The 56,445-nt window shown below is 71.7% G+C and carries 49 protein-coding genes and 5 pseudogenes (2 of these 54 running past the window's edge); 27 read left to right on the plus strand and 27 right to left on the minus strand.

Features of this window, described 5'->3' with window-relative positions:
* Positions 1–842, minus strand: partial view of a coagulation factor 5/8 type domain-containing protein gene (locus FBY22_RS09625; RefSeq protein WP_142144130.1) — the start only. The gene continues 931 nt to the left of window position 1, outside the view; the window shows 842 of its 1,773 coding nt (coding positions 1–842); it begins with the start codon at positions 840–842; its stop codon lies beyond the left edge, outside the window.
* A 209-nt stretch (positions 843–1,051) separates the two neighbouring features.
* Between FBY22_RS09625 and FBY22_RS09630 the strand changes: the two genes are divergently transcribed.
* The 4 genes from FBY22_RS09630 to FBY22_RS09645 are packed head-to-tail and all read left to right on the plus strand — an operon-like array spanning position 1,052 to position 5,604.
* Complete coding sequence (locus tag FBY22_RS09630; protein WP_142144132.1) at positions 1,052–2,368, plus strand: sugar ABC transporter substrate-binding protein; 1,317 nt, start codon at positions 1,052–1,054, stop codon at positions 2,366–2,368.
* A gap of 5 nt (positions 2,369–2,373) precedes the next feature.
* Positions 2,374–3,363: a carbohydrate ABC transporter permease gene (locus FBY22_RS09635; RefSeq protein WP_142144134.1), complete on the plus strand. Its 990-nt coding sequence runs from the start codon at positions 2,374–2,376 to the stop codon at positions 3,361–3,363.
* Positions 3,364–3,370: 7 nt separating this feature from the next.
* Positions 3,371–4,210, plus strand: a complete 840-nt coding sequence (locus tag FBY22_RS09640) for a carbohydrate ABC transporter permease (RefSeq protein WP_142147485.1) — start codon at positions 3,371–3,373, stop codon at positions 4,208–4,210.
* 29 nt (positions 4,211–4,239) lie between these two features.
* A complete protein-coding gene (locus FBY22_RS09645; protein WP_142144136.1) occupies positions 4,240–5,604 on the plus strand; it encodes a GH1 family beta-glucosidase in 1,365 nt (454 codons plus the stop codon).
* A gap of 91 nt (positions 5,605–5,695) precedes the next feature.
* Here the strand turns inward: FBY22_RS09645 and FBY22_RS09650 are convergent, their stop codons facing one another.
* Positions 5,696–6,088 (minus strand): SCO5389 family protein, encoded by a 393-nt coding sequence (locus tag FBY22_RS09650; protein WP_142144137.1) that lies wholly within the window; start codon positions 6,086–6,088, stop codon positions 5,696–5,698.
* 45 nt (positions 6,089–6,133) lie between these two features.
* A complete protein-coding gene (locus FBY22_RS09655) occupies positions 6,134–7,081 on the minus strand; it encodes an ATP-binding protein (RefSeq protein ID WP_142144139.1) in 948 nt (315 codons plus the stop codon).
* 116 nt (positions 7,082–7,197) lie between these two features.
* On the opposite strand from FBY22_RS09655, the pseudogene FBY22_RS09660 reads away from it, so the two are divergent.
* From FBY22_RS09660 to FBY22_RS09675, 4 genes and pseudogenes are all read left to right on the plus strand, one after another.
* A pseudogene (locus FBY22_RS09660) lies at positions 7,198–7,656 on the plus strand (GNAT family N-acetyltransferase); the annotation flags it as partial.
* The gene (locus FBY22_RS09665; protein WP_142144141.1) at positions 7,631–9,202 is read left to right on the plus strand and encodes an ABC transporter permease subunit; all 1,572 of its coding nucleotides are present in this window, start codon (positions 7,631–7,633) and stop codon (positions 9,200–9,202) included. The pseudogene FBY22_RS09660 and the gene FBY22_RS09665, both read left to right, overlap by 26 nt.
* A pseudogene (locus FBY22_RS09670) lies at positions 9,199–9,628 on the plus strand (MFS transporter); the annotation flags it as partial. The gene FBY22_RS09665 and the pseudogene FBY22_RS09670, both read left to right, overlap by 4 nt.
* A 38-nt stretch (positions 9,629–9,666) precedes the next feature.
* Complete coding sequence (locus FBY22_RS09675) at positions 9,667–10,104, plus strand: GNAT family N-acetyltransferase (protein WP_142144143.1); 438 nt, start codon at positions 9,667–9,669, stop codon at positions 10,102–10,104.
* 76 nt (positions 10,105–10,180) lie between these two features.
* Here FBY22_RS09675 and FBY22_RS09680 read toward each other — a convergent pair whose 3' ends face one another.
* A complete protein-coding gene (locus FBY22_RS09680) occupies positions 10,181–10,957 on the minus strand; it encodes a CDP-alcohol phosphatidyltransferase family protein (RefSeq protein ID WP_142147487.1) in 777 nt (258 codons plus the stop codon).
* 106 nt (positions 10,958–11,063) lie between these two features.
* On the opposite strand from FBY22_RS09680, the gene FBY22_RS09685 reads away from it, so the two are divergent.
* The 5 genes and pseudogenes from FBY22_RS09685 to FBY22_RS44760 all read left to right on the plus strand — a co-directional run.
* Positions 11,064–12,044 (plus strand): zinc-binding alcohol dehydrogenase, encoded by a 981-nt coding sequence (locus tag FBY22_RS09685; RefSeq protein WP_142144145.1) that lies wholly within the window; start codon positions 11,064–11,066, stop codon positions 12,042–12,044.
* A gap of 167 nt (positions 12,045–12,211) precedes the next feature.
* Entirely contained in the window at positions 12,212–12,610 is a 399-nt protein-coding gene (locus FBY22_RS09690; RefSeq protein WP_142144147.1) for a 6-carboxytetrahydropterin synthase, read from the plus strand.
* Positions 12,607–13,797 carry a glycosyltransferase family 4 protein gene (locus FBY22_RS09695; RefSeq protein WP_142144149.1) on the plus strand — a complete coding sequence of 397 codons (1,191 nt, stop codon included), beginning with the start codon at positions 12,607–12,609 and terminating at the stop codon, positions 13,795–13,797. Before FBY22_RS09690 ends, FBY22_RS09695 begins: the two co-directional genes overlap by 4 nt.
* The gene (locus tag FBY22_RS09700; RefSeq protein WP_260844767.1) at positions 13,794–14,954 is read left to right on the plus strand and encodes a class I SAM-dependent methyltransferase; all 1,161 of its coding nucleotides are present in this window, start codon (positions 13,794–13,796) and stop codon (positions 14,952–14,954) included. The genes FBY22_RS09695 and FBY22_RS09700 overlap by 4 nt, the downstream gene beginning before the upstream one ends.
* Positions 14,954–16,072 (plus strand): annotated as a pseudogene (locus tag FBY22_RS44760) (YbhN family protein); the annotation flags it as partial. The gene FBY22_RS09700 and the pseudogene FBY22_RS44760, both read left to right, overlap by 1 nt.
* A gap of 134 nt (positions 16,073–16,206) precedes the next feature.
* Here FBY22_RS44760 and FBY22_RS09710 read toward each other — a convergent pair.
* The gene (locus tag FBY22_RS09710; protein ID WP_142144153.1) at positions 16,207–16,971 is read right to left on the minus strand and encodes a creatininase family protein; all 765 of its coding nucleotides are present in this window, start codon (positions 16,969–16,971) and stop codon (positions 16,207–16,209) included.
* Positions 16,972–17,009: 38 nt separating this feature from the next.
* Here FBY22_RS09710 and ribA point away from each other — a divergent pair, with 38 nt between their 5' ends.
* The 4 genes from ribA (at position 17,010) to FBY22_RS09730 (ending at position 21,087) form a co-directional block, all read left to right on the plus strand.
* A complete protein-coding gene (gene ribA, locus FBY22_RS09715) occupies positions 17,010–17,669 on the plus strand; it encodes a GTP cyclohydrolase II (protein WP_142144155.1) in 660 nt (219 codons plus the stop codon).
* A gap of 70 nt (positions 17,670–17,739) precedes the next feature.
* Entirely contained in the window at positions 17,740–18,885 is a 1,146-nt protein-coding gene (locus FBY22_RS09720; protein WP_142144157.1) for an FAD-binding oxidoreductase, read from the plus strand.
* Positions 18,882–19,943: a saccharopine dehydrogenase gene (locus FBY22_RS09725; RefSeq protein WP_142144159.1), complete on the plus strand. Its 1,062-nt coding sequence runs from the start codon at positions 18,882–18,884 to the stop codon at positions 19,941–19,943. The genes FBY22_RS09720 and FBY22_RS09725 overlap by 4 nt, the downstream gene beginning before the upstream one ends.
* Positions 19,936–21,087, plus strand: coding sequence for a saccharopine dehydrogenase family protein (locus tag FBY22_RS09730; protein WP_142144161.1), 1,152 nt, complete (start codon positions 19,936–19,938; stop codon positions 21,085–21,087). Before FBY22_RS09725 ends, FBY22_RS09730 begins: the two co-directional genes overlap by 8 nt.
* Before the next feature lie 3 nt (positions 21,088–21,090).
* Here FBY22_RS09730 and FBY22_RS09735 read toward each other — a convergent pair whose 3' ends face one another.
* The 3 genes from FBY22_RS09735 to FBY22_RS09745 all read right to left on the minus strand — a co-directional run bounded on the left by FBY22_RS09735 (position 21,091) and on the right by FBY22_RS09745 (position 24,433).
* Positions 21,091–22,323 carry a serine hydrolase gene (locus tag FBY22_RS09735; protein ID WP_142144163.1) on the minus strand — a complete coding sequence of 411 codons (1,233 nt, stop codon included), beginning with the start codon at positions 22,321–22,323 and terminating at the stop codon, positions 21,091–21,093.
* A gap of 74 nt (positions 22,324–22,397) precedes the next feature.
* Positions 22,398–23,846 (minus strand): MFS transporter, encoded by a 1,449-nt coding sequence (locus FBY22_RS09740; RefSeq protein WP_142144165.1) that lies wholly within the window; start codon positions 23,844–23,846, stop codon positions 22,398–22,400.
* The gene (locus tag FBY22_RS09745) at positions 23,843–24,433 is read right to left on the minus strand and encodes a TetR/AcrR family transcriptional regulator (RefSeq protein ID WP_142144167.1); all 591 of its coding nucleotides are present in this window, start codon (positions 24,431–24,433) and stop codon (positions 23,843–23,845) included. Before FBY22_RS09745 ends, FBY22_RS09740 begins: the two co-directional genes overlap by 4 nt.
* Positions 24,434–24,526: 93 nt before the next feature.
* On the opposite strand from FBY22_RS09745, the gene FBY22_RS09750 reads away from it, so the two are divergent.
* On the plus strand, positions 24,527–24,964 hold the full coding sequence (locus tag FBY22_RS09750) for a PPOX class F420-dependent oxidoreductase (RefSeq protein ID WP_260844769.1): 438 nt from the start codon (positions 24,527–24,529) through the stop codon (positions 24,962–24,964).
* 127 nt (positions 24,965–25,091) lie between these two features.
* Positions 25,092–25,502: a VOC family protein gene (locus tag FBY22_RS09755; RefSeq protein WP_142144171.1), complete on the plus strand. Its 411-nt coding sequence runs from the start codon at positions 25,092–25,094 to the stop codon at positions 25,500–25,502.
* 13 nt (positions 25,503–25,515) lie between these two features.
* On the opposite strand, the gene FBY22_RS09760 is transcribed toward FBY22_RS09755, so the two are convergent.
* Complete coding sequence (locus FBY22_RS09760) at positions 25,516–27,885, minus strand: excinuclease ABC subunit UvrA (RefSeq protein ID WP_142144173.1); 2,370 nt, start codon at positions 27,883–27,885, stop codon at positions 25,516–25,518.
* A gap of 104 nt (positions 27,886–27,989) precedes the next feature.
* On the opposite strand from FBY22_RS09760, the gene FBY22_RS09765 reads away from it, so the two are divergent.
* Positions 27,990–28,364, plus strand: coding sequence for a VOC family protein (locus tag FBY22_RS09765; RefSeq protein ID WP_142144175.1), 375 nt, complete (start codon positions 27,990–27,992; stop codon positions 28,362–28,364).
* 191 nt (positions 28,365–28,555) lie between these two features.
* Here FBY22_RS09765 and FBY22_RS09770 read toward each other — a convergent pair whose 3' ends face one another.
* Positions 28,556–29,902 carry an MFS transporter gene (locus tag FBY22_RS09770; RefSeq protein ID WP_142144176.1) on the minus strand — a complete coding sequence of 449 codons (1,347 nt, stop codon included), beginning with the start codon at positions 29,900–29,902 and terminating at the stop codon, positions 28,556–28,558.
* Between the two features lie 190 nt (positions 29,903–30,092).
* Positions 30,093–30,758, minus strand: a complete 666-nt coding sequence (locus FBY22_RS09775; protein WP_142144178.1) for a TetR/AcrR family transcriptional regulator — start codon at positions 30,756–30,758, stop codon at positions 30,093–30,095.
* Between the two features lie 144 nt (positions 30,759–30,902).
* Between FBY22_RS09775 and FBY22_RS09780 the strand changes: the two genes are divergently transcribed.
* Entirely contained in the window at positions 30,903–31,778 is an 876-nt protein-coding gene (locus FBY22_RS09780; protein WP_142144180.1) for a shikimate dehydrogenase, read from the plus strand.
* 16 nt (positions 31,779–31,794) lie between these two features.
* Positions 31,795–33,594, plus strand: coding sequence for a sugar phosphate isomerase/epimerase and 4-hydroxyphenylpyruvate domain-containing protein (locus FBY22_RS09785; protein ID WP_142144182.1), 1,800 nt, complete (start codon positions 31,795–31,797; stop codon positions 33,592–33,594).
* Here the strand turns inward: FBY22_RS09785 and FBY22_RS09790 are convergent.
* The 8 genes from FBY22_RS09790 to tkt form a co-directional block, all read right to left on the minus strand.
* The gene (locus FBY22_RS09790; protein WP_142144184.1) at positions 33,581–35,041 is read right to left on the minus strand and encodes a membrane-associated oxidoreductase; all 1,461 of its coding nucleotides are present in this window, start codon (positions 35,039–35,041) and stop codon (positions 33,581–33,583) included. The two genes, FBY22_RS09785 and FBY22_RS09790, sit on opposite strands and share 14 nt — an antisense overlap.
* A 106-nt stretch (positions 35,042–35,147) precedes the next feature.
* Complete coding sequence (locus FBY22_RS09795) at positions 35,148–35,741, minus strand: histidine phosphatase family protein (protein WP_142144185.1); 594 nt, start codon at positions 35,739–35,741, stop codon at positions 35,148–35,150.
* A gap of 6 nt (positions 35,742–35,747) precedes the next feature.
* Entirely contained in the window at positions 35,748–36,626 is an 879-nt protein-coding gene (gnd, locus tag FBY22_RS09800) for a phosphogluconate dehydrogenase (NAD(+)-dependent, decarboxylating) (protein ID WP_260844972.1), read from the minus strand.
* Positions 36,627–36,637: 11 nt separating this feature from the next.
* Positions 36,638–38,284 (minus strand): glucose-6-phosphate isomerase, encoded by a 1,647-nt coding sequence (gene pgi, locus FBY22_RS09805; protein WP_142144189.1) that lies wholly within the window; start codon positions 38,282–38,284, stop codon positions 36,638–36,640.
* Complete coding sequence (gene opcA, locus FBY22_RS09810) at positions 38,284–39,210, minus strand: glucose-6-phosphate dehydrogenase assembly protein OpcA (protein WP_142144191.1); 927 nt, start codon at positions 39,208–39,210, stop codon at positions 38,284–38,286. Before opcA ends, pgi begins: the two co-directional genes overlap by 1 nt.
* A complete protein-coding gene (zwf, locus tag FBY22_RS09815) occupies positions 39,207–40,748 on the minus strand; it encodes a glucose-6-phosphate dehydrogenase (RefSeq protein ID WP_142144192.1) in 1,542 nt (513 codons plus the stop codon). The genes opcA and zwf overlap by 4 nt, the downstream gene beginning before the upstream one ends.
* Positions 40,745–41,890 carry a transaldolase gene (tal, locus tag FBY22_RS09820; RefSeq protein ID WP_142144194.1) on the minus strand — a complete coding sequence of 382 codons (1,146 nt, stop codon included), beginning with the start codon at positions 41,888–41,890 and terminating at the stop codon, positions 40,745–40,747. The genes zwf and tal overlap by 4 nt, the downstream gene beginning before the upstream one ends.
* A gap of 19 nt (positions 41,891–41,909) precedes the next feature.
* The gene (gene tkt, locus FBY22_RS09825; RefSeq protein WP_142144196.1) at positions 41,910–43,985 is read right to left on the minus strand and encodes a transketolase; all 2,076 of its coding nucleotides are present in this window, start codon (positions 43,983–43,985) and stop codon (positions 41,910–41,912) included.
* Between the two features lie 146 nt (positions 43,986–44,131).
* Between tkt and FBY22_RS09830 the strand changes: the two genes are divergently transcribed.
* Positions 44,132–45,037 (plus strand): AraC family transcriptional regulator, encoded by a 906-nt coding sequence (locus FBY22_RS09830; protein ID WP_142144197.1) that lies wholly within the window; start codon positions 44,132–44,134, stop codon positions 45,035–45,037.
* A gap of 57 nt (positions 45,038–45,094) precedes the next feature.
* Here FBY22_RS09830 and FBY22_RS09835 read toward each other — a convergent pair whose 3' ends face one another.
* The 7 genes and pseudogenes from FBY22_RS09835 to FBY22_RS09865 all read right to left on the minus strand — a co-directional run bounded on the left by FBY22_RS09835 (position 45,095) and on the right by FBY22_RS09865 (position 52,150).
* Positions 45,095–46,480: a glycoside hydrolase family 16 protein gene (locus FBY22_RS09835; protein ID WP_142144199.1), complete on the minus strand. Its 1,386-nt coding sequence runs from the start codon at positions 46,478–46,480 to the stop codon at positions 45,095–45,097.
* 172 nt (positions 46,481–46,652) lie between these two features.
* Complete coding sequence (locus FBY22_RS09840) at positions 46,653–47,882, minus strand: Ig-like domain-containing protein (protein WP_142144201.1); 1,230 nt, start codon at positions 47,880–47,882, stop codon at positions 46,653–46,655.
* A 276-nt stretch (positions 47,883–48,158) separates the two neighbouring features.
* Positions 48,159–48,419: pseudogene (locus tag FBY22_RS44765) on the minus strand (MMPL family transporter); the annotation flags it as partial.
* A 226-nt stretch (positions 48,420–48,645) separates the two neighbouring features.
* Positions 48,646–49,395: pseudogene (locus tag FBY22_RS09850) on the minus strand (histidine kinase dimerization/phosphoacceptor domain-containing protein); the annotation flags it as partial.
* Positions 49,396–49,514: 119 nt separating this feature from the next.
* Positions 49,515–50,270: an IclR family transcriptional regulator gene (locus tag FBY22_RS09855; protein WP_142144203.1), complete on the minus strand. Its 756-nt coding sequence runs from the start codon at positions 50,268–50,270 to the stop codon at positions 49,515–49,517.
* Positions 50,267–51,637, minus strand: a complete 1,371-nt coding sequence (locus FBY22_RS09860; protein ID WP_142144205.1) for a S9 family peptidase — start codon at positions 51,635–51,637, stop codon at positions 50,267–50,269. Before FBY22_RS09860 ends, FBY22_RS09855 begins: the two co-directional genes overlap by 4 nt.
* A gap of 87 nt (positions 51,638–51,724) precedes the next feature.
* Complete coding sequence (locus FBY22_RS09865) at positions 51,725–52,150, minus strand: MarR family winged helix-turn-helix transcriptional regulator (protein ID WP_142147491.1); 426 nt, start codon at positions 52,148–52,150, stop codon at positions 51,725–51,727.
* 246 nt (positions 52,151–52,396) lie between these two features.
* Between FBY22_RS09865 and FBY22_RS09870 the strand changes: the two genes are divergently transcribed.
* From FBY22_RS09870 to FBY22_RS09885, 4 genes are read left to right on the plus strand one after another with little or no spacing between them, the layout of a single operon-like run.
* Entirely contained in the window at positions 52,397–53,314 is a 918-nt protein-coding gene (locus FBY22_RS09870) for an SDR family NAD(P)-dependent oxidoreductase (RefSeq protein WP_142144208.1), read from the plus strand.
* An 11-nt stretch (positions 53,315–53,325) separates the two neighbouring features.
* Entirely contained in the window at positions 53,326–54,201 is an 876-nt protein-coding gene (locus tag FBY22_RS09875; protein ID WP_142147493.1) for an amidohydrolase family protein, read from the plus strand.
* A 10-nt stretch (positions 54,202–54,211) separates the two neighbouring features.
* Positions 54,212–55,720: a long-chain fatty acid--CoA ligase gene (locus FBY22_RS09880; RefSeq protein ID WP_142144210.1), complete on the plus strand. Its 1,509-nt coding sequence runs from the start codon at positions 54,212–54,214 to the stop codon at positions 55,718–55,720.
* An 11-nt stretch (positions 55,721–55,731) separates the two neighbouring features.
* The gene (locus FBY22_RS09885; protein ID WP_142144212.1) at positions 55,732–56,187 is read left to right on the plus strand and encodes a MaoC family dehydratase; all 456 of its coding nucleotides are present in this window, start codon (positions 55,732–55,734) and stop codon (positions 56,185–56,187) included.
* Here the strand turns inward: FBY22_RS09885 and FBY22_RS09890 are convergent.
* Positions 56,178–56,445: the 3' end of a PaaX family transcriptional regulator C-terminal domain-containing protein gene (locus tag FBY22_RS09890; protein WP_142144214.1), read on the minus strand. Its footprint extends 566 nt past the window's final position; the window shows 268 of its 834 coding nt (coding positions 567–834); its start codon lies beyond the right edge, outside the window; it ends in the stop codon at positions 56,178–56,180. The genes FBY22_RS09885 and FBY22_RS09890 overlap by 10 nt on opposite strands.

Consider the following 56,445-nt stretch of genomic DNA (forward strand, 5'->3'; position numbering starts at 1 on the left):
GCGCCGTTGCCCCAGGTGACCCCACGGGCGTTGGTGCGCTTCGCGGGCAGGAACACATGGAAGGCGCCCGCCCGGTCGACGTACAGGAAGGGCTTCTCCCGGGAGACCGGGGTGGTGTCGAGGGTGGTGTACGGCGGGTTCGGGAAGCTCTGCGCGGGGGCGCCCTCGACACCCGAGAAGACCATGTTCCACACGCCGTTGAGCCAGCTGCCGATCGCGCTGTCCCGGGTGTACCACTGCTGCTGCGAGTACGGGCCCACCTGGCCGTCGATCCGGCTGTCGGCGATGTAGCCGCCGCTCGCCCAGCCGTAGCCGGTGGGCTCCAGGTCGAGGCCGCCGCGCACGTGCATACGGCGGAACGGCGCCGCCTGCGCGACCGCCCACCGGTTGGTGCCGTTCGCCGGGACCAGCGCCAGGTTCTCCGCCGAACGCCAGAAGTTCTGCGTGGCGTTGCCCCCGAACCAGCCGGCGTCGACCGTCACGTCCCCGTTGATGGTGGTGTCGTCGGGGGACAGGCCCAGGCCCGCTATGGAGGTGTAGAAGCCCAGTTGGGCGTTGAGGTTGTGGTACGTGCCCGGCTTGAACAGCAGCGCGTAGCGGCCGGTGCCGAACTGGGCCGACTCCTGCTGCCGGAACACCTCGTCCAGCCTGGCCTGGATGCCCGGGGTGGAGGGGTCGAAGACCAGGACGTTGGGGCCCAGGTCGCCGCCACCGGGGAGGAGGCGCGGCTTCCTGGGCGTCTCGGGGGCGGCGTTCGCGGGCGCCGACAGTCCGAGCAGCGCGGGCGCGGAGGCGGCGGCCGCGCCGAGGACGGTTCTGCGGCCTATGTCGGGCAGGGGCATACGGCGGCTCTCCTGTTCGGGAAGTGAACGGGGTGCGGTTTGGGAGCGCTCTCTTGGCCGTGCATGCTTCAACTGCTCGAACACTCGCGTCAAGAGCTGGGACCGGATTGCCCCGGGGCTGCCGTACCCCTTGACGAGTTCCGCTGCGGAGGTTTAACTCACGTCCTAAATTAAGCCATGAGTGCAACCCCGAAGGGACACCGGGAGCCATGCGCAGCATCCGAGCCGCGGCCGTAGGCGCCGTCACCGTGTCACTCGCCCTTGCCGCCACGGCCTGCGGAGGCGGTTCGTCGAACGGCGGCGGGTCCAACGACTCGCCGAAGACGCTCACGTACTGGGCCTCCAACCAGGGCGCGAGCATCGCCATCGACAAGAAGGTCCTGCAGCCCGAACTCGACAGGTTCGAGAAGCAGACGGGCATCAAGGTGAAGCTGGAGGTGGTCCCCTGGTCGGACCTGCTGAACCGGATCCTCACCGCCACCACCTCCGGTCAGGGCCCCGACGTCCTGAACATCGGCAACACCTGGAGCGCGTCCCTGCAGGCCACCGGCGCGCTGCTGCCGTGGGACGCGAAGAACTTCGCCAAGATCGGCGGCAAGGACCGCTTCGTGGACTCGGCGCTCGGTTCGACCGGCGCGGAGGGCAAGGACCCGGCCGCCGTCCCGTTGTACTCGATGGCCTACGCCCTCTACTACAACAAGCAGATCTTCGCCGACGCCGGCATCTCCAAGCCCCCGGCCACCTGGGACGAGCTGGTCGCCGACGGCAAGAAGATCTCCTCGAAGGGCAAGTCGCCGCTCGGCGCCGAGGGCGCGAACCTCTCCGAGAACATCCACCACGTCTTCGTCTTCGCCAAGCAGCACGGCGGCGAGTTCTTCACCGCCGACGGCAAGGCGGACTTCACCAACCCCAAGGTCGTCGACGCGGTCAAGCAGTACGTCGACCTGATGGCCAAGGACAAGGTCATACCGACCGGCGACGCCGAGTACGCGCAGAACCAGTCCGTCAGCGACTTCGCCAAGGGCAAGCAGGCCATGCTGCTGTGGCAGTCCGCGTCCGCCAACCTCAAGTCGCAGGGCATGAGCCCCGACAAGTACGGCATCGCACCGGTCCCCGTGCAGTCCGGCACCCCCGGCACCGGGACCCAGGTCAACTCCATGGTCGCCGGCATCAACCTGGCCGTCTTCAAGAACAGCCACAACCTCGACGGCGCCGCGAAGTTCGTGAAGTTCATGACCAGCGACGCCGAGCAGAAGATCCTCAACACGGCGTACAGCTCGATCCCGCCGGTCAAGACCGCGCAGACCGACGCGGCCTTCAACTCCCCGGCCAACGCGGTCCTGAAGGACACCCTCGCCAAGAGCGCGGCCGCCCTGCCGCAGGTCGCCGACGAGTCGCAGTTCGAGACGGCGGTCGGCACCGCGGTCAAGAACCTGTTCGCCGACGCGGCGGCCGGACGCGCGGTCACCACCGCCTCGGTGAAGGCAGCCCTCGAGAAGGCCCAGCAGCAGATGCCGGCGAAGTGAGCCCGATGACCACCACCACCCTCAAGGAACCGCTGAGGGGGAGTCCCGCCGGTGCGGCGACGCGCGAACCGCGTCGCCGCACCGGGCGGATCCGCCGCGCCGGACTCCCGTACCTGCTGCTCCTGCCCGCTCTGATCCTCGAACTCCTGGTCCACCTGGTGCCGATGGTGATCGGCATCGTGATGAGCTTCAAGGAGCTCACGCAGTTCTACATCCGCGACTGGGGCACCGCGCCCTGGACCGGCCTCGGCAACTACAAGGTGTCGGTGGACTTCGACGCCCCCGTCGGCGAGGCGCTGCTGCACTCCTTCTTCGTCACCGTCGCCTTCACCCTGCTCTCCGTCGGCCTGTGCTGGCTGATCGGCACCGCGGCCGCGATCTACATGCAGGACACCTTCACCGGCCGCGGCCTGCTGCGGGCGCTGTTCCTGGTGCCGTACGCGCTGCCGGTCTACGCGGCCGTCATCACCTGGGTGTTCATGTTCCAGCACGACAACGGCCTGGTGAACCACGTCCTGCACGACCAGCTCCACCTCACCGACAAGCCGTCCTTCTGGCTGATCGGCGACAACAGCTTCTACGCCCTGCTGACGGTGTCGGTATGGAAGGGCTGGCCCTTCGCCTTCCTCATCGTCATGGCCGGTCTGCAGAACATCCCCGCCGAGCTGTACGAGGCGGCGGCCCTGGACGGCGCCGGGAGGTGGCAGCAGATCCGCCGCATCACCCTGCCGTCGCTGCGCCCGGTCAACCAGGTGCTGCTGCTGGTCCTGTTCCTGTGGACGTTCAACGACTTCAACACGCCCTACGTCCTGTTCGGCAAGTCCGCACCCGAGGCCGCGGACCTCATCTCGGTCCACATCTACCAGGCCTCGTTCGTCACCTGGAACTTCGGCACCGGCTCCGCCATGTCCGTCCTGCTGCTGCTCTTCCTGCTCGTCGTGACCGGCGTGTACCTGGTGCTCACCTCGCGCGGACGGAGGACCGGTGATGTCTAAGTCCCCCATGGCGCCCCCGAGTTCCTTCCTCTGGTCGCGCCGGGTCTTCCTCACCCTGCTCACCGGGTTCGTCCTGCTCCCGGTGTACGTGATGGTCTCCAGCTCGCTGAAACCGCTCGCGGACGTCACCGGCAAGTTCCGGTGGCTGCCCAGCGGTCTGACGATCCGCCCGTACATCGACATCTGGTCAACTGTCCCGCTGGCGCGCTACTTCGCCAACTCGCTGATCGTGGCGGGCGCGGCGACCGTCTGCTCGGTGGTGATCGCGGTGTTCGCCGCGTACGCCGTCAGCCGCTACAACTTCCGCGGCAAGCGGGTGTTCACGGTCACCGTGCTGTCCACGCAGATGTTTCCCGGCATCCTCTTCCTGCTGCCGCTGTTCCTCCTCTACGTCAACATCGGCAACGCCACCGGCATCGCCCTGTTCGGCTCCCGCGGCGGCCTGATCCTCACCTACCTGACCTTCTCCCTGCCGTTCTCCATCTGGATGCTGATCGGATACTTCGACTCGGTGCCGCGCGACCTCGACGAGGCGGCGCTGGTGGACGGCTGCGGCCCGCTCGGCGCCCTGTTCCGGGTGGTCGTGCCGGCCGCGATCCCCGGCATCGTCGCGGTCGCCGTCTACGCCTTCATGACCGCCTGGGGCGAGGTGCTGTTCGCCTCCGTCATGACCAACGACACCACCCGCACGCTCGCCGTCGGCCTCCAGGGCTACTCCACGCTCAACGACGTGTACTGGAACCAGATCATGGCCGCCTCGCTGGTCGTCAGCGTGCCCGTGGTCGCCGGCTTCCTGCTGCTGCAGCGCTATCTCGTCGCCGGGCTGACAGCGGGAGCCGTCAAGTGACCAACTCCCATCGCCTCGAGAGGACTTCCGTGTCCGACCGCATCGACCTCGCCGCCTTCCCCCACGACTTCCTGTGGGGCACGGCCACAGCGGCGTACCAGATCGAGGGAGCCGCCGCGGAGGACGGCCGCGGCCCGTCGATCTGGGACACCTACTCCCACACGCCCGGCAAGGTCGCCGGCAACGACAACGGAGACGTCGCCTGCGACCACTACCACCGCTGGCGCGAGGACATCGGCCTGATGCGCCGACTGGGCACCAACGCCTACCGGTTGTCGGTCGCCTGGCCACGGGTGATGCCCGGCGGCGACGGCCCGGTGAACCCCAAGGGCCTCGCCTTCTACGACGAGTTGATCGACGCCCTGCTGGAGGCGGACATCACCCCGTCCGTCACCCTCTACCACTGGGACCTGCCCCAGGCCCTCCAGGACCGCGGCGGCTGGCCCGAACGGGACACCGCCCTGGCGTTCGCCGAGTACGCCTCCGTCGTCGCCGAGCGCCTCGGCGACCGCGTGACGCAGTGGGCCACGCTCAACGAGCCGCTCTGCTCGGCCTGGATCGGCCACCTGGAAGGCAGGATGGCCCCGGGCCTCACCGACCTGACGGCCGCCGTCCGCACCTCCTACCACCTGCTGCTCGGCCACGGCCTCGCCGTCGACGCCATCCGCGCCGCGGCCCCGTACGCCCAGGTCGGCATCGTCACCAACCTCTCCACGGTGCACGCCGCCACCGACCGCGAGGAGGACGTGGCGGCCGCCCGCAGGCAGGACGGCCACATCAACCGCTGGTGGCTGGACCCGGTGTACGGCCGAGGCTTCCCGGCCGACATGCGCGAGGTCTACGGCGTCGAACTGCCCGAGCGCGAGGGTGACCTGGCGAGGATCGCCGCGCCACTCGACTGGCACGGCCTGAACTACTACATGCCGTCCACCGTCGCCGACGACCCCTCGGCCCCGGCGCCCCACGTCCGCTCCGTGCGCCGCCTCGGCGTCCCGCGCACCGGCATGGACTGGGAGATCGACGCGAACGGCATCGAGACGCTCCTGCTGCGCCTCACCGACGAGTACCCGATCCGCCGCCTGTACGTCACCGAGAACGGCTCCGCCTACCCGGACGTCGTACGCCCCGACGGAACCGTCGACGACCCGGAGCGCCAGGACTACATGGAGCGCCACCTCGCCGCCTGCGCCTCGGCCGTCCGCCAGGGCGCCCCGCTGGCCGGCTACTTCGCCTGGTCCCTGCTGGACAACTTCGAGTGGGCGTACGGCTACGACAAGCGGTTCGGACTGGTCCACGTGGACTACGAGACCCAGAAGCGCACGATCAAGGGCACGGGACACCGGTACGCGGACATCATCCGGGCCCACCGCGGGAGGTCCTCGCAGGCCGCGTGAGCCGGCACGGCACGCGCGGGCTTCGCCGAGCCGCCGATCGACACGGGCCGGGCGGTCTCACCGCCCGGCCCGTGTCGCTGTGTCCACGCGATCAGCAGTCCCTGAACTCCGGTGACTGGTTCAGTACCTGGGACCGGACGGAGGTGAAGCGGCCGTATGTCCAGCCGTCCCGCGCGCCCGGGCGGAACGCCGCCACGCGGTGGCAGTTCTGGAAGGCCAGTTCGATGCCGAAGTGGCGCTCCAGGCTGCCCCGGATCGCGTCGCTGGCCAGGGCGCGCAGCAGTTGCCCGCGTTCCCTCTCGGACGGCGGCGGGGTCTGGTTGTCGGCGAACTCGGCCGTGCCCGAGCCGAGTTCGGCGGCCAGGGAGGCGACGAGGTCGTAGGCGTAGGGGAGGGACGTGCGGACGGTGGCCACGAAGTCCTCCTCGCGGATGTCACCGGACTCGGCTGCGGCGAGGAGTTCGGGGGAGACGTCGAGAGACATGGGGGGTTCCGTTCTGGTCGTGGATATGGGTTGAGTGACGGCCGGTCAGGCCAGCGACGCCGGGCCCGGCACGAACTCCGGGTCGACCTGGTCCGCCAGGTCCTCGCCCGTGGCGCGGTCCGCCCAGGCGCGGGCGTTGCGCAGGTGGAACTCGACGGCGTGGCGGTGCAGGGTGTCCCAGTCCTTGGGGCGGGCGTCCACCGCCGCCCGCAGAACGTCCAGGGCGTGGCGGTTGTGCTCCTCCAACTCGCCCTTCGCACGGCCCTGTTCGTTCGCCCGTACCCAGGGCGAGTGGACCAGGTGGGTGAGGAGGTCGTCGCCCACCTGCTCCTTGAGGAAGAGCACGTCGTCCTCGCCGCTCACCTTGTTGCCGACGGCCGCGATCCGGATCCCGAACTCCCGGGCGTGGTCGCGGTACTGGCGGTACACCGAGACACCCTTGCGCGTCGGCTCGACCACCAGGAACGTGAGGTCGAAGCGCGTGAACAGACCCGAGGCGAACGCGTCCGCGCCCGCCGTCATGTCGACGACGACGTACTCGCCGGGGCCGTCGACCAGATGCCCCAGGTACAGCTCGACCCCGCCGAGCTTGGAGTGGTAGCAGGCCACCCCCAGGTCGCTCTCGTCGAACTTGCCCGTCACCATCAGCGGGACCCCGCCCGCGCGCCGGACGTGCCGCGCGTGCAGTTCGTCGTCGCCGAGCAGGCGCAGCAGACGGGAGCCGCGGCCCGGAGGCGTGGTCTTGATCATGGAATCGGCGGAGGCGATACGGGGGTTCGTGCCGCGCAAGTAGTCCTTGATCGCGGTGAGACGGGCCCCGAGCGGCGGGGCGGTGAAGGGGCCGCCGTCGTGCCCCAGCGCCTCGGCGAGGTGCTGGTTGATGTCGCCGTCGACGGCGAGCACGGGAGCGCCGGAGGCCAGCAGGCGGCGGGCGAAGAGCGCGGACAGGGTGGTCTTGCCGCTGCCGCCCTTGCCGACGAACGCCACCCGCATTACCGGTCCGACCCAGTTTTGAAAATGAATGTCATGTGGCTAGGTTGTAGGCAGCTTCCGAGGTTCTGTCAAATCGCGATGATCAAGGCGGACTGCTTAATGCAGATGATGTGCAAGTGCATGATGATTGCATCAGGGCCGCGGGCCCGGACGACCTCGACGGTGCGCGAGCCGTGATGCTCGACACCGTGTACCGCGACTTCGGCACCGGCTACGTGCCCCGATGGCACGGCGACATCGTCGATCCGGCCGCCGCCTACCTCGCCCCCGAGCGGCACGCCCTGCTCGTGGCGCTCGCCCCGGGCGGCGAGGTCGCCGCCACCGCCGCCCTGGACTCCCGCGGCCCCGCCCACCCGCCGAACCCGCGCCGGCTCGCCGAGCGTTACCCCTCCGGCGAGACCGCCCAACTGCGCCGCGTCTACGTCCGCCCCGAGCACCGCCGCCGCGGGCTCGCCCGCCGACTGGTCGGCGAACTCCTCGCCTTCGCGGCCGCCGACGGCGGCTACCGCTCCGTCTACCTGCACACCGACCCGGCGGTGCCGGGCGCCGTTGCACCTGCTAGGCCAGTGGGCCGGCGGACTGTGGCACGGGGACGCGGGCCGCTCGTGGCTCTCCGGTGCCGCGGTCGCACCCGCCGTACTGCAGGCGCTGGGCGTGTCCCTGCTGCTGATGGCGGTGGCCCTCGTGGCCGCCGCGGGCACGGCCGCGCTGGTGTGCGCCCGCACCCTGTACCGGCGGGGCGGGCGGCGACGGGCGGGCGGCGGCTCCGCGGTCCTCGCTGCGCTGCCCGAGTTCCTCACCGCGTCCGTGCTGGCCACCGTCGTCGGCGTACAACTCGGCTGGCTGCCCGCCCTCGGCTGGTACGGGCCCCGCTGGACCGTGCTTCCCGCGCTCGCCCTCGGCCTGCCCGCCGGGGCCGTCCTCGGGCGGCTCCTCGACGACCTGCTGCCCGGCGCCTTCGCCGAGCCCTGGGCCGTGGCCGCCGTCGCCCGCGGACTGCCCCGCCGGTGCATCGCCCGGCACGCGGTGCACCGCTGTCTGCCCGGACTCCTGCCCAACCTCGGCCTGTTCGTGGTCGGGCTGACCGGCGGATCCGTCGCCGTGGAGCAGATCTTCGACATCCCCGGCCTCGGCCGCACCACTCTCCAGGCCGCCCTCGCCCAGGACCTGCCGGTCCTGCAGGCCGGCACCCTCGTCCTCGTCCTGCTCGCCGCCGCGGCCGCGGGCGCCGCCCGGCTCGCCGCCCGCCTGCTGACCGGCCCCGCCCTGCGCGACGGCGCCCTGCCCACCCTGCACCGGCCCACGCCGCCCGCACGCGGCGCCCAACCCCTCGTTCACGGCGGGGCGTTGCTCGTCGTCATCGCCCTCGGCCTGCCCCGTGACCCGGTCGCCCTCGACACCGGCCGGCGGCTCCGACCACCCTCCTGGGCCCACCCGTTCGGGACCGACGCGCTCGGCTGCGACATGCTCGGCCGGGTCGCCCACGGCGCGTTCGACACCCTGCTGCTCGCCGTCGCCATCGGTGCCGTCTCCCTGCTGGCCGGCCTGGTGCTCGGGGCACTGCCCCGCCTGTCCGGGCCGCTGGCCGACACCCTCAACGCCGTACCGCCCGTCCTCGGCGCGCTGCTGGTGACCGCCGTCGCGGGCAGCGGACCGGCCACGCCGGCGATCGCCGTGAGCGCCGTCGCCTGGGCGCCGCTCGCCGCGCACACCTCCGCACTGCTGCGGCAGGAGCGGGCCGCGCCGCACGTCACCGTGGCCCGCGGGCTGGGCGCGTGCCGCCGGCACCTGCTCCGGGGCGCGCTGCTGCCGGCCGTCCTGCCGCCCGTCACCCGGCACGCCCTGCTCCGGCTGCCCGGCACCGCTCTCGCCCTCGCCTCGCTGGCCTTCCTCGGACTGGGGGCCCAACCGCCCTCCCCCGAATGGGGGTTGCTGCTCGCCGAGAACCAGCCCTACGCCGAGCGGGCCCCCTGGGCGGTCCTCGCCCCGGCCGCGGTACTCGCGCTGCTCGGCGCGCTGGCGGTGAGCGCGGCCGGGGGAGTACGGCGGCCACGGCGTTCTGCGACGGAAGCCGCCATGGAACAGCCGTCCCGCGCGCGGGAGCCGGCGGGCGCGAGATGACGTCACCGACGATCCGCCTGCCACGGGCCGAGAAGGGCGGCACCCGCCTCACCCCCGTGCTCAGGCTGCTGATCCTCACCCAACTCGCCTTCAACCTCGGCTTCTTCGCTGCGGACGTTCAGCCAGCAGGGGCTGTTCGTGGTGGGCGGGGCACTGGCCGACCGGTACGGGATACGGCCGGTGGTGCCGGCCGGGTGCGCGCTGCGGATCGCCGGGTTCGTGTGGCTCGGGTTCGCGCGCGAGACCTGGGCGGTGATCGGGTCGGTGCTGCTGATCGGCTTCGCCGCCGCGCTGTTCTCCCCCGCCGTGGAGTCCGAAGCCGCCCGGCAGGCAGTGGCATTGGAGCAGCGCCGCGACGGGCACCCTCCTGGACGCCGGACTCCCACCGGCGGCACCGTGGCTGGCCCTGGCGGCCGTACCACTGGCGGCGACCGCACTCCTACCGCGCCACTAGGCTCGCCGCCATGAAGATCCAGGTGGAGACCGTCCGGGAAGCGGACCAGGAACTCGTCGAAGCCTTCGGACGTCTGCTGCCGCAACTGTCCCGTTCCGCGCGGCCGCTCGACGCCCGGGCCCTCGCCCGCCTTCTCGCGTCCGACGCGACCACCGTCCTCGTCGCCCGTGCCGACCACGACATCGTCGGCACCCTGACCCTGACGATGGTGCCGCTGCCGTCCGGGCTGCGTGCCCGGATCGAGGACGTGATCGTCGACGAGGCTGCGCGAGGTCACGGGATCGCCGGGCTGCTGATGGAACAGGCGCTGGGACTGGCCCGCGAGGCCGGAACCCGCACCGTCGACCTCACCTCCCGACCGGACCGCGAGGCGGCGAACCGGCTCTACGAGCGGCTCGGCTTCCAGCAGCGCGGATCGACCGTGTACCGGTACCCGGTCGGGGGATGAGGAGGCGGCACCTCGCCGAGCACGGCACCGTCACTCGTGCCGGCGCTCCGAACGGCACCCCCGCCCGTCCCGCCGCTCAGGACGCCACCTTCTCCCGTTCCGTCGCCAGTTCCAGCATTTCCTCCACCTCGGCCTCGCGGATGCGGGACGTGGTGTGGAGGTAGTGGATGTCGCGACCGAAGGACCAGGTCAGGGAGGTGAGGGCGAGGGCCGTGACGGCGAAGGAGGCTGCTGCGGGGAGGTAGCCCGAGGCGGCCAGGAGGAGGAAGACGCCCTGCATCGCGGCCACCGTCTTGCGGGCCATGCTCGGGGGGAGCGGGGCGTTGAGCCACGGGTAGACGCGGGCCGCCGCCACGAACGCGTAGCGCATCCCGCCTATCAGCAGGACCCACGGGCCCTCCTGCATGGAGACGTACACGCTCAGTACCAGGATCAGGAACGCGTCCACCTCCATGTCGAAGCGGGCGCCCAGCGGCGTCGAGGTGCCCGTGGCGCGGGCCACCTTGCCGTCCACACCGTCGAGGATCAGGGCGACGGCCGTGAGACCGACGAAGACGGTGACCGGCGGTGAGCTCTCGAAGGAGTCGGCGACCAGGGCGGTCACACCCCCGACCAGGGTCGCGCGGCCGAGGGTCACCCGGTTGGCCGGGCCGAAGGAACGCGGCCGGGTGCGGTGCAGCGCCCGGGAGAGCACCGCCCACGTGGCGACGGCGAAGGCGAGGCCGGTCAGCCAGCCCGCCGGCCCCATGCCGATCGCCGTACCGAGCAGGGCCAGCAACAGGATCTGCACGCCCGCTCCCACAGCGGTCTCCTGCTGGACCAGCCTTGCGTCGTAAGTGTTGTTCAGGGCCACCGCACACCCTCCGGCCATGTGACAGAGTCGATCACGCCGCGTACTGTGCGCGGCCTGTGCACACCTCGGTACGTGAACCACTTCCCGATCGTTCAGGAGGACGTCGATGAACCGCGTCGCACGCGCGTTCTGGCTGGATCGCCCGGGCGAGGGCCGGATACGGGACGTCGACCTGCCGGAACCCGCGGGGGACGAGGTACTGGTGCGCTCACTCTTCTCCGGTGTGAGCCGTGGGACGGAGACCCTCGTCTTCCGGGGCGGAGTGCCCGAGAGCCAGCACGCGGCCATGCGCGCCCCCTTCCAGGAAGGCGACTTCCCGGCCCCCGTGAAGTACGGCTACCTGAACGTGGGAGTGGTGGAGGAGGGGCCCGACGGACTGGCCGGGCGGACCGTGTTCTGCCTCTATCCGCACCAGACCCGGTACGTCGTACCCGCCGACGCCGTCACCGTCGTACCGGACACCGTGCCCGCCGAGCGGGCCGTCCTCGCCGGCACCGTGGAGACCGCCGTCAACGCCCTCTGGGACGCCGCGCCCCTGATCGGCGACCGGATCACCGTCGTCGGCGGCGGCATGGTCGGCTGCTCGGTGGCCGCACTGCTCGCGCGCTTCCCGGGCGTGAGGGTGCAGCTCGTGGACGCCGACCCCGCACGGGCCAGGGTCGCCCGGGCCCTCGGCGTCGACTTCGCCCTGCCGGCGGACGCAGAGGGCGAGCGGGACCTCGTCGTCCACGCCAGTGCCACCGAGCAGGGGCTCGCCCGCTCCCTCGAACTGCTCCGTGCCGAGGGCACGGTGATCGAACTCAGCTGGTACGGCGACCGGAAGGTCTCCCTCCCGCTCGGCGAGGCCTTCCACTCCCGCCGGCTCGTCATCCGCTCCAGCCAGGTCGGCACCGTCTCCCCCCGCCGCGCCGGCCGGAGCTACGCCGACCGGCTCGCCCTCGCCCTCGAACTGCTCGCCGACCCGGCGCTCGACGCCCTCGTCACCGGCGAGTCCGCCTTCGACGAACTGCCGGACCTCATGCCGAAGCTGGCCTCCGGGGAGCTGCCCGCGCTGTGCCACCGGATCCGGTACGAGGACACACTCTGACGCGGTCGTTCCATCAGGGACGACTCCCGGGACCGGGGCAAGACCGCCTGACCTGAGAAAAGAGTGAGGGACGGCTGAACGCGGGCAACCGAAGAGCCGTACTACACGGCATCCCCCGGCGACCGACTGCCGGGGGGCCAGACGCGCCGCACCTGGAGGGTCGTCCGTTGTTCAGTGTCACCGTCCGCGATCACATCATGATCGCCCACAGCTTCCGCGGTGAGGTCTTCGGACCCGCGCAGCGCCTGCACGGAGCGACGTTCCTGGTGGACGCCACCTTCCGGCGCGAGCAGCTGGACGACGACAACATCGTCGTCGACATCGGACTGGCCACCCAGGAACTCGGCGCCGTCGTCAGCGAGCTGAACTACAGAAACCTCGACAACGAACCCGAGTTCGCCGGGACCAACACCTCCACGGAGTTCCTGGCCAAGGTCATCGCCGACCGGCTCGCCGACCGCATCGAGAAGGGCGCCCTCGGCGAGGGCGCCAAGGGCATCGCCGGGATCACCGTCACCCTGCACGAGTCGCACATCGCCTGGGCGAGTTACGAGCGTGCCCTGTGACCGACGTGACCCTGGAGAAGACGGCGCATCCGGCACTCGGATACGTTCCCGTACAGCACCCCGCGCTGAAGAACGCCGAGATCATCCCCATGTCCCTGCGCTCCGTGCACTTCGTGATGCCGGGCGGCGTCGACGACCCGGCCGCGCCGAGCGGCGGCAACGCCTACGACCGGCGCGTGAGCCTGGACCTGCCCGGCTTCGGCTGGCAGGTGCACAAGCACGCCGTGGCGGGGGAGTGGCCCCGGCCGGGGGCGGCCGCCCGCGCGGAGCTCGCCCGCACCCTGCGGGAGCTGCCGGACGGGACGGTCGTCCTGCTGGACGGGCTGGTCGCCTGCGGGGTGCCCGAGATCGTCGTACCGGAGACCGAGCGGCTGAGCCTCGCCGTGCTGGTGCATCTGCCGCTCGGTGACGAGACGGGTCTGGAGCCCGCGGTGGCCGCCGAGCTGGACGCGAAGGAGCGGGTGGTGCTGCGGGCCGTGCCCGCCGTGATCGCCACCAGCGAGTGGGCGGTCCGCCGGCTGGTCTCCCACCACGGCCTCGCCCCCGAGCGGGTCCATGTCGCCGCCCCCGGCGCCGACATCGCGCCCCTGGCCTCCGGCACCGACGGAGTCTCGCGGCTGCTGTGCGTCGCCGCCGTCACCCCGCGCAAGGGCCAGCACCGGCTGGTGCAGGCGCTCGCCGCGGCGGCCGAACTGCCGTGGAGCTGCGTGTGCGTGGGCGGGCTCGGGCACGACCCGGAGTACGTCGCCGAACTGCGGCAGCTCATCCGGGAGCACGGTCTCGAGGACCGGATCGAGCTGGCCGGCCCGCAGGCCGGCGCCGAGCTCGACGCCAGCTACAACTCCGCCGACCTCATGGTCCTCACCTCCTACGCGGAGACGTACGGCATGGCCGTGACCGAAGCCCTCGCGCGCGGCATCCCCGTGCTCGCGACCGACGTCGGCGGCCTGCCCGAGGCGGTCGGCCGCGCCCCCGACGGCGGCGTGCCCGGCATCCTCGTGCCGCCGGAGGACCCCGCCGCCCTCGCCGCCGAACTGCGCGGCTGGTTCGGCGAGGCCGACGTGAGGCGCCGGCTGAAGGCCGCGGCCCGGAGCCGACGGGCCGCCCTGGACGGCTGGGCGACCACGGCACGCAGCCTCGCCGCAGTGCTGGGCCGGCTGCCGAGCGAGCCCGAGAGGGCGGCATGAACAGGACCGTACCGGCGCGGGCCGGGGGGACGATCCCGGCGCAGCCGGGGCCGAGGGACATGCGGGAGACGGTGGGGGAGGGACGGCAGATGGTGACACGGACGGCGGATGTGCCCACGGAGACCGGGGCGCACGAGGCGAAGGCGGTGGGTTCCGTGGCGGAGGGCACGCAGGGCACGGACGGCCCGGCAGCGGGCGCCGGTCCCGCATCCGGCGGTGCGCCGGGCGCGGAACCGACGGCGGTCGCCGCCGGTTCCGTGATCCCCGGAGCCGGTCCCGCCGGGTCCGGCGAGCGCGCCACCGTACGCCTGCGCGAGACCGGGCCGGACGAGCCCCCGCGCTACGCCCCCGAGTGGCTGGAGCTGCGCGAACCCGCCGATGCCGCCGCCCGCTCGCACGACCTGCTCGACCCGCTGCGCATCCGGCTCGCCAACCTGCCGGGCAAGGCCGGGCTGGTCATCCACGACCTCGGCTGCGGCACCGGCTCCATGGGGCGCTGGCTCGCGTCCCGCCTCGACGGCGCCCAGCACTGGGTGCTGCACGACCGCGACCCGTACCTGCTGCACTTCGCGGCCGTCGCCTCGCCGCGGTCCGCCGCCGACGGCAGCCGGGTCTCGGTGGAGACCCGCCGCGGCGACGTCGCCCGGCTGACCGCCGACGGTCTCGCCGGGGCCTCCCTGGTGACCGCCTCCGCCCTCCTCGACGTCCTTACCCGCGAGGATCTGGAGACCCTGGCCGACGCCTGCACGGGGGCGGGCTGTCCGGCCCTGCTGACGCTCTCCGTCGCCGGCCGTGTCGAGCTCACGCCGGCCGACCCGATGGACGCGGAGATCACCGAGGTGTTCAACGCCCACCAGCGCCATGACGGCCTGCTCGGCCCGGACGCGGTGGACGTCGCCTGCGAGGTCTTCTCGGAACGGGGCGCCACGGTACGGGTCAACCCGAGCCCCTGGCGGCTCGGTCCCGGCGAGGCCGAGCTGACGGCCCAGTGGCTGCGCGGCTGGGTCGGGGCGGCCGTCGAGGAACGCCCCGAGCTGGCGGCGCGTGCGGAACGGTATCTGCGCGACCGCCTGGCCGCCTGCGAGGCCGGCGAACTGCACGTCACCGTCCACCACAGCGACCTCCTGGCGATGTCCCGCCCGACGGGCGGGGCGTGATGAGCGTGGAGACGGTGCGGACGGTCGCGGTGCCCGCCGACCGAGGGGGTGTCGCGGAAGCCGGGCGGGGCGTGGCTGCCGCTTCTGACGCGCCGGTGAACCCTCGTGTCGAGGGGGCCGCCGTGCCGGCGCCTGCCGGTGCCGCCTCCGTCGTGGTCGAGGTGTGGGACGACGGGGCCGCCTGTCTGGCGGCGCGGGAGTCGGCCCTGCGGGCTCGGGCCGCGGAAGTCGCCCTCCGCGAGGAGCGCGACCGTGCCGCGAACGGCAGGTCGTGGTGGCGAGGGGCCCTGGCGCGGCTCAACTCCCCTGTTCTGCGCCGCCACTTCGGGACCGTCGCGGGTGTCGTCATCCTCGGGGCCCTGCTGTGGCACCTCGGTACCGGTGTGCTGCTGGACGGGCTGCGGCGGATCGACGCGACGACACTGGTGCTGGCGCTCGTGACCGGTGTGGTCACCACCGTGCTCAGCGCCTGGCGCTGGGCGCTGGTGGCCCGGAGCCTGAAGATGCGGCTGCCGCTCGGGGCGGCCGTCGCCGACTACTACCGCGCGCTGTTCCTGAACGCCGCCCTGCCCGGCGGTGTCCTCGGGGACGTGCACCGGGCCGTCCGGCACGGCAAGGACGCCGGTGACCTCGGCCGCGGGGTACGGTCGGTCGTCCTCGAACGGGTCGCCGGACAGGTCGCGCTGACCGTCGTCGGCGGCGCGGTGCTGCTGACGATGCCGTCCCCCGTGCGCGCCGAGGTCCGCAGCTTCGCCCCGCCCGTCCTGCTCGCGGTGGTCGGCGCACTGGCCGTCGTCCTGGCGCTGCGGATGAACCGTACCGCCGACCCGCGCCGGGGCCGCGCCCTGCGCGCGAGCCTCGCGGAGGCGCGCGAAGGACTGCTCTCCCGCCGCAACGGACCCGGCGTCGCGCTCTCCTCGCTGCTCGTCCTAGCCGGTCACATCGGGATGTTCGTGCTCGCCGCCCGGGTCGCCGGCTCCCCGGCCTCCGTCGCCGCGCTCATCCCGCTCGCGGTGCTGGCACTGGTGGCCATGGGGCTGCCGCTGAACGTCGGCGGCTTCGGCCCCCGTGAGGGCGTCACCGCCTGGGCGTTCGGCGCGGCCGGACTCGGTGCGAGCAGCGGCGTGGCGGTCGCCGTCGTGTACGGCGTGCTCAGCTTCGTCGCCGCCCTGCCGGGCGCGGTCGTCCTCGTCGCCCGCTGGTACACGGGGCTGCGGGCGGGTTCCGGGCAGGCCCCGGAACCCGGCACCGGCTATTCGCGTCCTTCCTCCGAGGTGAGGAGCGAGAAATACGCGCCGAAGGATTCCGCGAGGCTCGCCAGCAGTTCCTTCCCCTTTTCGGCGGAGCCCAGCGAAGGCCGTCCGATGACGCCCGAATCGGTATAGCCGGACATACCGAGGGTGAGCAGATGACGACGGTCGTCCGCGACGAAATCGGAGGTCTCGTAACCGGGCCGGAGGAATTCCGGGTGAGCGTGCAGAAGGATGGAGGTCTCGATTTCTCCCGCGTGCATGTCGGTCAGCAGCGAGGTGGTCACCCCCGCCCGCTGCCGCGCCGTCTCCCAGTCCTCCACGGCCGGGAAGAGCGCCATGTGCTCGCCGCGGGCGGAGGATTCCTGAACGACGTTGCCCAGCACGTAGTTCCCGCCGTGCCCGTTGACCACCACCAGGGCGTCGACGCCGGAGCGGCGCAGGGACTGCGCGATGTCACTCACCACCGCATGAAGGGTCACAGAGGAGATGCTGACGGTCCCGGGCCAGCCCGCGTGCTCGTGCGAGCAGGAGATCGTCACCGGAGGGAGGAGGTGCACCGGGTACGCCGCCGCGATCTCCCGGGCCACGGCACAGGCGACCAGCGTGTCGGTCGCCAGCGGAAGGAACGGACCGTGCTGTTCGAAGCTTCCCACCGGAAGGACCGCGACCTGCGTTGAGACACCCGCCGCCCTGGTCCGTACCTCTTCCGTGGTGTCCGCCGGCACCAGCCCGTCCGCCGCCGTACGTGCGCCCGAACCACTCATTTCTTCACGGCCTTTCGTCTCTGCTTAGGAATCGAATCATGACAGATAAAATCGGAGTACTCGGCAAGAAGACCGCGAAGCGCACCGGCGTGGAACGCATAGTGAATGCCCCGCTGCCCACGGTGTACGGACAATTCAGGGCGGTCGGTTACATCGATCACGATCGCGGTGACGAACAAGTCGCCCTCGTGCACGGTGAGATCGGCACGGACGACGTCCTGACCCGGCTGCATTCCGAGTGCCTGACGGGTGACGCGTTCGGCTCCCAGCACTGCGAGTGCGGGGACCAGTTGGCGTCCGCGCTGAAGGCCGTAGTCGCCGAGGGCAGCGGCATCGTCGTCTACCTGCGGGGCCACGAGGGCCGCGGTATCGGTCTGCTCGCCAAGCTGCGGGCGATGGCCCTGCAGGCGGAGGGCCTGGACACGGTCGAGGCCAACCTCGCGCTCGGGCTGCCGGTCGACGCCCGCGACTACGGTGTCGCCGCCGGCATCCTGCACGACCTGGGCGTGAACTCCGTACGCCTGATGTCCAACAACCCGCGCAAGCGCGAGGCGTTGGTCGAGCACGGCATCGAAGTCGCCGAGACCGTACCCCTGTTGATCCCGCCGTGCGAGAGCAACATCACCTACCTGCGCACCAAGCGGGAACGGCTCGACCACGTGCTGCCGCACCTGGACGCCCTGGCCCACCTGTCCTGAACACGCGCTTACGGGCCGGCGGGCGGGGACAGGAAGAGGGGACGACCCGACATCCCCGGGAGGTTCGCCGGTGAACACGCAGGCCAGTGCCGTCATCATCGGCGGCGGGGTGATGGGCGCGAGCATCGCCTACCACCTCGCCGCCGCCGGTGTCCGCGACGTAGTCCTCGTCGAACGGGACGAACTCGCCTCCGGATCCACGTCGAAGGCGGCCGGCGGGGTGCGGGCGCAGTTCTCCGACGAGCTGAACATCCGGCTCGGGGCCCGCAGCCTGGAGGCGTTCGGCCGCTTCCACGAGGAGTTCGGGTACGACATCGGGCTGAACCGCGTCGGCTACCTGTTCCTGCTGTCGACGCCGGAAGAGGTCGCCTCCTTCGAGCGGAGCGTCGCGCTGCAGAACTCCCTGGGCGTGCCCAGCCGCATGATCACGCCGAAGGAGGCCCGCCGGCTCTCCCCGCTGATCAGCACCGACGGTCTGCTCGCCGCCGCCTTCTCCCCGGAGGACGGCCACTGCACCCCCGAGACGGTCGTGCACGGCTACGCCGCCGCAGCGCGCGCCCTGGGCGCCCGCGTCCTGCGGCACACCGAGGTCACCGGCATCGAACTGCGGGGCGACCGGATCACCGGCGTCGCCACGACCCTGGGCCGCATCGCGACCGACACGGTCGTCTGCGCGGCCGGCCCCTGGTCGCGGGCGGTCGGCGCGATGGCCGGCGTCGACCTGCCGGTCGTGCCGCTGCGCCGCCAGATCGCGGTCACCGAACCCCTCGCCGAGTCCCGCCCCGGCCTCCCCATGACGATCGACTTCACCACCAGCCTCTACTTCCACGCCGAGGGCCCAGGCCTCCTTCTGGGGATGTCCGATCCCGAGGAGCGGCCCGGCTTCGCCACCGACACGCACGACCGCTGGATCCCCGCTTTGTACGCGGCCATGGAGCGCCGCGCCCCGGCCCTGCTCGACCTGCGCCGCACCGGCGGCTGGGCGGGCCTGTACGAGATCACTCCCGACCACAACGCGTTGATCGGCGAGGCCACTTCGGTCTCCCGCTTCCTCTACGCCACCGGCTTCTCCGGACACGGCTTCCTCCAGGGTCCTGCCGTCGGCGAGGTGATCCGCGACCTGTACCTGGGCCGCGTACCCTTCGTGGACGTCCGCCCCTTGAGCGCCGACCGTTTCGCGGCCGACGCCCCGCGCCCGGAGGTCAATCTCGTATGACCGAGCTCCACCTGTGGCTGCGCCACGAGGCCCGTACGACCGAACGCCGCACGCCGCTCGTGCCGTCCGACGCCCGGCGGCTCGTCGAGGCGGGGGTGACGCTGACCGTGGAGGAGTCCCCGCAGCGGATCTTCCCGATCGAGGAGTACGAGGCGGCGGGCTGCGGCGTCGCGCCCGCGGGTTCGTGGGTGTCGGCGCCGGACGACGCCGTGATCCTGGGCCTGAAGGAACTCCCGGACGAGCCCGGTGAGTTGCCGCACCGCCATATCTTCTTCGGGCACGCCTACAAGCGGCAGCCGGGGGCCGAGACCCTGCTGCGGCGCTTCGCCGCCGGAGGAGGGGCCCTGCTCGACCTGGAGTACCTGGTCGACGACGACGGCCGTCGTCTCGCCGCCTTCGGCTTCTGGGCCGGTTACCTGGGCGCCGCCCTGGCCGTGCTCCAGCACCGCGGCAGGCTGGCCGTCCCGCTCACGCCGGGGTCGAAGGAGGAGCTGGACGACAGGCTCCGGCGGGCCGACGGGGACGAGGAGCTCACCGCGCTGGTGATCGGTGCCCTGGGCCGCAGCGGCCGCGGCGCGCGGGTCGCCTTCCAGGTCGCGGGTATCGACCCGACCTGCTGGGACCTCGCCGAGACCCGTGACCTGGACCGCCCCGCCCTGCTCGCCCACGACGTCATGGTGAACGCGGTCCTCGCCACCTCGCCCATCCCGCCCTTCGTGCGCGAGGAGGACCTCGACGACCCCGGCCGCCGTCTGCGCACCCTGTGCGACGTCACCTGCGACGTCGGCTCGCCGCTGAACGTCCTGCCGGTCTACGACCGCACCACGGACTGGGACGAGCCGGTGCGCCGGCTGCGCAAGGAACCCCATCTGGACCTCATCGCCATCGACAACCTGCCGTCTTTGCTGCCGCGGGAGTCCAGCACGGACTTCTCGTCCGCCCTGGTGCCGCAGTTGCTGGACTTCTCCGTCGGCGGGCCGTGGGGACGCTGTCTGGACCGGTTCCACCAGGCCTGCCGTGAACTCGGCGTCACGGAAGGGGACTCCGGCCGTGGCTGAGCCCGTCGCCGCGTCCGGCACCGTCCACTGGATCGGCGCCGGACTGTCCACGGGCAGCGGGCTCGCCCGGCTGTGCGAGACGGCCGGGCGGGTGCGTCTGTGGCATCGCAGCGAGACGCGGGCCGCGGACGCCCTGGACCGCCTCGGGCTCGGCTCGCGCGCCGAGCCCCGCGCCTACACGCTCCCCGCGCTCACCGCCGAACTGGCGCCCGGCGACATCGTCGTGTCGATGCTGCCCGCGCCGGAGCACGCCGGAATCCTGGCCGCCTGTGTCGCGGGCGGCGCCCATTTCGCCTGCTCCAGCTACGTCTCGGACGCCGTCCTCGAACAGGTGCCGCGGGCAGCGCGATCGGGCCTGGTCGTGCTCACCGAGGCCGGGCTCGACCCGGGCATCGACCACCTCTTCGCCCACAGCCTGGTCGCCCGCGCCGGCGCGGCCATCGGCGCGGGCACCCCGGCGTCGTACACCTTCACCTCGTACTGCGGCGGCATACCCGCCGTCCCGAACGACTTCAGGTACCGCTTCAGCTGGGCTCCCGCAGGCGTCCTCAACGCCCTGCGCTCGCCCGCCCGTTACATCGAGGAGGGCGCCGAGACCACCGTAGACCGCCCGTGGGAGGCCACCCGCACCCATGTCCTCGACGGGGAGCCCTTCGAGGTCTACCCCAACCGCGACAGCGTGCCCTTCGTCGAGCAGTACGGGCTTCCGGCGGCCTGGCGGGCTCGGTCCTTCGTCCGCGGCACCCTGCGGCTCGACGGCTGGCTGCGGGCCTGGGACGCGGTGTTCGAGGAGCTGAAGGCCGGCGACGACGCGCGGATCGCCGCCCTTGCACGGGAGTTGGCGGCCCGCCACCCGACGACGGACGCCGACCGCGACCGGGTCGTCCTCGCCGTGTCACTGGACGTGCGCGCACAGGACCGCACTTGGTCGGGGAGCTACCTCCTCGACCTGGTGGGGGACGCGCGGGAGAGCGCCATGGCCCGCTGCGTGTCGCGCCCGCTGGCCCTGGGCGTCCGGCACATCCTGGACAAAAGCCTGCCGGCGGGGCTGAACAGGGCCGCCGGGACGGCGGCCCGTTCCGAGGAGTGGCTGGACGAACTCAGGTCCGAGGGAGTGGGGTTCGGCCTCCGTCTCGCTCCCTAGCGGTCAGCCGGTGATGGCCTCGTGGACCAGGCGCTTGAGGTCCGGGACGATCCTCAGGGACGTCTTCGGGCGGACCTGGGTCATGAACTGGACGGTCAGGTCATGGACGGGGTCCACCCAGAAGGTCGTCGTCGCCGCGCCGCTCCAGCCGTAGGCGCCCAGGGTCGACGGGACCTGGGTGCGTTCGGGGTCGATGACGACCGAGACGCCGAGGCCGAAGCCGACGCCGTCGTTGTTGGGCTCGTCGTGGGCCGGGCGGGAGCCGAAGGAACGCAGGTCCGCGTTGCCGGGCAGGTGGTTCCTGGTCATCAGGTCCACGGTCTCGGGGGCCAGCAGACGGACGCCGTCGAGCTCGCCCCGCCGGCGCAGCAGCTCCATGAAGCGGTGCATGTCGTACGCGGAGGCCACCATCCCGCCGCTGCCGGACAGCAGACGGGGCCGCCCGCCGCGCAGCGGCAGCCCGGGCACCGGCTCGATGCCGCCGGAGTCCGTCTCGCCGTACAACTCCGCCAGCCTCGGCGCCTGTTCGTCGGTGACCTGGAAGCCTGCGTCGGACATGCCGAGCGGGCCGAGGATGCGCTCGGCGAAGAACACGTCGAGCGACTGCCCGCTCACCACCTCGATCACCCGGCCGAGGACGTTGCTGGCGACCGAGTAGTTCCACTGCGTCCCGGGCTCGAACTGCAACGGCAGGCTCGCGTACACGTCCACCGTCCGCGCCAGGTCCGTGCCCGGTACGACCGAGGACTCGAGGCCGGCCGCGCGGTAGAGGGCGTCGACCGGGTGGGAGCGGTAGAAGGCGAAGGTGAGGCCCGCGGTGTGGGTCAACAGGTGCCTGATCAGGATGGGGCCGCGGGCCGGGCGGGTGCGCACGTCGGCGCCGGAGCCGCTCTCGTACACCTGTGGGTCCGCGAAGGCCGGCAGATGACGGGCGACCGGGTCGTCCAGCGACAGCCGGCCCTCCTCCACGAGTATCAGCGCGGCGACCGAGGTGACCGGTTTCGTCATGGAGTAGATCCGCCACAGCGTGTCGTGCCCGACCGGCAGCCCGGCCGCGACGTCGCGGCGGCCGAGCATGGTCAGATGGGCGACGCGTCCGCCGCGGGCCACGGCCACCAGGAAGCCGGGCACGCGCCCGTCGTCGACGTGGTGGGCGAGGTGCTGGTCGAGGCGGTCCAGCGCCTTCGCGTCCAGTCCGACCTCGCTCGGGTCGACCTCTTGCCGCAGCTGTGCCATCGCTCTCCTCCGAATGCGCTCGTCGAGGTGGCGGACGGGACATCCCGCATATCCCGCCGCCCTGACCTCAGAACTCATCGTCGCGCAGGAACACCGGAACGGTCCCCGGGTTGACCAGGATTGATCATCAAGGCGCAACGTTCCGGCAGGGATCCGGCCAAGACCGCCCCCACCGCGGCCACGGCGGCGAGCACGATCAGCGGCAGCCGCGCGCCGCCCGCGTGCGATCCCATCAGCGTCGTCGCCACGGCCACGCCCAGCACCGGCCCGACGTTCATCGCCGTCTGCTTCAGCCCGCCCGCCACCCCGGCCGACTCGACCGCCGCCTCCCGCACGACGACGTGGGTGGCCGCCACCATCACCGTGCCGAAGCCGGCGCCCAGCAGACCGAACCCGGCGCAGAAGGCGAGGGTGCCCGTGGCGCGGTCCAGGACCACGATCCCGGCGGCGAGCACCGCCATCGCCGTGACCGTCGTACGCCGGGCGCCGAACCGGCGCAGCAGCACCGCGCAGCACGGCGCGGCGAGGATCATCAGGGCCGCCAGCGGCAGACTGAGCAGGGCCATGCGCAGCGGGCCGACGCCGAGGGCGTTCTGCAGCAGGAAGGTGGCGGTGAACAAGGTGCCCTGCAGCGCGGCCGACGCCATGACCAGGACGCCGACCGCCCGGCCGACGCCCGCCGAGCCGACGAGGTCCGGCGGCACCAGCGGACTCGCGGCCCGCCGTTCGTGCCGTACGAAGACGGCGCCCGTAGCGAGGGCCACCGCGGCCCCGGCACCGCTCGCCGGGGTCCAGCCCCGTTCCGGCAGACCGACGAGAGCCTGGACGAGGCCGGCCAGGGCCAGCGCCAGCAGCAGGGCACCGGGCAGGTCGAGGGAGACGGCCGGGCGCGGGGAGAGCGTGTCGGGGCCGGTCCTGTGCGCTCGCCGGGGGGAGGGTGCGCCAAGTCCGGCCCCGTGCGGTCGCCCCGTCCCGCCGCGCGAGGCGAGGGCCAGGGCGCCCAGGGTCAGGGTCGGTACGACGTTCAGGAAGAAGGCGGCGCGCCATCCCGGGCCGGCCACCAGGGCCCCGCCCAATACGGGTCCCGTCGCGGCCGCCAGCCCGATCGCACTGGTCCGTACGGCGATCGGCATCCGCAGCCGGTCCGGTGGGAACGCGGCCCGCAGCATGGCCAGCGTGGCCGGCTGCAGCAGCGCGCCGAACACCCCCTGGACCACCCGCAGCGCGATCACCCAGCCGATCCCGGGGGCCAGGCCGATACCCGCCGAGGCCGCTCCGAAGCCCAGCATGCCGGTGCCGAACAGCCGTTGGTGCCCGTACCGGTCCCCGAGCCGCCCGGAGAACACCAGCAGGCCCGCCACCGCGATGAGATAGCCCGTGCTGGTCCACTGGACCTGTGCGAAGGAGGCGTGCAGGTCCCGCCGCAGGGTCGGCTGCACGACCGAGAGGACCGTGCCGTCCAGGGCGACCACCACGGCTCCGACGACGCTGCCCGTCAGCGCCAGGGCGCGCTGCCGGCTCACGCCTCGGCCCCGAGGTGCGCGTCCAGCGCTGCGCGCAGCAACGGCGTGAAGTCCTCTGTCTCTGTGGCGAGTTGGAGGCTTCCCCAGACCCAGAGCTGGGCGATGCCGTGCATGTTCGCCCACAGTGCCCCCGCGACGACCCGGGCGTCCGCCTCGGGGCGGGCCCGGCCGACCAGCTCCACCAGCGCGCCGAACAGCGGCATGCTGGTGTCCCGCAGGCCCAGGTGGCCGCTCTCCAGCAGGTCGTGACGGAACATCAGCTCGTACATTCCGCGGTTGGCCAGCGCGAACTCCAGGTACACGCGCCCCAGTTCCGCCACCTGCTCGCGCGGTGAGGCCGTACCGGCCCCGACCGCCGCCGTGGCCCGCTCGGCCAGGTCGGCGAACCCGCGCCGGGCGATGGCCGACAGCAGCTCGACGTGGGTGGGGAAGTAGCGTCGCGGCGCCCCGTGCGAGACACCCGCCCGGCGCGCGATCTCCCGGAGGGTCAGCGCCTGCACCCCTTCCCGGGCGACCAGCTCCACACCGACGCCGACGAGCCGGGCCCGCAGTCCCGTCTCCGGGTCGGGCTTTGACGATTGAGGCATAGACACTGTCTACCAATGATTCGTAGACACTGTCTACCCTCGGGCCCGTGGAAGCCGGGAATGCGCCGCCGCGCCGGAGGGGTTGACCCGGATATGACTCAGGACACACTGCTCGAGCTGCTGTCGGACCATCGCGGCGGCGTACTGGTCACCCTCAAGCGCGACGGCCGCCCCCAGCTGTCGAACGTCAGCCACCACTACGACCCGGACGAGCGGATCATCCGCATCTCCGTGACCGACGACCGGGCCAAGACCCGCAACGTGCGCCGCGACCCGAGGGTGTCGTACCACGTGTCCAGCCCCGACCGCCGCGCCTACACCGTCGTCGAGGGCACCGCCGACCTCTCGCCCGTCGCCAAGGACCCGCACGACGACACGGTGGAGGAACTCGTCCGCCTCTACCGCGCCGTCCTGGGCGAGCACCCCGACTGGGACGACTTCCGCGCCGCGATGGTGCGCGACGGCCGGCTGGTGCTGCGGCTGAAGGTGGAACGGGCGTACGGAATCCCGAAGGGCGCCAACCAGGGCTGAAACGGGCCGCCCCACGGCTGTGGACCGGGTCCTAGGTCCGTGGCCGCAGGACGGATGTCGCATGGTCCGGCGATCACACCCTGCCTAGGCTGCTCGAGGAGACGTCGCAGCTCAGGAGGAGACCTCGATGCCCGTCAACGGCCGCAGCCACATCCGTGTCGCCCGCCCCTCGCGGGACCTCGCCGCCGCCGAGCGGTTCTGGGTGGCGGGGCTCGGGCTGAGCGTCGTATGGCGGACCGAGGGCGGTGCCGAACCCGGCGAGCACGATCTGCTGATGGTCGGCTGGCCGGACGCCGGGTGGCACCTGGAGCTCGTCCACGACTCCGCCGCCCCGGTCGAGCCCCGGCCCACCGAGGAGGACCTGCTCGTCGTCTACCTCGACGGGCCGGTCCCGGAGGACCTCGTGGCGCGGCTGGAGCAGCACGGAGGCAAACGGGTCCCGTCCCCCAACCCGTACTGGAACCGCTGGGGCGTCACCGTCGAGGACCCGGACGGCTACCGCCTGGTGCTGTGCGAACGCGGCTGGTCGAACAACTAGCCGCGCGCACGGCTCACTTGCCCACGTAAGCGGCCAGGTGTTGCCCCGTCAGGGTGGAGCGTGCCGCCACCAGGTCGGCCGGGGTGCCCTCGAAGACGATCCGGCCGCCGTCGTGGCCGGCGCCGGGGCCGAGGTCGACGATCCAGTCGGCGTGGGCCATCACCGCCTGGTGGTGCTCCACCACGATGACCGACTTCCCGGCGTCCACCAGCCGGTCCAGCAGGCCGAGCAGCTGCTCGACGTCGGCCAGGTGCAGGCCGGCGGTCGGCTCGTCCAGGACGTAGACGCCGCCCTTGTCGCCCATGTGCGTGGCCAGCTTCAGGCGCTGCCGCTCGCCGCCGGAGAGGGTGGTGAGCGGCTGGCCCAGGGCCAGGTAGCCGAGACCGACGTCGGCCAGCCGCGTCAGGATCCGGTGGGCGGCCGGGGTGCGCGCCTCGCCGGTCGCGAAGAACTCCTCCGCCTCGGCCACCGGCATCGCGAGCACCTCGCTGATGTCCCGACCGCCGAAGCGGTACTCCAGCACCGACGCGTCGAACCGCTTGCCCTCGCAGTCCTCGCAGGTGCTGGAGACACCGGCCATCATCCCCAGGTCGGTGTAGATGACGCCGGCGCCGTTGCAAGTGGGGCACGCGCCCTCGGAGTTGGCGCTGAACAGCGCCGGCTTCACCCCGTTGGCCCTGGCGAACGCGCTGCGGATCGGGTCGAGAAGCCCGGTGTACGTCGCCGGGTTGCTGCGCCTGGAGCCGCGGATCGGGCTCTGGTCGACGGCCACCACACCCGCGTCGGCCGGGATCGACCCGTGCACCAGCGAGCTCTTGCCGGAACCGGCGACACCGGTGATCACGCACAGCACGCCCAGCGGCAGGTCGACGTCGACGCCCTGGAGGTTGTGCGTGCGCGCGCCCCGGATCTCCAGAGTGCCGGTCGCCTTGCGCACCGTGTCCTTCAGGGCCGCCCGGTCGCCGAGGTGGCGGCCGGTGATGGTGTCGCTGTTGCGCAGCCCCTCCAGGGTGCCCTCGTAGCAGACCGTGCCGCCGCCCGTGCCGGCCCCGGGGCCGAGGTCGACGACATGGTCGGCGATCGCGATGACCTCCGGCTTGTGCTCCACGACCAGCACCGTGTTGCCCTTGTCCCGCAGGCGCAGCAGCAGGTCGTTCATCCGCTGGATGTCGTGCGGGTGCAGGCCGATGGTCGGCTCGTCGAAGACGTACGTGACGTCGGTGAGGGAGGAGCCGAGGTGACGGATCATCTTGACGCGCTGCGCCTCACCGCCGGAGAGGGTGCCCGCCGGGCGGTCGAGGGAGAGGTAGCCCAGGCCGATCTCGGTGAACGAGTCGAGGGTCTGCTGCAGCGCGGTGAGCAGCGGCGCCACCGACGGCTCCGTCAGCCCGCGCACCCACTCGGCCAGGTCGCTGATCTGCATGGCGCAGGCGTCGGCGATGTTGATCTTCTTGATCCGTGCCGAGCGGGCGTGCTCGGCGAGCCGGGTGCCGTCGCAGTCGGGGCACGTGGTGAAGGTGACCGCCCGCTCCACGAACGCCCGCACGTGCGGCTGCATCGCCTCCTTGTCCTTGGCGAGCATCGACTTCTGGATGCGCGGGATCAGACCCTCATAGGTCATGTTGATGCCCGCGATCTTCATCCGGACCGGCTCGTGGTGCAGCAGGTCGTGCAGTTCCTTCTTGGTGAACTTCCGGATCGGCTTGTCGGGGTCGAAGAAACCGGACTCCGCGTAGAGGCGGGAGTTCCAGCCGCCGCCGGTGTAGCCGGGAACGGTGAAGGCACCCTCGTTGATCGACTTGGTGTCGTCGAAGAGCTGGGCGAGGTCGAGGTCGGAGACCGCGCCGCGGCCCTCGCAGCGCGGGCACATGCCGCCGACCTTGTTGAAGGTGACCTTCTGGGCCTTCTTGGCGCCGCCGACCTTGATTGCGCCGGCCGCCGAGACCGAGGGCACGTTGAAGGCGAACGCGCCGGGCGGGCCGACGTAGGGCTTGCCGAGGCGGCTGAAGAGGATGCGCAGCATCGCGTTGGCGTCGGTCGCGGTGCCGACGGTGGAGCGGGGGTCGGCGCCCATGCGCTGCTGGTCGACGCTGATCGCGGTGGTCAGGCCGTCGAGGACGTCCACCTCGGGGCGGGCCAGGGTCGGCATGAAGCCCTGCACGAAGGTGCTGTAGGTCTCGTTGATCAGCCGCTGCGACTCGGCGGCGATCGTGTCGAACACCAGAGAGCTCTTGCCGGAGCCGGAGACACCGGTGAACACGGTCAGCCGGCGCTTCGGGAGCTCGACGCTGACGTCCTTGAGGTTGTTCTCGCGCGCACCGTGCACGCGGATCAGGTCATGGCTGTCGGCGGCGTGCTGCGAGGGTGCCGGGACCTTGCTCATCGTCTCTCCATCCGTAGCGCGGGTGACGCCCGTGACGGTCAGGCTAGGCGAGCCCCGGGGGCAGCGCTTCTCCATTCCTGATACGAGTGCGTAGGCTCCGTCGCGTGATCAATGGCGCACACATGGTGATCCATTCCCGCGACGCCGAGGCGGACCGCCGCTTCCTCCGGGACGTCCTCGGCTGGGCGTACGTCGACGCCGGGCACGGCTGGCTGATCTTCGAGGCGCCGCCCACCGAGGTCGCCTGCCATCCGACCGAGGGCGAGCCCGCCCACGAACTGATGCTGATGTGCGACGACCTGGACGCGACCGTCGCCGAACTGACCCGGGCGGGAGTGGAGTTCCCGCGTCCGGTGCAGGACGTCAGCTGGGGCCGGGTGACGGCCTTCCGGATGCCGGGCGGCGGCGAGATCGCCGTGTACGAGCCGCGGCACCCGCGGCCGCGGGGAGCCGCTGGAGTGCCGGCCCCGGGGCCGTGACCCACGGAGCGGCTGCCCGCCACGTTCGCGCCCCGGGGCGCGGCAACCGCCTGTCCGTACCTCGCGCACGCGGCGCGGGGGAAGATCCGCCGGCGACCACGCGATCTCCCACGCCTGGGGCGCGGACTCGTACGACACGAGCCCCGGGGGCAGGCGGTCCGCCGGAGCCCGGGGCTCGCACGACCCGGGGGTCAGGCCGTCACCGTCTCCCGCCGGGCCGGCTCGTCGGCCGGGCGCTCGCCGAGCCGTTCGGTGGGAACCCTGGCCGTCTCGCGGGCCGAGAGGGCGGCGATCACCGGCGGGACGCACAGGGCCGCGGTGAACAGGGCCACCGAGGACCAGTCGCTGCCGTCGGGACCAGCGATCTCGGCGGCGAAGGTGACCGCGAAACCGGCCACGGCGAAGCCGATCTGGGTGCCGATCGCCATGCCGGACAGGCGGACCCGGGTGGAGAACATCTCGCCGTAGAAGGACGGCCACACACCGTTCGCGGCGCTGTAGACGACACCGAAGGCGACGACGCCCAGCACCAGGGTCAGCGGGTAGTCACCGGTGGAGATCGCCCAGAGGTACCCGAACATCGCCACCGCGCTGCCCGCCGCGCCGATCAGATACACCGGACGGCGGCCGATGCGGTCCGACAGCGTCGCCCACAGCGGGATCGCCGCGAGCGCGACGAGGTTCGCGAGGGCGCCCACCCACAGCATCGAGGAGCGGGACATGCCGACGGCGTCGCCGGTGGCGTAGGCGAGCGCCCAGACCGTGAAGATCGTGGAGACCGAGGCGACCAGCGCGCCCGCGATCACCCGCAGTACGTCCGCCCAGTGCTCGCGCATCAGCACCGCCAGCGGCAGCTTCACGACCCCCTCGGAGGAGGCCGCCTGCCGCGTGAAGAGCGGTGTCTCCTCCAGCTTGCGGCGGATGACGTAGCCGACGGCCGCGACGCCGACGCTCGCCCAGAACGGGACCCGCCAGCCCCACGACAGCAACTGGTCCTCGGGCAGGGCCGCCACGGGGATGAAGACCAGGGTGGCGATGAGCTGGCCGCCCTGGGTGCCGCTGAGCGTGAAGCTGGTGAAGAAGCCCCGCCGGTGTCCCGGCGCGTGCTCAAGGGTCATGGAGTTGGCGCTGGCCTGCTCGCCGGCGGCGGAGATGCCCTGCAACACCCGGCACAGCACGAGCAGGACCGGCGCGAGGGTGCCGACCTGGGCGCGGGTGGGCAGGCAGCCGATCAGGAACGTCGACAGGCCCATCAGGATCAGCGTGAAGACCATGATCTTCTTGCGGCCGAGCCGGTCGCCGAAGTGGCCGAGGAAGAGCGCGCCGACCGGCCGGGCCGCGTACGCGACACCGAAGGTGGCCAGCGACAGCAGGGTCGCGGTGGCGGGGTCGGACTCGTCGAAGAACACCTTCGGGAAGATCAGCGCGGCCGCGCTGCCGTAGATGAAGAAGTCGTAGTACTCCAGGGCGCTGCCGATCCAGGCGGCGGCGGCCGCCTTCTTCGGCTGCCCGACGGCTTCGGCGGGGACGGACGACACGGCGGTGCTCCTTCGGGGGAACTCCAGCGTAGGTGGAGTGAGCGGAGAGGGAAGGTGCCGCAGCCCTGGGGTGATGGGGCGGCCGCGCCGGGTGCTACCCGGCTAATTAACGCACTGGATAGTTAGTAGCGGTGGTCCAGGGATGTTGCAGCCGCGTTTCCCGGGTGTCAAGGGGTGCCGTCGTACGACCTCAGTCGGCGGTCCGCTCCGCCGTCAGGTAGGCGATCACCATGTCGCCCAGCATGGCGCGGTAGTGCTCGCGCCGGCCCGGGTCCACCAGGTCGCGGTCGAACAGGGCGCCGAAGGTCGCCCGGTTGGCGACCCGGAAGAAGCAGAACGAGCTGATCATCGCGTGCAGGTCGACCGCGTCGACGTCGGCCGTGAACAGGCCCGACTCCTGCCCGGCGGCCAGGATGCGGCGGATCACGTCGAGGGCGGGGGAGCCCATCCTGCCGAGCTTCTCGGAGGCGGCGATGTGCTCGGCGCCGTGGATGTTCTCGATGCTGACCAGGCGGATGAAGTCCGGGTGCCGCTCGTGGTGGTCGAACGTCAGCTCCGCCAGGCGCCGGATCGCCGCGACCGGGTCCAGGTGGTCGACGTCGAGCTGCTGCTCGGCCTCGCGGATCACGCCGTACGCCCGCTCCAGGACGGCCGTGAAGAGCTGCTCCTTGCCGCCGAAGTAGTAGTAGATCATCCGCTTGGTGGTACGGGTGCGGGCGGCGATCTCGTCGACCCGGGCGCCGTCGTAGCCGGCCCGCGCGAACTCCTGGGTGGCCACGTCGAGGATCTCGGCCTGGGTGCGGGCGGCGTCGCGGATCCGCCCGTTCGGTCGTGCCGGTTCGTCGACGCTGGTCATCGGGTTCCTTCGGGAGTGCGGCCGGTGCCGCAGATTCTAGAAGGAGCGCCGGGCACCGCCCTGCGGGGTCTTCCCGGGGAGCCGTCCGGCTGATATAGCTAACGTACTGGTTCGTACATTAGCGCCCTGGCTCAGGAGGACCGCGTGACCAAGGACTCGTATCTCGTCGGACTGATTGGCGCCGGCATCGGCCCCTCGCTCAGCCCGGCGCTGCACGAGCGGGAAGCGGACCGGCAGGGCCTGCGCTACCTGTACCGGCTCATCGACATCGACACCCTCGGCGTGCGCCCGGAGGCGGTCGGCGACCTGGTGCGGGCCGCCCGCGACCTCGGCTTCGACGGCCTGAACATCACCCACCCCTGCAAGCAACTGGTCATCGACCACCTCGACGCGCTCGCCCCGCAGGCCGAGGCCCTCGGCGCGGTCAACACGATCGTCTTCGAGGACGGCCGCGCGATCGGCCACAACACCGACGTCACCGGCTTCGCCGCGTCCTTCGCCCGCGGGCTGCCCGACGTACCGCTGGAGCGGGTCGTGCAGCTCGGCGCCGGCGGGGCGGGGGCGGCCGTCGCGCACGCCACGCTCACCCTCGGAGCCGGGCGGGTCACCGTCGTGGACGCGCTCGCCGACCGGGCGGCCGGCCTCGCCGCCGCCCTGAACCGTCACTTCGGCGCCGGGCGCGCCGCCGCCGCGACCCCGGACCGGCTCGCGGAGCTCCTCGACCGGGCCGACGGCGTCGTGCACGCCACGCCGACCGGCATGGCCGCCCACCCCGGCCTGCCCTTCGCCGCCGCACTGCTGCGCCCTGGACTGTGGGTGGCCGAGGTCGTCTACCGCCCGCTGGAGACCGAACTGCTGCGCACCGCACGCGGGTTGGGCTGCGCCACGCTGGACGGCGGCGGCATGGCCGTCTTCCAGGCCGCGGACGCCTTCCGCCTCTTCACCGGCCGTGAGCCCGACACGGCACGCATGCTGCGCGACATCGGCGAACTCGCGGGCGCCGTCACCGCCGCGAACTGAAGCGAGGTACCCGAAAGTGCGTACGTCCATCGCGACCGTCTCCCTCAGCGGCTCCCTCACCGAGAAGCTGACCGCGGCCTCCCGGGCCGGCTTCGACGGCGTCGAGATCTTCGAGAACGACCTGCTCGCGAGCCCCCTCACCCCCGAGGAGATCCGCGCCCGGTGCGCCGACCTCGGCCTCACCGTCGACCTCTACCAGCCCATGCGGGACATCGAGGCCGTACCGGAGGCGGAGTTCACGCGGAACCTGCGGCGCGCCCGGCACAAGTTCGAGCTGATGCGGCGCCTCGGCGCCGACACGGTCCTCGTCTGCTCCAGCGTCCACCCGCTTGCCGTCGACGACGACGCCCTCGCCGCCGCGCACCTGAGCCGACTCGCCGACCTCGCGCAGGACTTCGGCGTCCGCGTCGCCTACGAGGCGCTGGCCTGGGGCCGGCACGTCAGCACCTACGACCACGCATGGCACGTCGTCGAGACGGCCGGCCACGCCGCGCTGGGCATCTGCCTGGACAGCTTCCACATCCTCTCGCGCGGCTCGGACCCCAAGGGCATCGAGGACATCCCCGGCGAGAAGATCTTCTTCCTCCAGCTCGCGGACGCCCCGCTGCTCGCGATGGACGTCCTGCAGTGGAGCCGCCACTACCGCTGCTTCCCCGGCCAGGGCGGCTTCGACGTGGCCGGCCTGGTGCGGCACGTGCTGCGCACGGGATACGACGGCCCGCTCTCCCTGGAGGTCTTCAACGACGTCTTCCGCCAGGCCGAGGCCGGTCCCACCGCGGTGGACGCGCAGCGTTCCCTGCTCGTCCTGGAGGAGCAGGTGGGCCTGGCGGACCTGCCCGCCCCCGTCGTCCCGACCGGCGTCGCCTTCGCCGAACTGGTCACGCCAGACGCCGAGCCGGTCGCCGAAGTGCTCGGCGCCCTGGGCTTCACCCGCGGCGCCCGGCACCGCGGCAAGCCGGTCGACCTGTGGCAGCAGGGCGAGGCCCGCATCCTCGTCAACACCGGCACGCCCGTACGACGCGGCGACGGCACCGGGCTCGCCGCGATCGGCCTGGAGTCCCCGGATCCGGCCGGCGCCGCCCGCCGGGCCGAGGCGCTGCTCGCGCCGGTGCTGCCGCGCAGGCGGGCCGAGGGGGACGCCCCGCTGGACGCCGTGGCGGCCCCCGACGGCACGGAGCTCTTCTTCTGCGCCACCGACCGCCCCGGACTCCCCGACTGGCGGGCCGACTTCGAGGACACCGGACAGCCCGCCGAGGGCGCCGGGGTGACCGGCATCGACCACCTCGCGCTCGTCCAGCCCTGGCACCACTTCGACGAGGCCGCTCTCTTCCACCGCGGCGTCCTCGGCCTGTCCGCCCAGGAGAGCGTGGACGTCGCCGACCCCTACGGCCTGCTGCGCAGCCGCGCGGTGACGGGCGACGGCGGCGGCGTCCGTATCGCCCTGTCGGTCGGTGCGGCACCGGCCGACGACACCGTCCACGCCCAGCACATCGCGCTGGCGACCCCGGACGTGGTGGCGGCGGCCCGTCGCTTCCGGGCGGCGGGCGGCGCGCTGCTGCCGATGCCGTCGAACTACCACGACGACCTGGCCGCCCGGTTCGAGTTCGCCGACGGAGAGCTGGAGACGTATCGCGAACTGGGCATCCTCTACGACCGTGACGCGTACGGGGAGTTCCGGCACTGCTACACCCGGACCGTGGGCCGCGTCTTCTTCGAACTGGTCCAGCGCGACGGCGGCTACCGCGGCTACGGCGCGGCCAACGCCCCCGTCCGGCTGGCCGCCCAGCACGCGGTGCGCCGGCTCACTGGCGGCTGACGCTCCTGGTCACGCCGGTGACGACGGTGGTGGCCAGGATCCAGCCGGTGATGATCAGGCCGTAGGCGAGGTACTGGTGCCAGCCGGACGGGGCGAAGGCGTCCTCCTGGCCGAAGGAGATCACGGGCAGGAGCAGGTCGAGGGTGTAGAAGACCGGGTTGAAGTGCGGGGCCTCCGACGCCTTCAGGGGCCGGGGATGGTGCACCGCGTACGCGATCGAGCCGATCGCGAGCAGCGACAGCAGCCAGACGGCCGCCCGCAGCGGACGGAAGCCGTAGCCGACGGTGGCGTCCTGGACGTACCCCCACAGGCGGCCGTACCAGGCGCGGGTGGTGCGCAGGCGGCGCTGTTTGGCGAGCTGGACCAGGCGGGCGGCGTAGTCGTCGCCGATGCGGCGGTAGGCGGCGGTCAGCTGCTCGTAGGCGTGGGGCTCGTACCGGGGGTCGCGCTCCAGCATGGGCAGGCGGCGCTCGGCGGGCTCGTGCGGGGTGAGGGTGGTGTAGGTGAGGTCGCTGAGGAAGACCCGCTGCGGCAGCACCTCCGGGTCGAGGTACAGGACGTCGAGACGCGCGCGACGCAGATTGAGGATGCCGTCGACGGGTTCGCTCCGGCGCAGCCACAGCTCTCCGACGGTGCCGCTGCTGACGCGCAGCGCCGTCCCGCCGGGGTTGGAGAGCCGGGACAGGGTCAGTTCGAGCCGGCCCGGTATCCGGCAGCCGCGGAAGTCGATCCGCCCCTCGGCCCGCACCTGCCGCATCCGCACATCGGAGCCGGCGTCGAGGTTCAGGGCGCTCAGCGCGGTGGCCCCGGGGTTGCGGAAGTGCGCCCCCTCCAGGTTCACCGTGCCGGCGACGGCCGCCCCGTCGAGCTGCGCCTGGCCGTCGGCCCGCATGCCCGGTGCCCACAGGTCGTCCCCGATCTCGGCGTGGTGCAGCCGCAGCACCGGCTCGGGGTCGTCCGGCGCCGACAGCCGCGCCCGCTCCAGGAACAGCGCACCGGAGATGTGGGCCCCGCCGAGCCGCACGGGCCCGGTGATCCGGCAGTCGGTCAGCCGCAGCACTCCCTCCACGCGCAGGGTGGCCGCGACCAGGCCGGGCAGCGCCGAGTGGCTCAGGTTGAGCTGGCGGAACCGGGCGCCGTACAGCTCCGGAACCTCGTGGAAGTGGCAGTGGCTCAGCCGGACGGCAAAGTCGGTCGCGCCGTAGCGCAGGTCGAGCACCCCGATGATCCGGGCCCCGGCCAGCTTGAGCGCCGCTATCTCCCCCGGCTCCTGGGGCCCGTTGAGCAACAGGGCGCGCAACACGCTTGCCCGTACGGTCCGTTCGGGCCCCCACCGGGCGCCCTCCACCGGGTCCTCGTCGTCGCCCGCGCGGAAGTCGACGGCCGCCCCTGTGGCGAACGCCCGCCACACCCGCCGCTCGGCCTCCGTCAGCTCGTTGATCTCCACAACCCGGGAACTCTAGTCAGTCCCGGGTCCGGCCACTACGCCAACGGCCTCGCTCCACCAGGGGTGTTGAGCGAGGCCGTTCGTGTGGCCGGTGCCGGTCGCGGTCCTAAGGCCGGGTGTTCCACTCGGCGATGACCGGGTGGCCGTGCTCGGTGGACAGCCGGCCGACCGTCCCCGTCGCCAGCTGGAACAGCCTGCCCTCGGCCGGGGACAGCCCCAGCCGGCGTGCCGTCAGCACGCGCAGGAAGTGACCGTGGGCGACCAGGATCACGTCACCCGTGCTGTTCTGCAGGGCGGCGTCGACCCGGGACAGCACCCGGTCGGCCCGCTCGCCGACCTCGGCCGGCGACTCGCCCGGCCGGCCCTCGCCGCCAGGCGGGACGCCGTGCAGCCACAGGTCCCAGTGCGGACGGGTGCGGTGGATCTCGACGGTGGTGATGCCCTCGTAGGCGCCGTAGTTCCACTCGTGCAGGTTCGGCTCGACGGCCGTGCCGGTCAGGCCCGCCAGTTCGGCGGTCCGGACGGCGCGGGTCAGCGGGCTGGTGAGGGCGAGTGCGTACGTCCGCCGGGCGAGGAGCGGAGCGAGGGACTTGGCCTGCTCCTCACCGCGGTGGGTGAGGGGCAGGTCCGTGAAGCTGGTGTGCTGTCCCGAGGCGCTCCACTCGGTCTCGCCGTGACGGACCAGGAGGAGGTCACCCATGGCACGCTACTTCTTCGACTCGACGGCGTGGCCGCCGAACTGGTTGCGCAGCGCGGCGACCATCTTCATCTGCGGCGAGTCGTCCTGGCGGGAGGAGAACCGCGCGAAGAGGGAGGCCGTGATGGCGGGCAGCGGCACGGCGTTGTCGATGGCCGCCTCGACCGTCCACCGGCCCTCGCCGGAGTCCTGCGCGAAGCCCTTCAGCTTGTCCAGGTGCGGGTCCTCGTCGAGGGCGTTGACCGCGAGGTCCAGCAGCCAGGAGCGGATGACCGTGCCCTCCTGCCAGGAGCGGAAGACCTCGCGGACGTTGTCCACGGAGTCGACCTTCTCCAGCAGCTCCCAGCCCTCGGCGTAGGCCTGCATCATGGCGTACTCGATGCCGTTGTGGACCATCTTGGAGAAGTGCCCGGCGCCGACCTTGCCCGCGTGGACATAGCCGTACGGGCCCTCCGGCTTGAGCGCGTCGAAGATCGGCTGGAGCCGCTCGACGTGCTCCTTGTCGCCGCCGACCATGAGCGCGTAGCCGTTCTGCAGCCCCCACACGCCACCGGAGACGCCCGCGTCGACGAAGCCGATGCCCTTGGCGCCGAGTTCGGCGGCGTGCTTCTCGTCGTCGGTCCAGCGGGAGTTGCCGCCGTCCACGACGGTGTCGCCGGGGGAGAGGAGGTCGCCCAGCTCGTCCACGACCGACTGGGTCGGGCCGCCGGCCGGGACCATCACCCAGACCACGCGGGGGGCTTCGAGCTTGTCGACCAGGTCGGCGAGGCTCGCCGCGTCGGAGAGCTCGGGATTGCGGTCGTAGCCGATGACGGTGTGGCCGGCGCGGCGGAGCCGCTCGCGCATGTTGCCGCCCATCTTGCCCAGACCGATGAGGCCCAGCTGCATCGCTGTCATGTTCAGTTGCCTTCCTTGAGGTCGCGGTAGGCGGCCACGAGTGCGGTGGTGGAGGGGTCGAGGCCGGGGACGTCCGCGCCCTCGGTCAGGGCGGGCTCGACGCGCTTGGCGAGCACCTTGCCGAGCTCGACGCCCCACTGGTCGAAGGAGTCGATGTTCCAGACCGCGCCCTGCACGAACACCTTGTGCTCGTAGAGGGCGATCAGCTGGCCGAGGACCGAGGGCGTCAGCTCGCGGGCCAGGATGGTGGTGGTGGGGTGGTTGCCGTTGAAGGTGCGGTGCGCGACCTGCTCCTCGGGAACCCCCTCCGCACGGACCTCCTCCGCGGTCTTGCCGAACGCCAGCGCCTGGCCCTGCGCGAACAGGTTGGCCATCAACAGGTCGTGCTGGGCCTTGAGTTCGTCGCTCAGTTCGCCGACCGGGCGGGCGAAGCCGATGAAGTCCGCGGGGATCAGCTTCGTGCCCTGATGGATCAACTGGTAGTAGGCGTGCTGGCCGTTGGTGCCGGGCGTGCCCCACACCACCGGTCCGGTCTGCCAGCCCACCGGCTGTCCGTCGCGCTGCACCGACTTGCCGTTGGACTCCATGTCCAGCTGCTGGAGGTACGCGGTGAACTTGGAGAGGTAGTGGCTGTACGGCAGCACCGCGTGCGACTGGGCGTCGAAGAAGTTGCCGTACCAGATGCCCAGCAGGCCCAGCAGCAGCGGGGCGTTGGCCTCGGCGGGGGCGGTGCGGAAGTGCTCGTCGACGATGCGGAAGCCGTCGAGCATCTCGCGGAAGCGGTCCGGGCCGATGGCGATCATCAGGGACAGGCCGATCGCGGAGTCGTAGGAGTAGCGGCCGCCGACCCAGTCCCAGAACTCGAACATGTTGTCAGGGTCGATGCCGAAGGCCGTGACCTTCTCGGCGTTCGTCGACAGCGCCACGAAGTGCCGGGCCACCGCCTTGTCGTCCCCACCGAGGCCGGCCAGCAGCCAGGAGCGGGCGGAGGTCGCGTTGGTGATCGTCTCGATGGTGGTGAACGTCTTGGACGCGACGATGAACAGCGTCTCCGCCGGGTCCAGGTCGCGGACCGCCTCGTGCAGGTCGGCCCCGTCGACGTTCGACACGAACCGGAACGTCAACTCCCGCGCAGTGAAGGCCCGCAGGGCCTCGTAGGCCATCGCCGGACCGAGGTCGGAGCCACCGATGCCGATGTTGACGACGTTCCTGATGCGCCTTCCGGTGTGGCCGGTCCACTCGCCGGAGCGGACCCGTCCGGCGAAGTCGCTCATCTTGTCGAGGACTTCGTGAACCTTCGGCACCACGTTCTCGCCGTCGACCTCGACCACCGCGTCCCGCGCGGCGCGCAGCGCGGTGTGCAGGACGGCACGGTCCTCGGTGAGGTTGATCCGCTCACCGCGGAACATGGCGTCCCGCAGCCCGAACACGTCGGTGGCGGTGGCCAGTTCCTGCAGCAACGCGAGCGTCTCGTCGGTGACGAGGTGCTTGGAGTAGTCGATGCGCAGGTCGCCCACGCGCACCACGTACCGCTCCGCGCGCCCCGGGTCCGTCGCGAACAGCTCACGCAACTGCGGCTGCCCCTGGGCGCGGTGGTCCTCGAGCGCGGTCCACTCGGGGCGCCGGGAGAGCTGGGGGTTGTCGGACATCAGACGGTCTCCTTGGCGGCCTCGGCCCGCAGGGCCACGGCGTACATCTCGTCGGCGTCGAGGCGGCGCAGCTCCTCGGCGATGAGTTCGGAGGTGGTGCGCACCTTCAGCGCGAGGGTGCGGGACGGCTGGCCCGGCAGGGACAGGGTGGCCAGCGGGCCCTCCGGGCGGTCGATGACGATCTCGCCGTCGACCGTGCCCAGGCGGACCGCGGTGACGACCGGCCCCGCGGTGACCACGCGGTCGATCTTCACGTTCAGCCGCGCCTCCAGCCAGCGCGCCAGCAGCTCGGCCGCCGGGTTCTCCGCCTCGGCCTCCACCGCGCCCGAGATGATCTGGGCGCGGGCCTGGTCCAGGGCGGCGGCCAGCATCGAACGCCACGGCGTCAGCCGGGTCCAGGCGAGGTCGGTGTCGCCGGGGGCGTAGGAACGCCTGCGGGTCTCCAGCTCCTGGAGCGGGTTCTCCACCGCGTACAGGTCGGTGATCCTGCGCTGCGCGAGCGCGCCCAGCGGGTCCTTCGAGGGGTTGTCCGGCGCGTCCACCGGCCACCACACGACGACCGGCGCGTCCGGCAGCAGCAGCGGCAGCACGACCGAGTCGGCGTGGTCGGACACCTCGCCGTAGGTGCGCAGCACCACCGTCTCGCCGGTGCCCGCGTCGGAGCCCACCCGCACCTCGGCGTCCAGCTTGGACGCGATGCGGTCGCGCGGGGTACGGGCCTGCCGCCTGATGACGACCAGGGTGCGCGAGGGATGCTCGTGCGAGGCCTCCTCGGCCGCCTTGATCGCGTCGTAGGCGTTCTCCTCGTCCGTGACGATCACCATCGTCAGGACCATGCCCACGGCGGGCGTGCCCAGGGCGCGGCGACCCTGCACCAGCGCCTTGTTGATCTTGCTTGCCGTGGTGTCGGTCAGGTCGATCTTCATGGCCTGCGCCAGCTCCGTCCGTCTCGTGCGAGCATCTCGTCGGCTTCCCCGGGTCCCCAGGTCCCCGAGGCGTACTGCGCCGGCTTGCCGTTCTTCGCCCAGTACTCCTCGATCGGGTCGAGGATCTTCCAGGACTCTTCCACTTCCTGGTGACGGGGGAAAAGGTTGGCGTCGCCGAGCAGCACGTCCAGGATGAGCCGCTCGTACGCCTCAGGGCTGGACTCCGTGAAGGACTCGCCGTAGGCGAAGTCCATCGACACGTCCCGGATCTCCATGGAGGTGCCCGGCACCTTGGAGCCGAAGCGGACCGTCATGCCCTCGTCGGGCTGGACGCGGATGACGATCGCGTTCTCGCCCAGCTCCTCGGTCGCGGTCGAGTCGAAGGGGGAGTGCGGCGCCCGCTGGAAGACGACCGCGATCTCGGTGACGCGACGGCCGAGCCGCTTGCCGGCCCGCAGGTAGAACGGCACGCCCGCCCACCGCCGGTTGTCCACGTTGAGCTTTATGGCGGCGTACGTGTCCGTCGTCGAGGCCGGGTCGATGCCGTCCTCGTCGAGGTAGCCGCGTACCTTCTCGCCGCCCTGCCAGGCGGCCGCGTACTGCCCGCGCACCGTGTGCCGGCCGAGGTCCTCCGGCACCTTCACGGCCCTGAGCACCTTCAGCTTCTCCGTCAGCAGCGACTCCGCGTCGAAGGAGGCCGGCTCCTCCATGGCCGTGAGGGCCATCAACTGGAGCAGGTGGTTCTGGATGACGTCACGGGCGGCGCCGATGCCGTCGTAGTAGCCGGCGCGGCCGCCGATGCCGATGTCCTCGGCCATGGTGATCTGCACGTGGTCGACGTACGACCGGTTCCAGATGGGCTCGTACATCTCGTTGGCGAAGCGCAGCGCCAGGATGTTCTGGACGGTCTCCTTGCCCAGGTAGTGGTCGATGCGGAAGACCTGGTCCGGCTCGAACACGTCGTGCACGAGCGCGTTCAGCTCCCGGGCGGTGGCCAGATCGCGGCCGAAGGGCTTCTCGATGACCGCGCGCCGCCAGGAACCCTCGGGCGCATCCGCGAGGCCGTGCTGCTTCAGCTGCTCGACGACCTTGGGGAAGAACTTCGGCGGTACGGAGAGGTAGAAGGCGTAGTTGCCGCTCGTGCCGCGGGCCTTGTCGAGCTCGTCGACGGTGCTGCGCAGCTGCTCGAACGCCGTGTCGTCGTCGAAGTCGCCGGGGATGAACCGCATGCCCTCGGCGAGCTGCTGCCAGACCTCCTCGCGGAACTCGGTGCGCGCGTGCTCGCGGACCGCGTCGTGCACGACCTGCGCGAAGTCCTGGTCCTCCCAGTCCCGGCGGGCGAACCCGACGAGGGAGAAGCCCGGCGGCAGCAGACCGCGGTTGGCCAGGTCGTAGACGGCCGGCATCAGCTTCTTGCGGGAGAGGTCACCGGTGACGCCGAAGATGACGAGCCCGGACGGGCCGGCGATGCGCGGCAGCCGCCGGTCCCGGGCGTCGCGCAGCGGGTTCTGCCAGTCGGTGGCGGGAATCTCGGTCATTCCGCGTCGGCCCCCTTGCTGTTCAGAGACTTCGTGACGGCGTCCAGCAGCTCCTGCCAGGCCACCTCGAACTTGGCGACGCCCTCGTCCTCCAGCTGCTGCACGACCTCGTCGTAGGAGATGCCGAGCGCCTCCACGGCGGTCAGGTCGGCGTGGGCCTGCTCGTAGCCGCCGGTCACCGTGTCGCCGGTGATCTCGCCGTGGTCGGCGGTGGCGTTGAGGGTGGCTTCCGGCATCGTGTTGACGGTGCCCGGCGCGACCAGCTCGTCGACGTACAGGGTGTCCTTGTACGCCGGGTCCTTCACGCCGGTCGACGCCCACAGCGGGCGCTGCTTGTTGGCCCGCGCCCCGGCGAGGGCGGTCCAGCGCTCTCCGCTGAAGACCTCCTCGTAGGCCTGGTAGGCGAGGCGTGCGTTGGCCAGCGCCGCCTTGCCCTTGAGGGCGGCGGCCTCGGGGGAGCTGAGGGCGGAGAGCCGCTTGTCGACCTCGGAGTCGACACGGGAGACGAAGAAGGAGGCCACGGAGTGGATGACGGAGAGGTCGAGGCCCGCGGCCCGTGCCTTCTCCAGGCCTGCGAGGTAGGCGTCCATGACCTCGCGGTAGCGCTCCAGGGAGAAGATCAGCGTGACGTTGACGCTGATGCCGAGGCCGATGACCTCGGTGATCGCCGGGAGGCCGGCCTTCGTCGCCGGAATCTTGATCATGACGTTGGGGCGGTCCACGAGCCAGGCGAGCTGCCTGGCCTCGGCGACTGTGGCCTTCGTGTCGTGGGCCAGACGCGGATCGACCTCGATGGAGACCCGGCCGTCCCGGCCGCCGGTGGCGTCGTACACGGGCCGCAGGACGTCGGCGGCGGCGCGGACGTCCGCGGTGGTCATCATCCGCACGGCCTCCTCGACCGTGACGCCCCGCACCGCCAGGTCGGCGAGCTGCTCCTCGTAGCCCGCGCCCGAGCCGATGGCGGCCTGGAAGATGGAAGGGTTGGTGGTCACGCCCACCACGTTGCTGTTCGCGACGAGTTCGGCGAGGTTGCCGGACTCGATCCGGCGGCGGGAGAGGTCGTCCAGCCAGATGGAGACGCCTTCGTCGCTCAGGCGCTTGAGTGCTCCCGCGGTCGCGGTCACTTCGGTCACTGTGATCATCTTCTTTCTTGCGATCGGATCAACCGCGGGCGGCGGCCAGGGATTCCCGGGCGGCCGCTGCGACGTTCTCGGGGGTGAAGCCGTACTCGGCGAACAGGGTCTTGGCGTCGGCGGAGGCGCCGAAGTGCTCGAGGGAGACGATGCGTCCCGCGTCACCGGTGAAGCGGTACCACGTCAGACCGATCCCGGCCTCGACGGCGACACGGGCTCGCACGGACGGCGGAAGGACGCTCTCGCGGTACTCGCGCGGCTGCTCCTCGAACCACTCCACGGACGGCATCGACACCACCCGCGCGCCGACCCCCTCCGCCTCCAGCAGTTCCCGCGCGGCGACGGCGAGCTGCACCTCGGAGCCGGTGGCGATCAGGACGACGTCCGGGGTCTGCGTCGAGGACTCCTTCAGGACGTAACCGCCCTTCGCCGCATCGGGGTTGGGCGCGTACGTCGGCACTCCCTGGCGGGTGAGCGCGAGACCGTGCGGGGCCGGGTCGGTGGCGTGCCGCTTGAGGATCTCGGCCCAGGCGATCGCCGTCTCGTTGGCGTCGGCCGGGCGGACGACGTTCAGGCCGGGGATGGCGCGCAGGGAGGCGAGGTGCTCGACCGGCTGGTGCGTGGGGCCGTCCTCGCCGAGGCCGATGGAGTCGTGCGTCCACACGTAGGTGACGGGCAGCTGCATCAGCGCCGACATCCGCACCGCGTTGCGCATGTAGTCGGAGAACACCAGGAAGGTGCCGCCGTAGATGCGGGTGTTGCCGTGCAGGGCGATGCCGTTCATCTCCGCGGCCATCGAGAACTCGCGGATGCCGAAGTGGACGGTTCGGCCGTAGGGGTCGGCCTCCGGCAGCGGGTTGCCCTCCGGCAGGAACGACGACGTCTTGTCGATGGTGGTGTTGTTCGAGCCGGCCAGGTCGGCGGAGCCGCCCCACAGCTCGGGCAGGACGGCGCCGAGGGCCTGGAGCACCTTGCCGGAGGCGGCACGTGTCGCGACGGCCTTGCCCTCCTCGAACACCGGCAGCGCCTCCTCCCAGCCCTCCGGGAGCCGGCCGGCCACGATCCGGTCGAACAACTCGGCCCGCTCGGGGTTCGCGCCGCGCCACTTGTCGATCTGCTTGTCCCAGGCCGCGTGCGCCTCGGCACCCCGGTCCAGGGCCTGGCGGGCGTGGGCGAGGACGTCGGCGTCCACCTGGAAGGACTGCTCCGGGTCGAAGCCGAGGACGCGCTTGGTGGCGGCGATCTCGTCCGCGCCCAGCGCCGAGCCGTGGGAGGCCTCGGTGTTCTGAGCGTTCGGGGCGGGCCAGGCGATGATCGTGCGCATCGCGACGATCGAGGGGCGCCCGGTCTCGGCCTGCGCCGCCTTCAGGGCCGCGTACAGCGCGGGCACGTCGACGTCGCCGTTCTCCGTGGGCTCGACGCGCTGGGTGTGCCAGCCGTAGGCCTCGTACCGCTTGAGCACGTCCTCGGAGAACGCGGTCGCGGTGTCGCCCTCGATGGAGATGTGGTTGTCGTCGTAGAGGAAGACCAGGTTGCCGAGCTTCTGGTGGCCGGCCATCGAGGAGGCCTCGGCGGAGACGCCCTCCTCCAGGTCGCCGTCGGAGACGATCGCCCAGACGGTGTGGTCGAAGGGGGAGGTGCCCTCGGGGGCCTCGGGGTCGAACAGGCCGCGCTCGTAGCGGGCGGCCATCGCCATGCCGACGGCGTTGGCGGCGCCCTGGCCGAGCGGGCCGGTGGTGGTCTCCACACCGGCGGTGTGCCCGTACTCCGGGTGGCCGGGGGTCCGCGACCCGTGCGTGCGGAAGGCCTTCAGATCGTCCAGCTCGACCTCGTATCCGGCGAGGAAGAGCTGGGTGTACAGGGTCAGCGAGGTGTGTCCGGGGGAGAGGACGAACCGGTCACGGCCGGTCCACTCCGGGTCGGCAGGATCGTGACGCATCAACTTCTGAAAGATCGTGTACGCCGCCGGGGCGAGGCTCATGGCGGTGCCCGGGTGGCCGTTGCCGACCTTCTGCACGGCGTCGGCCGCGAGCAGACGGGCCGTGTCGACGGCCCGACGGTCGAGCTCGGTCCATTCGAAGCTGTCCGGTGTCTGCGTACTCATCTTCAAGAAATCCTCGATCTGAGTGGGATTGCTGGCCTGACCCGTTCAAACTTAAAAGTCTGACTTTTACGAGGGAAGGTCCTCGTGTGCCAGCCTGTGGTGAAAGTGGGACACCGGAAGCAGCAGCTGGGCGGCGGTAGAGGGACATGGCGGACAGAAGCATCCAAGGCGGAGACGGCGACGGCGAGGTGGACGGGATCAGAACGTTCCCCTTCCCGGTCGAGCTGAGCGTGCGGGGCGTCGGGATGCAGGTGGGCCCGATGGGAACCGACCGCACATGGCACGCCGACGCCCCCCTGCATCGTGTCCACCGCATCGACTTCCATGTCGTGATGCTCTTCGACGCCGGCCCGGTCCGCCACATGATCGACTTCGCCGAGTACGAGGCGAACGCCGGCGACCTGCTGTGGATCCGCCCCGGCCAGGTCCACCGCTTCTCCCGCACGAGCGAGTACTGCGGAACCGTGCTGACCATGCAGCCCGGCTTCCTGCCGCGCGCCACCGTGGAGGCCACCGGCCTCTACCGCTACGACCTCCCGCCGCTGCTCAGCCCCGACGCGTCCCGGCTGGCCGGCCTCCGCTCGGCCCTCGCCCAGCTCGCCCGCGAGTACGAGGACACCGAGAGCCTGCCGCCGAGCCTGCACACCGCCGTACTGCGCCACTCCCTCACGGCGTTCCTCATCCGTCTCGCCCATCTGGCGGCCAGCTCCGCCGAGGCGGCCCGCCTCCAGTCGGACACCACCTTCACCCGCTTCCGCGACGCCGTGGAGAAGGGCTTCGCCACCAACCACAGCGTCAGCGGCTATGCCGACTCCCTCGGTTACTCCCGCCGCACCCTGGTCCGCGCGGTCCGTGCCGCCACCGGCGAGACCCCGAAGGGCTTCATCGACAAACGCGTGATCCTGGAGGCCAAGCGCCTCCTCGCCCACACGGACATGCCGATCGGCCGGGTGGGCGCGGCGATCGGCTTCCCCGACGCGGCGAACTTCTCCAAGTTCTTCCAGCAGCACACGGAGCTGACACCGGCGGCGTTCCGGGCGGAGCTGCGGTGAGACGCGAAGGAGGGGCTTCACGCCGCGCGTGAAGCCCCTCGCCGGTACCGGGCGGTGTCAGTGCCCGAAGTCGAACCAGTTCACGTTCACGAAGTCCGCCGGCTGGCCGCTGCTGAAGGTCAGATAGACGTCGTGCGTGCCCGTGACCGAGCTGATGTTGGCCGGGACCGTCGTCCAGGACTGCCAGCCGCCCGTGTTGCCGACGGCGAAGCTGCCGATGGGGGTGCTGGTGGCGCTGTCCAGGCGGACCTGGACCAGACCGCTGACCCCGGACGCGGCGCCGCTGGCCACCCGGGCGTAGAACTGCTTGGCCGCCGTGGAACCGAAGTTGACGCCCTTGTAGAGGGCCCAGTCACCGTTCGCGATGTATCCGACGTCCTGGCCGCCGCCGGTGTCCGAGGTGGCCTCGGTGGTGACGCCCGACTGGCTGTCGAAGGACTCCGCCTGGATGGCGCTGTAGGCGTCCCGGTTGCCGGTCGGCGGGGGAGTGGTACCGCCACCACCGGACGACAGCACCTGGACGTAGTCCACCAGCATCGGGTGGCCGGGCTCCGTCGCACTGGTCGGCCCGCCGCCGAAGGCCGCGGGGAAGCCGCCGCCCATCGCCACGTTCAGGATGATGAAGAAGCCATGGTTGGTGGCGTTGTTCCAGGTGGTGGCGTCCACCTGGTTCGACGTCACCGTCTGGTAGTTGACGCCGTCGACGTAGAAGCGGATCGCCTCCGGGCCGGCCGAGCGGTCCCACTCCATGGTGTAGGTGTGGAAGCCGGACTGACAGGTGGAGTTGGGACAGGCGGTCGAATTGCCCAGGCCCGTCGTCTCGTTGCAGGGGCCGCCCGAGGCCGTCCCGCAGTGCATGGTGGCCCAGGTCTTGTTGATGCCGTTGACGTTCTCCATGATGTCGAGCTCGCCGACGCTCGGCCAGTTCTGGTAGTTGCCCCGGTAGGGGGCGCCCAGCATCCAGAACGCGGGCCAGTAGCCGGCGGCCGCGTTGCCGGTGACGTTGGGCATCTGGATGCGTGCCTCAACGCGCAACTTGCCGCCGGCCGGGGGCTGGAAGTCGGTGCGGTTGGTCTCGATGCGGCCCGACGTCCACTTGCCGGCCCCGTCGCGCAGCGGCGTGATCTTCAGGTTGCCGCTGCCGTCGAGTGCGACGTTGCTGGTGCTGTTGGTCATCGTCTCGACTTCGCCTGTGCCCCAGTTGGCGGCGCCACCGGGGTACGAAGTCCCGGTGTCGTACAGCCAGTTGGAGGTATTGACGCCGGTGCCGGCCGAGCCGTTGAAGTCGTCGGCGAACACCTGCGTCCAGCCGGACGGGGGCGTGGGCGCGGAGGCGTCGGCAGACTGGGTGGCGGCCGTGGCCAGCACGGCCGCCAAGCCGAGCGTGCTGAGGGCGGCGACGAGCGCGTGTCGCCGTCTGGGCATGCCGGAGGTTGCACTCATTGGGGGGTGCCTCCCGGGTACGGGTGAAGGGCTGCGGGTACCGTTGGGAACGCGGTTGAGAGCGCTCTCAAAGTGGGCCCAATGTGCTCCCCGTCACCCGGGTCGTCAAGAGTTAAAGCAAGGAAAGTCCCATCGGGGCGCGGAAGTTCACACTCTGAACGACGTAATCGTGCTAAACCGCGCTCCCGGCCTTCCACTCGGCCCACGACAGGTTCCACCCGTTGAGGCCGTTGGCCGGATCGACCGTCCTCTCGCCGGAGTTCTTCACGATGACGACGTCGCCGAGCATCGAGGACTCGTAGAACTTGTAACCGTCCACGGAAGGATCGCTCGCGCCCTTGGCGTCGTGCAGGCCCACGCAGCCGTGGCTGGTGTTCTGGTGGCCGAACACCGAGGTCGACGCCCAGTAGTTGCCGTGCACGAAGGTGCCGGAGGTGGTCAGGCGCTGGGCGTGCGGCACGTCGGAGATGTCGTACTCGTCGCCGAGCCCGACCGTCGAGGACTCCATGCGGGTCTGCTTGAACCGCTCGCTGATGACCATGATCCCGGACCAGGTGGTGTGCTGGGCGTTGCCGCCGGAGACCGGGTAGGTGGCGATCGTCTCGCCGGCCCGCCGGACCGTCATCTCCTTCCTCGACAGGTCGACCGTGCTGATCTGCTCCCGGCCGATGCGGAAGGTGACGTCCTTGTGCTGGACGCCGTAGACGCCGTCCGTGCCCTCCACGTCCTTCAGACGCAGGCTGAGCGTGATCTTCGTGCCGGCCGCCCAGTAGGTCTCCGGACGGAAGTCGAGCCGGGTGTCACCGAACCAGTGGCCGACCACCTCGACCGCGGGCTCCGCGGTGACGGTGATGGCCTTCTGGACGGCGGCCCGGTCCTTCACGGCGTGCGTGAAGTTGATCGACACGGGCATGCCGACTCCCGAGGTCGAACCCGCCTCGGGCGTGAAGTATCCGACGAAGGTCTCACCGGGCGATCGGGTGGTGAAGCTCGCCGTCTGCGCGGAGGCGCCCTCCGGGGTGGCCGTGACCGTGTACTTCGTGCCCGAGTACGGGTTCCTCTCCGACGTCCACTTCGTCCTGGCCTCGTCGAGGGAACCGGCCAGCGTGGAGCCGTCGTTGCCGGTGACCTTCACCGAGACCAGCGTGCCGTCGGTCACGGTGACCTCGACGGGGCTGGAGAAGTCGGCCTTGAGGGTGCCGTCGGCGGGCGTGACCGAGACGACGGGCTTCTTCGCAGCGGCGGACGCGGACGCCTTCGCCGTGCCCTCCGACGCGCCCGCCGAGCCGCTGCACGCGGTCAGGACCGCGGCCGGCGCCACGCCGAGCGCACCGAGCAGCCCGCGCCGGGACCACCTGTGCGACTGCCGCTCCGACCGGTTCGATATGTGCGAGACGCCCACGTCAGGCCTTCCTGGGATATCCACCTTTTCCGGGTGCATCCTGCGCCGCGCGGATGTGCTGATCCTTTGAATTTCCGGGCCGCTCCCTGAGATTCCGGTGAGGAGCGGCCGGGGCCGACCCACACGCATCCGTCGGGCCGGTGGCGAGCTCCTCGAAGAGGTACGTCGCCGCGGCCGCCTCGCCCGTCGCCGCACCCGCTCCGAGCAGAGGTCCGCGACCGCCGGGGCCAGTCCGAAGATCTCCCTCGCTCGGGCGAGTGGGCACGCGACCTGCCGTCACGGAGTCCGGGACCCGGTCCCCACGACCGCCGCCTTCGGGGCCGGGGCCTCCTCGCCGAGCCCGAACCGCTCGTACGCCCGGTGCAACGGCCTCGGCGCCCACCACGCCCGGCGGCCCAGCAGCGCCATCGTCGCCGGGACCAGCAGCATCCGTACGAGCGTCGCGTCGATGAGGACCGCCAGGGTCAGGCCGAGTCCGATCTGCAGGATGGGTGAGAAGCCGCCCGTCATGAACGCGCCGAAGACGACGGCCAGCAGTTTCGACCGTCGCACGGGAAGCGTAGGCGTGTTTCACCGTGTTGGTCAGCGCCTCCTGCGTCACCCGGTAGGCGGCGACCTCGGCATCCGCCGGAAGCGGCCGCGGCTCGCCCCTCGAACGCAACTCCACCCGCAGGCCCGCGGTTTCGGAGACCCGGCGGACGAGCGCGGGCACACCCGCCACCGCGGGCTGCGGCGAAGTGCCGTTCGCCTGCTCCTCCTTGAGGACGCCGAGGATCCGCCGCAGCTGCGCCATCGCGTCCCGCCCGGCCGCCGCGATGGCGTCGAAGGACGCCTCCGCGCGCCGGGGATCGCTGCGTACCACGACCGGTCCGGCCTCCGCCTGCACCACCATCAGGCTCACCGCGTGCGCGAGGACGTCGTGCATGTCCCGGGCGATCCGGGACCGCTCCTCGGCGATGGCCCGCGCGGTGTCGGCGGCCCGCTCCCGCTCCAGGCGCCGGGCCCGGTCCTCGACCGCCTCCGTGTGGGCGCGCCGGTCCCGGGCCATCGTGCCCAGCCCGTACGCGCACAGGATCGTCAGCAGGTGGAAGGCGTACTCGAAGGGCCGGGCGTGCTCCTTGTGCTGCATGGTGAGGGTGGCCCCGACCAGCCAGCCCACCAGCATCAGCCGCCGCTGCCACGGCGGTGAGAGGGCGGCGACCGTGTAGAGGACGACCAGTCCGCCCCACACCACGTCCGGCGGCGGCGCGTGGTAGACGGCCATAGCGGGCGTGGCCGCGGACACGACCCACGCGGTCGCGAACGGCGCCCGGCGCCGCCACACCAGCGGCACCGCCGTCGCGGCACCCAGCAGCCAGCCCTGCCAGGACAGCGGGTCGTCGCCCTCGTCGGGGAAGAGCCACTGCAGGGAGACGGCGAACAGCACGAGCGCGGCGAGAGCGGTGTCGACGACGTACGGGTCGGCCGTGCGCAGCCGCGCGACCACCCGCCCGGGCCAGGACTGCGGGGACATGGGCGGCTCCTCCGAACAGGGCGGTCCCAGTATCCCGAGCACACCCGGCCGCCGGCCTCACCGGCGAGAGGGATATTCGAAGGGGCTTCCTTCTGGGCCCTACGGCTCCTTCCGGCGCCCTACGGCTCCTTCGGCGGACGCCACCCCAGGGCCCGCGATATCCCGCGGGCCGCGAGCCGTACGGCCGGTACCAGCACCGGGACCTGTGCGTCGGCCTGCGGTACCACCACGGACACCGCGGCGGCCACCGCCCCGCCCGGCCCGCGCACGGGGGCGGCCACCGACAGGGCGTCCTCGGTGACCTGCCTGGCGCTCACCGCGACACCCGTGCGGCGCACCTCGGCCAGCACCCGCCGCAGCTTCGCCGGATCGGTGACGGTGTACGGCGTGAAGCGGGCGAGCGGGGCCGCGCAGTACTCCTCCTGCGCCTCCTGGCCCGCGTGCGCCAGCAGCGCGAGCCCGACGCCGGTGGCGTGCAGCGGCCAGCGCGCCCCCACCCGGATGTGCACGCCGACGGCCGAACGCCCCGAGATCCACTCGATGTAGACCACCTCCGACCCGTCCCGCACCGCCAGCTGCACGTTCTCGTGCGTCGCCTCGTACAGGTCCTCCAGGTACGGCAGCGCGATCTGCCGCAGGCCCAGCCCGCGCGGGGCGAGTGCCGCGACCTCCCACAGCCGGAGCCCGACCTGGTAGACACCGGACGCGTCCCGCTCCAGGGCGCCCCACTCCGTCAGGGCGGCCACCAGCCGGTGTGCGGTGGTGAGGGTCAGCGCGGCCCGCCGGCTGATGTCCGTCAGGGACAGCGCCGGGTGTTCGTGGTCGAACGCGGCGAGGACGGACAGCAGCCGGTCGGGGGCGGAGCGCAGGGTCATGGCCGGGCGTCTCCCGGGTGGGCGAGGTCGTAGGGGCGGGGGTAGGCGGCCGGGTGGTATGTCACATACCGCGGTTCGCTCGCCGGGTCCTCCTGCGCCGCGCGGGCGTTGAGCGTGCCCGCCGAGGCGTCCCAGCGGCCGGTGTCCAGCCGGTGTTCCAGGGTGTGCAGGGCGCCGAGCATCTCGCCGTCGGTGAAGGCGCAGTGCCCGGGCCCGTCGACGTAGGCCTGGCCGAGGAGGTGACCCCGGCCCGCCGCGCCGGCCGCCCGGCGGTAGGCGCTCTCCGCCTGCACCGGGATCAGGGCGTCGCCGGTGGTGTGGATGTCCAGCTGGGGGTCGGTGAGACGGCCGCCGAACACGCTGGTGTGCCGCATCCACCGTACGGCCGAGGGGTCGGCGGAGATCCGGGGCGCGGTGGCGAGGGCCGCGAGGTCGGTGCGCAAGGACAGTCCCGCCTCCTTGTAGAGCTCGGTCACCTCTTTGTACAGGGGGGAGCGGCCCAGCATCGACGTGTAGTCGACGCCGTTGTTCCAGGACATGTTGCCGCCCGCCCGGCTCTCGGCCTCCTGCCGCCAGCTGAAGGCGGGCAGTTGCAGCAGCCCGTTGACCGCCGTGTACTGGCCGGCCTCCTGGGCGTTCCAGTCGGTCGGGCCGGGTTCGGTCTGCGAGGCGTCGTTGTAACCGGGGATGTTGTGCAGGGCGGCGGCGAGGGCGATGCGTGCACGCCCTGCGGGCGTCCGCTGGGCCGCGGCGGTCTTCGAGGTGAGCGACTTCGCGGCGGCGGCCGCGGATGCCTGGTCGGCGAACCCGGTGAGCGGGATGTCCTCGCCGGGCGCGAGCAGCGTGCGCAGCGCGAAGGCGGGGTCCAGGGTGCTGTTCCAGTTGGCCACCCCGCCCTGGACCAGCCCGCACATCGACAGTGAGCCGTCGAAGCGGTCGGCGTGCCGTTCGGCGAGGGTGGTCGTGACGAAGCCGCCGTAGGAGGTGCCCCAGGCCAGGGTGCGCCGCGCCTGTCCGAACTTCCGGGTGAAGAGGTCCAGCGTGGCCAGTTGGTCGGGCACGGCGTCCGTCACCGCCCAGCCCGTGGTGGCGTACGAGGAGCCGATGAGCGCGTAGCCCTCGGCGAGGAGTTTGGTCCGGGTGCCCGAACCGGGCGCGTTCTGGGCCGGGTTGGGGACTCCGGCGGGGGTGTAGCCGTGGCTGTAGAGCAGCACGGTGCCGTTCCAGGCGGCCGGAACGTCCATCAAGTACGCGGCGCCCGAGGGGAGTTCGCCCGAGAGGTGGGTGTCGGTCGCCGCCCGGGCGGGCAGGGCGGTGGCCGCGCTCAGGGTGAGGGTCAGTGCGGCGAGGCAGGTGCGGGTCTTCACGGGGGTCCCTTCCGTGGGGGAGTGCGGGACGAGGCCCCGGTGAAGTTAGGCACTTACAAGTCGGCAGTCAACAACTTGCACAACATCTCAGCCGAGTCCGTCCTCCGCGATCCGCAGGAGCAGAGTGTGCAGCGTCTCCCGCTCGGCCGGGTCCAGGGGGCCCAGCAGGTCGTTCGTCACGCGCAGGCCCGCCTCGTCGGTGTCCCGGAGGAAGGCGCGGCCCTCGGCGGTGAGGACGACGATCCGGCTTCGCCGGTCGTCGGGGGAGGGGCGGCGCTCGGCGAAACCGAGCTTCTCCAGGTCGTCGACCAGGCCGACGATCGCGCTCGGGTCGTAGCCGAGGCGGGTGCTCAGCTCCCGCTGCAGGGCGCCCTCGGAACCGGCCAGGAAGCGCAGCACCGCGTAGTGGCGCAGGCGCAGCCCGGACTCCTGCAGGAACGTGTTGAACAACTGACCCGAGCGCAGACCCAGGCGGTACAGCAGGTAGCCCGTGTCCGCGTGCAGTCCGCGCATCCACGGCTCGTCCGCGTCGATGGGGCTCGGGTTCGTGACGTGCTGGCGTGTGATGGCGGGCTCCCGGTGCTCGATGCGTCGTGATGATTCCAGCATGTCGCACCTGTGGGTCGCCAACAACTATTGACGTCAACAATTATTGCTCTTAGCTTCGATCTCGGAGCGGCGGCCGGCGTCGTACGGCCGCACCAACCGCACCAGCACATCAGCCGCACCACCCGCATCAGCTCGTGAAGGGACCCACCCGTGCCCAGCATCGATCTCACCGGCAAGGTCGCCGTCGTCACCGGCAGCGGCCGGGGCCTCGGCCTCGCCTACGCGCACGCCCTGGCCGCCCACGGCGCGTCCGTGGTCGTCAACGACGTCGACGAGGCCGTGGCCGAGGCGGCCGTGAAGTCCATCGCCGAGGCGGGCGGCACGGCCGTCGCCGAGGTCGTCCCGGTCGGAACGTCACAGGCCGCCGAGGGGCTGGTGAACCGGGCCGTCGAAGAGTTCGGCCGGCTCGACATCCTGGTCACCAACGCGGGCATCCTGCGCGACAAGGTGCTGTGGAAGATGACCGACGAGGACTTCGACGCGGTCGTCACCACCCACCTCAAGGGCACCTTCACCTGCGCCCGGGCCGCCGCCGTCCGCATGCGCGAGCAGGGCGAGGGCGGCACCCTGATCCTGGTCGGCTCCCCGGCCGGCCAGCGCGGCAACTTCGGGCAGACGAACTACGCCGCATCCAAGGCCGGCATCGCCGCCATGGCCCGCACCTGGTCGATGGAGCTGGGCCGGGCGGGCATCACCGTCAACGCGATCGTGCCGGTCGCCGCCACCGCCATGACCGAGACCATCCCCGCCTTCGCCCCGTACATCGAGGCCATGAGGAACGGCGAGCCGCTCCCGGCCTTCCTCCGTAAGGGCGAGGGCTTCGGCACCCCCGAGGACTGTGCGGCCCTCGTCCCGTTCCTCGCCTCCGAGGCGGCCCGCTCCATCACCGGACAGGCCATCGGCATCGGCGGCGACAAGGTGGCACTCTGGTCGCATCCGCAGGAGATCAGGACGGCGTACGCCGACGGCGGCTGGACCCCCGACACGCTGGCCGACGCCTTCCCCACCTCGGTCGGCGCCGAACTCCAGTCGGTCGGCATCCCGGTGCCCAAGTTCCCGGAGGCGTGATGTCCCCCTCGATGAACGTCGACGACCTGGTCGCGATCGACGTCCACACCCACGCGGAGGTCTCCTCCAAGGGCCACTCCTCCCTTGACGACGACCTGCACGACGCCTCCTCCGCCTACTTCAAGGTGGAGGGCAAGCGGAAGCCGACCCTGGAAGAGACGGCCGCCCACTACCGCGAGCGGAAGATGGCCGCCGTGATCTTCACGGTGGACGCCGAGTCCGCCACCGGCACCGCGCCCGTCCCGAACGAGGAGGTCGCCGAGGCCGCGGCCGCCAACGCTGACGTCCTCATCCCATTCGCCTCCATCGACCCCTTCCGCGGGCGGGCGGGCGTGAAGCAGGCCCGCCGCCTGGTCGAGGAGTACGGGGTCAAGGGCTTCAAGTTCCACCCCAGCATCCAGGGCTTCTTCCCCAACGACCGCTCGGTGGCGTACGACCTGTACGAGGTGATCGAGGAGACGGGCACCATCGCCCTCTTCCACACCGGCCAGACCGGCATCGGCGCCGGCGTCCCCGGCGGGGGCGGCATCCGCCTGAAGTACTCCAACCCGCTCCACGTCGACGACGTGGCCGCCGACTTCCCGCACCTGAAGATCATCCTGGCGCACCCGTCCTTCCCCTGGCAGGACGAGGCCCTCGCCGTCGCCACGCACAAGCCGGGCGTGCACATCGACCTGTCCGGCTGGTCGCCGAAGTACTTCCCGCCGCAGCTCGTGCAGTACGCGAACACGCTGCTGAAGGACAAGGTCCTCTTCGGCTCCGACTTCCCCGTCCTGACCCCCGACCGCTGGCTCGCCGACTTCGGCAAGCTGTCGATCAAGGACGAGGTGAGGCCGAGGATCCTGAAGGAGAACGCCGCCCGCCTGCTCGGGCTCACCAAGCCGTAAGGGGCCGTAGATGCGCAACGAGGGACTGGGCTCGTGGCCCGCACGCCGGGCCCGCAAGACCCCGCACCGCACCGCCCTGATCCACGGCGGCACCCCGCTCACGTACGCCCGGCTGTACGAGCGCACCACCCGTCTGGCCCACGCTCTGCGTGCCCGCGGGGTGCGCCGCGGCGACCGCATCGCCTACCTCGGCCCGAACCATCCCTCCTACCTGGAGACCCTGTTCGCGGCGGGCACGCTCGGCGCGGTCTTCGTCCCGCTCAACACCCGCCTCGCCGGCCCGGAGATCGCCTTCCAGCTCGCCGACTCGGGCGCGAAGGCACTCGTCTACGGCCCCTCGCACGCCGGCCTGGTCGCCGGACTGCCGGGCGACACGGACGTACGTACGTACATCGAGGTGGGCGCGGAGTACGAGGAGGCCGTGGCCGCCGCCTCGTGCGAACCGGTCGACGAACCGGTGCTCCCCGACGACACCTGCATCATCATGTACACCTCGGGGACGACCGGCCGCCCCAAGGGCGCCATGCTCACGCACGGCAATCTCACCTGGAACGCCGTCAACGTCCTGGTCGACACCGACCTGATCGCCGACGAACGCGCCCTGGTCTCCGCGCCGTTGTTCCACACGGCCGGCCTGAACATGCTGACCCTGCCGGTGCTGCTCAAGGGCGGCAGCTGCGTCCTGGTGGAGGCCTTCGACCCGGAGGCCACCTTCGACCTGATCGAGGAACACCGGATCACCTTCATGTTCGGGGTGCCGACGATGTTCGAGCAGGTGGCCCGCCATCCCCGCTGGCCGTCCGCGGACCTCTCCTCGCTGCGCATCCTGACCTGCGGCGGCTCCCCGGTGCCGAGCCCGCTGATCGCCGCCTACCAGGAACGCGGACTCACCTTCCTCCAGGGCTACGGCATGACGGAGGCCTCGCCCGGCACCCTGTTCCTCGACGCGGAACACGCGGTCGGCAAGGCCGGCTCGGCGGGCGTTCCGCACTTCTTCAGCGATGTCCGGGTGGTGCGGCCGGACTTCACCCCGGTGGACGTCGACGAGACCGGCGAGGTCGTGGTCCGCGGACCGCACGTCATGCCCGGCTACTGGGGGCTGCCCGAGGAGACGGCCGCCTCCTTCGCCGACGGCTGGTTCCGCAGCGGGGACGCGGCCCGGGTCGACGAGGACGGATACGTCTTCATCGTCGACCGCATCAAGGACATGATCATCTCCGGCGGAGAGAACGTCTACCCGGCCGAGATCGAGGACCAGCTCCTCGCCCACCCGGACATCGTCGAGTGCGCGGTCATCGGCGTGCCGGACGACAAGTGGGGCGAGGTGCCGCGGGCGGTCGTCGTGCCGCGTGAGGGCGCCTCGATCGACCCCGACGAGGTGCTGGCCGCCCTGGCCGGCCGCCTCGCCAAGTACAAGATCCCGAAGTCGGTGGTCCTCGCGGACGAACTCCCGCGCACCGCCTCCGGAAAACTCCTCAAGTCCCGTGTGCGCAAGCGCTACGGCACCGACTCCCAGTGAAGGAAAGCTACATGAGCGTCACCGTCAACGGCGTCGAGGAACTGAAGAAGCTCGCGGGCAGCGACCTGGGCACCAGCGAATGGATCGAGGTCACCCAGGAGCGCATCGACACCTTCGCCGACGCCACCGGCGACCACCAGTGGATCCACGTGGACCCGGAGAAGGCCGCGAAGGGCCCCTTCGGCGCCCCCATCGCCCACGGCTACCTCACCCTCTCCCTCTTCATCCCCCTGTTCACCGAGCTCCTGGACGTCCAGGGCGTCACGACGAAGGTCAACTACGGCCTCAACAAGGTCCGTTTCCCCTCCCCGGTGAAGGTGGGATCCCGGATCCGGCTGGCCGGCCGGCTGGCGGAGGTGGAAGAGGTGCCGGGCGGCGTACAGATCACCGTCGACGGCACGATCGAGATCGAGGGCGGAGCGAAGCCGGCGGCGGTGCTGCAGAGCCTGTCGCGGTTCTACGTCTGATCCGGGCGCACCGGCACCAGGTCGAGAAGGCGGGTCGCGGCGTCCCGCGCCAGGGGCGTCAGCCGGTCGTGGACCGCGCGGAACGTCTTCTCGGCCTGCTCCGCCGGCCAGTCGTCCGGCAGGTGCTTGACCGGCAGGCGCGGGTCGCGGCGGATGATCTGGAGCCACTCGGCCTGCAGGCGCAGGCGCAGCACGAGGGCCTCCTCGGCCTCGGGCGAGCCGGTCTCCCAGGGCTGCCAGCGCCGTACGAACTCCGCG

The sequence above is a fragment of the Streptomyces sp. SLBN-31 genome (assembly GCF_006715395.1).
In the GTDB taxonomy this organism is placed as follows: domain Bacteria; phylum Actinomycetota; class Actinomycetes; order Streptomycetales; family Streptomycetaceae; genus Streptomyces.

What these genes read in the sequence shown, in the direction of transcription:
- FBY22_RS09675 (WP_142144143.1), top strand. Translation starts at nt 9,667, where the DNA reads ATGAAGATCCAGGTGGAGACCGTCCGGGAAGCGGACCAGGAACTCGTC.
- FBY22_RS09745 (WP_142144167.1), bottom strand. Translation starts at nt 24,433, where the DNA reads ATGCCTCAATCGTCAAAGCCCGACCCGGAGACGGGACTGCGGGCCCGG.
- FBY22_RS09865 (WP_142147491.1), bottom strand. Translation starts at nt 52,150, where the DNA reads ATGCGCGGACTGCACGCGGACACGGGCTACCTGCTGTACCGCCTGGGT.
- FBY22_RS09880 (WP_142144210.1), top strand. Translation starts at nt 54,212, where the DNA reads ATGCGCAACGAGGGACTGGGCTCGTGGCCCGCACGCCGGGCCCGCAAG.
- zwf (WP_142144192.1), bottom strand. Translation starts at nt 40,748, where the DNA reads ATGACCGAGATTCCCGCCACCGACTGGCAGAACCCGCTGCGCGACGCC.
- opcA (WP_142144191.1), bottom strand. Translation starts at nt 39,210, where the DNA reads ATGAAGATCGACCTGACCGACACCACGGCAAGCAAGATCAACAAGGCG.
- FBY22_RS09760 (WP_142144173.1), bottom strand. Translation starts at nt 27,885, where the DNA reads ATGAGCAAGGTCCCGGCACCCTCGCAGCACGCCGCCGACAGCCATGAC.
- FBY22_RS09835 (WP_142144199.1), bottom strand. Translation starts at nt 46,480, where the DNA reads ATGAGTGCAACCTCCGGCATGCCCAGACGGCGACACGCGCTCGTCGCC.
- FBY22_RS09755 (WP_142144171.1), top strand. Translation starts at nt 25,092, where the DNA reads ATGCCCGTCAACGGCCGCAGCCACATCCGTGTCGCCCGCCCCTCGCGG.
- ribA (WP_142144155.1), top strand. Translation starts at nt 17,010, where the DNA reads ATGACAGATAAAATCGGAGTACTCGGCAAGAAGACCGCGAAGCGCACC.
- FBY22_RS09885 (WP_142144212.1), top strand. Translation starts at nt 55,732, where the DNA reads ATGAGCGTCACCGTCAACGGCGTCGAGGAACTGAAGAAGCTCGCGGGC.
- FBY22_RS09710 (WP_142144153.1), bottom strand. Translation starts at nt 16,971, where the DNA reads ATGAGTGGTTCGGGCGCACGTACGGCGGCGGACGGGCTGGTGCCGGCG.
- tkt (WP_142144196.1), bottom strand. Translation starts at nt 43,985, where the DNA reads ATGAGTACGCAGACACCGGACAGCTTCGAATGGACCGAGCTCGACCGT.
- tal (WP_142144194.1), bottom strand. Translation starts at nt 41,890, where the DNA reads ATGATCACAGTGACCGAAGTGACCGCGACCGCGGGAGCACTCAAGCGC.
- FBY22_RS09795 (WP_142144185.1), bottom strand. Translation starts at nt 35,741, where the DNA reads ATGGGTGACCTCCTCCTGGTCCGTCACGGCGAGACCGAGTGGAGCGCC.
- pgi (WP_142144189.1), bottom strand. Translation starts at nt 38,284, where the DNA reads ATGTCCGACAACCCCCAGCTCTCCCGGCGCCCCGAGTGGACCGCGCTC.
- FBY22_RS09725 (WP_142144159.1), top strand. Translation starts at nt 18,882, where the DNA reads ATGACCGAGCTCCACCTGTGGCTGCGCCACGAGGCCCGTACGACCGAA.
- FBY22_RS09650 (WP_142144137.1), bottom strand. Translation starts at nt 6,088, where the DNA reads ATGTCTCTCGACGTCTCCCCCGAACTCCTCGCCGCAGCCGAGTCCGGT.
- FBY22_RS09855 (WP_142144203.1), bottom strand. Translation starts at nt 50,270, where the DNA reads ATGACCCTGCGCTCCGCCCCCGACCGGCTGCTGTCCGTCCTCGCCGCG.
- FBY22_RS09630 (WP_142144132.1), top strand. Translation starts at nt 1,052, where the DNA reads ATGCGCAGCATCCGAGCCGCGGCCGTAGGCGCCGTCACCGTGTCACTC.
- FBY22_RS09750 (WP_260844769.1), top strand. Translation starts at nt 24,527, where the DNA reads ATGACTCAGGACACACTGCTCGAGCTGCTGTCGGACCATCGCGGCGGC.
- FBY22_RS09640 (WP_142147485.1), top strand. Translation starts at nt 3,371, where the DNA reads ATGGCGCCCCCGAGTTCCTTCCTCTGGTCGCGCCGGGTCTTCCTCACC.
- FBY22_RS09735 (WP_142144163.1), bottom strand. Translation starts at nt 22,323, where the DNA reads ATGGCACAGCTGCGGCAAGAGGTCGACCCGAGCGAGGTCGGACTGGAC.
- FBY22_RS09830 (WP_142144197.1), top strand. Translation starts at nt 44,132, where the DNA reads ATGGCGGACAGAAGCATCCAAGGCGGAGACGGCGACGGCGAGGTGGAC.
- FBY22_RS09875 (WP_142147493.1), top strand. Translation starts at nt 53,326, where the DNA reads ATGAACGTCGACGACCTGGTCGCGATCGACGTCCACACCCACGCGGAG.
- FBY22_RS09685 (WP_142144145.1), top strand. Translation starts at nt 11,064, where the DNA reads ATGAACCGCGTCGCACGCGCGTTCTGGCTGGATCGCCCGGGCGAGGGC.
- gnd (WP_260844972.1), bottom strand. Translation starts at nt 36,626, where the DNA reads ATGCAGCTGGGCCTCATCGGTCTGGGCAAGATGGGCGGCAACATGCGC.
- FBY22_RS09775 (WP_142144178.1), bottom strand. Translation starts at nt 30,758, where the DNA reads ATGACCAGCGTCGACGAACCGGCACGACCGAACGGGCGGATCCGCGAC.
- FBY22_RS09655 (WP_142144139.1), bottom strand. Translation starts at nt 7,081, where the DNA reads ATGCGGGTGGCGTTCGTCGGCAAGGGCGGCAGCGGCAAGACCACCCTG.
- FBY22_RS09635 (WP_142144134.1), top strand. Translation starts at nt 2,374, where the DNA reads ATGACCACCACCACCCTCAAGGAACCGCTGAGGGGGAGTCCCGCCGGT.
- FBY22_RS09700 (WP_260844767.1), top strand. Translation starts at nt 13,794, where the DNA reads ATGAACAGGACCGTACCGGCGCGGGCCGGGGGGACGATCCCGGCGCAG.